Origin of the sequence: Bacillus litorisediminis, assembly GCF_022808645.1 — a bacterium.
Taxonomy (GTDB): domain Bacteria; phylum Bacillota; class Bacilli; order Bacillales; family JC228; genus Bacillus_BF; species Bacillus_BF litorisediminis.
The window spans coordinates 1-57671 of the sequence record NZ_JAKZKT010000016.1; the positions used below are offsets into that span (position 1 = coordinate 1).

Annotated in this window: 54 protein-coding genes and 1 pseudogene (1 of these 55 running past the window's edge); 40 read left to right on the forward strand and 15 right to left on the reverse strand. The window is 39.9% G+C overall.

Annotation, left to right across the window (positions count from 1 at the left end; all coding sequences use genetic code 11):
- The 4 genes from MLE14_RS22735 to MLE14_RS10005 all read left to right on the forward strand — a co-directional run.
- The coding region (locus MLE14_RS22735; RefSeq protein WP_390628623.1) for a transposase at window positions 1-221 on the forward strand (221 nt) is incomplete at its 5' end.
- Between the two features lie 345 nt (window positions 222-566).
- Window positions 567-1613 carry a fatty acid desaturase gene (locus MLE14_RS09995; RefSeq protein ID WP_243298225.1) on the forward strand — a complete coding sequence of 349 codons (1047 nt, stop codon included), beginning with the start codon at window positions 567-569 and terminating at the stop codon, window positions 1611-1613.
- Between the two features lie 105 nt (window positions 1614-1718).
- A complete protein-coding gene (locus tag MLE14_RS10000; RefSeq protein WP_243298307.1) occupies window positions 1719-2855 on the forward strand; it encodes a sensor histidine kinase in 1137 nt (378 codons plus the stop codon).
- Window positions 2852-3442 (forward strand): response regulator transcription factor, encoded by a 591-nt coding sequence (locus tag MLE14_RS10005; RefSeq protein ID WP_243298226.1) that lies wholly within the window; start codon window positions 2852-2854, stop codon window positions 3440-3442. The genes MLE14_RS10000 and MLE14_RS10005 overlap by 4 nt, the downstream gene beginning before the upstream one ends.
- A gap of 67 nt (window positions 3443-3509) precedes the next feature.
- Here the strand turns inward: MLE14_RS10005 and MLE14_RS10010 are convergent, their stop codons facing one another.
- From MLE14_RS10010 to MLE14_RS10025, 4 genes are all read right to left on the reverse strand, one after another.
- Complete coding sequence (locus tag MLE14_RS10010) at window positions 3510-3881, reverse strand: hypothetical protein (protein ID WP_243298227.1); 372 nt, start codon at window positions 3879-3881, stop codon at window positions 3510-3512.
- A gap of 18 nt (window positions 3882-3899) precedes the next feature.
- Window positions 3900-4418 (reverse strand): acyl-CoA thioesterase, encoded by a 519-nt coding sequence (locus MLE14_RS10015; RefSeq protein WP_243298228.1) that lies wholly within the window; start codon window positions 4416-4418, stop codon window positions 3900-3902.
- 237 nt (window positions 4419-4655) lie between these two features.
- On the reverse strand, window positions 4656-5546 hold the full coding sequence (gene cidR / locus MLE14_RS10020) for a cidABC operon transcriptional activator CidR (RefSeq protein ID WP_243298229.1): 891 nt from the start codon (window positions 5544-5546) through the stop codon (window positions 4656-4658).
- A 51-nt stretch (window positions 5547-5597) separates the two neighbouring features.
- Window positions 5598-6815 carry a Zn-dependent hydrolase gene (locus MLE14_RS10025; RefSeq protein ID WP_243298230.1) on the reverse strand — a complete coding sequence of 406 codons (1218 nt, stop codon included), beginning with the start codon at window positions 6813-6815 and terminating at the stop codon, window positions 5598-5600.
- Window positions 6816-7031: 216 nt separating this feature from the next.
- Here MLE14_RS10025 and MLE14_RS10030 point away from each other — a divergent pair, with 216 nt between their 5' ends.
- From MLE14_RS10030 to MLE14_RS10050, 5 genes are all read left to right on the forward strand, one after another.
- The gene (locus tag MLE14_RS10030) at window positions 7032-7262 is read left to right on the forward strand and encodes an excisionase family DNA-binding protein (protein ID WP_243298231.1); all 231 of its coding nucleotides are present in this window, start codon (window positions 7032-7034) and stop codon (window positions 7260-7262) included.
- 133 nt (window positions 7263-7395) lie between these two features.
- Entirely contained in the window at window positions 7396-7569 is a 174-nt protein-coding gene (locus tag MLE14_RS10035; RefSeq protein ID WP_243298232.1) for a hypothetical protein, read from the forward strand.
- Window positions 7559-7699 (forward strand): hypothetical protein, encoded by a 141-nt coding sequence (locus MLE14_RS10040; protein WP_243298233.1) that lies wholly within the window; start codon window positions 7559-7561, stop codon window positions 7697-7699. The genes MLE14_RS10035 and MLE14_RS10040 overlap by 11 nt, the downstream gene beginning before the upstream one ends.
- A gap of 163 nt (window positions 7700-7862) precedes the next feature.
- Window positions 7863-9860, forward strand: coding sequence for a penicillin-binding transpeptidase domain-containing protein (locus tag MLE14_RS10045; RefSeq protein ID WP_243298234.1), 1998 nt, complete (start codon window positions 7863-7865; stop codon window positions 9858-9860).
- A gap of 218 nt (window positions 9861-10078) precedes the next feature.
- Complete coding sequence (locus tag MLE14_RS10050) at window positions 10079-11467, forward strand: M20/M25/M40 family metallo-hydrolase (protein WP_243298235.1); 1389 nt, start codon at window positions 10079-10081, stop codon at window positions 11465-11467.
- Window positions 11468-11508: 41 nt separating this feature from the next.
- Here the strand turns inward: MLE14_RS10050 and MLE14_RS10055 are convergent, their stop codons facing one another.
- A complete protein-coding gene (locus MLE14_RS10055) occupies window positions 11509-12846 on the reverse strand; it encodes a polysaccharide biosynthesis protein (protein ID WP_243298236.1) in 1338 nt (445 codons plus the stop codon).
- Window positions 12847-13001: 155 nt separating this feature from the next.
- Between MLE14_RS10055 and MLE14_RS10060 the strand changes: the two genes are divergently transcribed.
- The 3 genes from MLE14_RS10060 to MLE14_RS10070 all read left to right on the forward strand — a co-directional run bounded on the left by MLE14_RS10060 (window position 13002) and on the right by MLE14_RS10070 (window position 16880).
- Complete coding sequence (locus MLE14_RS10060; RefSeq protein WP_243298237.1) at window positions 13002-14213, forward strand: winged helix-turn-helix domain-containing protein; 1212 nt, start codon at window positions 13002-13004, stop codon at window positions 14211-14213.
- A gap of 385 nt (window positions 14214-14598) precedes the next feature.
- Window positions 14599-15837, forward strand: a complete 1239-nt coding sequence (locus MLE14_RS10065) for a M20/M25/M40 family metallo-hydrolase (protein ID WP_243298238.1) — start codon at window positions 14599-14601, stop codon at window positions 15835-15837.
- Window positions 15838-16112: 275 nt separating this feature from the next.
- Window positions 16113-16880, forward strand: coding sequence for a cobalamin-binding protein (locus tag MLE14_RS10070; RefSeq protein WP_243298239.1), 768 nt, complete (start codon window positions 16113-16115; stop codon window positions 16878-16880).
- A gap of 160 nt (window positions 16881-17040) precedes the next feature.
- Here the strand turns inward: MLE14_RS10070 and MLE14_RS10075 are convergent, their stop codons facing one another.
- A complete protein-coding gene (locus tag MLE14_RS10075; protein WP_243298240.1) occupies window positions 17041-17262 on the reverse strand; it encodes a hypothetical protein in 222 nt (73 codons plus the stop codon).
- A 189-nt stretch (window positions 17263-17451) separates the two neighbouring features.
- Between MLE14_RS10075 and MLE14_RS10080 the strand changes: the two genes are divergently transcribed.
- Window positions 17452-17877, forward strand: coding sequence for an SRPBCC family protein (locus MLE14_RS10080; RefSeq protein ID WP_243298241.1), 426 nt, complete (start codon window positions 17452-17454; stop codon window positions 17875-17877).
- A gap of 2 nt (window positions 17878-17879) precedes the next feature.
- Window positions 17880-18206 carry an ArsR/SmtB family transcription factor gene (locus MLE14_RS10085; protein ID WP_243298242.1) on the forward strand — a complete coding sequence of 109 codons (327 nt, stop codon included), beginning with the start codon at window positions 17880-17882 and terminating at the stop codon, window positions 18204-18206.
- Window positions 18207-18262: 56 nt separating this feature from the next.
- Here MLE14_RS10085 and MLE14_RS10090 read toward each other — a convergent pair whose 3' ends face one another.
- Both MLE14_RS10090 and MLE14_RS10095 read right to left on the reverse strand, forming a co-directional pair.
- Window positions 18263-19087, reverse strand: coding sequence for a hypothetical protein (locus tag MLE14_RS10090; protein WP_243298243.1), 825 nt, complete (start codon window positions 19085-19087; stop codon window positions 18263-18265).
- 37 nt (window positions 19088-19124) lie between these two features.
- Window positions 19125-19970 (reverse strand): hypothetical protein, encoded by an 846-nt coding sequence (locus MLE14_RS10095; RefSeq protein WP_243298244.1) that lies wholly within the window; start codon window positions 19968-19970, stop codon window positions 19125-19127.
- Window positions 19971-20271: 301 nt separating this feature from the next.
- Between MLE14_RS10095 and MLE14_RS10100 the strand changes: the two genes are divergently transcribed.
- The 7 genes from MLE14_RS10100 (at window position 20272) to MLE14_RS10130 (ending at window position 26780) form a co-directional block, all read left to right on the forward strand.
- Entirely contained in the window at window positions 20272-21024 is a 753-nt protein-coding gene (locus tag MLE14_RS10100; protein ID WP_243298245.1) for an IclR family transcriptional regulator, read from the forward strand.
- Between the two features lie 44 nt (window positions 21025-21068).
- Entirely contained in the window at window positions 21069-22040 is a 972-nt protein-coding gene (locus MLE14_RS10105; protein ID WP_243298246.1) for a tripartite tricarboxylate transporter substrate binding protein, read from the forward strand.
- A gap of 87 nt (window positions 22041-22127) precedes the next feature.
- A complete protein-coding gene (locus MLE14_RS10110; RefSeq protein ID WP_243298247.1) occupies window positions 22128-22571 on the forward strand; it encodes a tripartite tricarboxylate transporter TctB family protein in 444 nt (147 codons plus the stop codon).
- 14 nt (window positions 22572-22585) lie between these two features.
- Window positions 22586-24085: a tripartite tricarboxylate transporter permease gene (locus MLE14_RS10115; protein ID WP_243298248.1), complete on the forward strand. Its 1500-nt coding sequence runs from the start codon at window positions 22586-22588 to the stop codon at window positions 24083-24085.
- A gap of 24 nt (window positions 24086-24109) precedes the next feature.
- Window positions 24110-25069, forward strand: coding sequence for a sugar kinase (locus MLE14_RS10120; RefSeq protein ID WP_243298249.1), 960 nt, complete (start codon window positions 24110-24112; stop codon window positions 25067-25069).
- A 14-nt stretch (window positions 25070-25083) separates the two neighbouring features.
- Complete coding sequence (locus tag MLE14_RS10125) at window positions 25084-25731, forward strand: bifunctional 4-hydroxy-2-oxoglutarate aldolase/2-dehydro-3-deoxy-phosphogluconate aldolase (RefSeq protein WP_243298250.1); 648 nt, start codon at window positions 25084-25086, stop codon at window positions 25729-25731.
- Between the two features lie 122 nt (window positions 25732-25853).
- Window positions 25854-26780, forward strand: coding sequence for a DMT family transporter (locus MLE14_RS10130; protein ID WP_243298251.1), 927 nt, complete (start codon window positions 25854-25856; stop codon window positions 26778-26780).
- Between the two features lie 23 nt (window positions 26781-26803).
- Here the strand turns inward: MLE14_RS10130 and MLE14_RS10135 are convergent, their stop codons facing one another.
- Complete coding sequence (locus MLE14_RS10135; protein ID WP_243298252.1) at window positions 26804-27565, reverse strand: SDR family NAD(P)-dependent oxidoreductase; 762 nt, start codon at window positions 27563-27565, stop codon at window positions 26804-26806.
- A gap of 254 nt (window positions 27566-27819) precedes the next feature.
- Between MLE14_RS10135 and MLE14_RS10140 the strand changes: the two genes are divergently transcribed.
- The 3 genes and pseudogenes from MLE14_RS10140 (at window position 27820) to MLE14_RS10150 (ending at window position 30921) form a co-directional block, all read left to right on the forward strand.
- Window positions 27820-29634, forward strand: a complete 1815-nt coding sequence (locus MLE14_RS10140) for an alpha/beta hydrolase family protein (RefSeq protein ID WP_243298253.1) — start codon at window positions 27820-27822, stop codon at window positions 29632-29634.
- A 401-nt stretch (window positions 29635-30035) separates the two neighbouring features.
- Window positions 30036-30183, forward strand: a pseudogene (locus MLE14_RS10145) (IS1595 family transposase); the annotation flags it as partial.
- A gap of 186 nt (window positions 30184-30369) precedes the next feature.
- Window positions 30370-30921 carry a dihydrofolate reductase family protein gene (locus MLE14_RS10150; protein WP_243298254.1) on the forward strand — a complete coding sequence of 184 codons (552 nt, stop codon included), beginning with the start codon at window positions 30370-30372 and terminating at the stop codon, window positions 30919-30921.
- A 504-nt stretch (window positions 30922-31425) separates the two neighbouring features.
- Here the strand turns inward: MLE14_RS10150 and MLE14_RS10155 are convergent.
- On the reverse strand, window positions 31426-32460 hold the full coding sequence (locus MLE14_RS10155; RefSeq protein WP_243298255.1) for a M14 family zinc carboxypeptidase: 1035 nt from the start codon (window positions 32458-32460) through the stop codon (window positions 31426-31428).
- Between the two features lie 577 nt (window positions 32461-33037).
- Here MLE14_RS10155 and MLE14_RS10160 point away from each other — a divergent pair.
- Together MLE14_RS10160 and MLE14_RS10165 are read left to right on the forward strand one after the other, a co-directional pair.
- Window positions 33038-34780 (forward strand): ABC transporter ATP-binding protein, encoded by a 1743-nt coding sequence (locus MLE14_RS10160; protein WP_243298256.1) that lies wholly within the window; start codon window positions 33038-33040, stop codon window positions 34778-34780.
- Window positions 34761-36590 carry an ABC transporter ATP-binding protein gene (locus tag MLE14_RS10165; RefSeq protein WP_243298257.1) on the forward strand — a complete coding sequence of 610 codons (1830 nt, stop codon included), beginning with the start codon at window positions 34761-34763 and terminating at the stop codon, window positions 36588-36590. The genes MLE14_RS10160 and MLE14_RS10165 overlap by 20 nt, the downstream gene beginning before the upstream one ends.
- Window positions 36591-36777: 187 nt before the next feature.
- Here MLE14_RS10165 and MLE14_RS10170 read toward each other — a convergent pair whose 3' ends face one another.
- Both MLE14_RS10170 and MLE14_RS10175 read right to left on the reverse strand, forming a co-directional pair.
- A complete protein-coding gene (locus tag MLE14_RS10170) occupies window positions 36778-37944 on the reverse strand; it encodes an ABC transporter permease (RefSeq protein WP_243298258.1) in 1167 nt (388 codons plus the stop codon).
- Window positions 37941-38684 carry an ATP-binding cassette domain-containing protein gene (locus tag MLE14_RS10175; RefSeq protein WP_243298259.1) on the reverse strand — a complete coding sequence of 248 codons (744 nt, stop codon included), beginning with the start codon at window positions 38682-38684 and terminating at the stop codon, window positions 37941-37943. Before MLE14_RS10175 ends, MLE14_RS10170 begins: the two co-directional genes overlap by 4 nt.
- A gap of 158 nt (window positions 38685-38842) precedes the next feature.
- On the opposite strand from MLE14_RS10175, the gene MLE14_RS10180 reads away from it, so the two are divergent.
- From MLE14_RS10180 to MLE14_RS10225, 11 genes are all read left to right on the forward strand, one after another.
- Window positions 38843-39544, forward strand: coding sequence for a LytR/AlgR family response regulator transcription factor (locus MLE14_RS10180; protein WP_243298260.1), 702 nt, complete (start codon window positions 38843-38845; stop codon window positions 39542-39544).
- A gap of 32 nt (window positions 39545-39576) precedes the next feature.
- Window positions 39577-40554, forward strand: coding sequence for a glycerophosphodiester phosphodiesterase family protein (locus tag MLE14_RS10185; protein ID WP_243298261.1), 978 nt, complete (start codon window positions 39577-39579; stop codon window positions 40552-40554).
- 435 nt (window positions 40555-40989) lie between these two features.
- Window positions 40990-41658, forward strand: a complete 669-nt coding sequence (locus tag MLE14_RS10190) for a sensor histidine kinase (RefSeq protein ID WP_243298262.1) — start codon at window positions 40990-40992, stop codon at window positions 41656-41658.
- Window position 41659: 1 nt separating this feature from the next.
- Window positions 41660-42643, forward strand: coding sequence for a Gfo/Idh/MocA family protein (locus tag MLE14_RS10195; protein ID WP_243298263.1), 984 nt, complete (start codon window positions 41660-41662; stop codon window positions 42641-42643).
- A 359-nt stretch (window positions 42644-43002) separates the two neighbouring features.
- Entirely contained in the window at window positions 43003-43158 is a 156-nt protein-coding gene (locus MLE14_RS10200; RefSeq protein WP_243298264.1) for a hypothetical protein, read from the forward strand.
- Between the two features lie 184 nt (window positions 43159-43342).
- The gene (locus MLE14_RS10205) at window positions 43343-43885 is read left to right on the forward strand and encodes an NADPH-dependent FMN reductase (RefSeq protein WP_243298265.1); all 543 of its coding nucleotides are present in this window, start codon (window positions 43343-43345) and stop codon (window positions 43883-43885) included.
- Window positions 43886-44243: 358 nt separating this feature from the next.
- Complete coding sequence (locus MLE14_RS10210; protein WP_243298266.1) at window positions 44244-46538, forward strand: helicase C-terminal domain-containing protein; 2295 nt, start codon at window positions 44244-44246, stop codon at window positions 46536-46538.
- Window positions 46539-46602: 64 nt separating this feature from the next.
- Entirely contained in the window at window positions 46603-46734 is a 132-nt protein-coding gene (locus MLE14_RS22455; RefSeq protein WP_279326263.1) for an RAxF-45 family protein, read from the forward strand.
- Between the two features lie 195 nt (window positions 46735-46929).
- A complete protein-coding gene (gene abc-f, locus MLE14_RS10215; protein ID WP_243298267.1) occupies window positions 46930-48819 on the forward strand; it encodes a ribosomal protection-like ABC-F family protein in 1890 nt (629 codons plus the stop codon).
- 111 nt (window positions 48820-48930) lie between these two features.
- Window positions 48931-50061 carry a DEAD/DEAH box helicase gene (locus tag MLE14_RS10220; RefSeq protein ID WP_243298268.1) on the forward strand — a complete coding sequence of 377 codons (1131 nt, stop codon included), beginning with the start codon at window positions 48931-48933 and terminating at the stop codon, window positions 50059-50061.
- A gap of 23 nt (window positions 50062-50084) precedes the next feature.
- Window positions 50085-51290, forward strand: a complete 1206-nt coding sequence (locus MLE14_RS10225; RefSeq protein WP_243298269.1) for a DEAD/DEAH box helicase — start codon at window positions 50085-50087, stop codon at window positions 51288-51290.
- A gap of 318 nt (window positions 51291-51608) precedes the next feature.
- Here MLE14_RS10225 and MLE14_RS10230 read toward each other — a convergent pair whose 3' ends face one another.
- Both MLE14_RS10230 and MLE14_RS10235 read right to left on the reverse strand, forming a co-directional pair.
- The gene (locus tag MLE14_RS10230) at window positions 51609-52121 is read right to left on the reverse strand and encodes an SRPBCC domain-containing protein (protein ID WP_243298270.1); all 513 of its coding nucleotides are present in this window, start codon (window positions 52119-52121) and stop codon (window positions 51609-51611) included.
- A 27-nt stretch (window positions 52122-52148) separates the two neighbouring features.
- The gene (locus MLE14_RS10235; protein WP_243298271.1) at window positions 52149-52490 is read right to left on the reverse strand and encodes an ArsR/SmtB family transcription factor; all 342 of its coding nucleotides are present in this window, start codon (window positions 52488-52490) and stop codon (window positions 52149-52151) included.
- A gap of 365 nt (window positions 52491-52855) precedes the next feature.
- Here MLE14_RS10235 and MLE14_RS10240 point away from each other — a divergent pair, with 365 nt between their 5' ends.
- Window positions 52856-53437: a biotin transporter BioY gene (locus tag MLE14_RS10240; RefSeq protein WP_243298272.1), complete on the forward strand. Its 582-nt coding sequence runs from the start codon at window positions 52856-52858 to the stop codon at window positions 53435-53437.
- 74 nt (window positions 53438-53511) lie between these two features.
- Here MLE14_RS10240 and MLE14_RS10245 read toward each other — a convergent pair whose 3' ends face one another.
- On the reverse strand, window positions 53512-55353 hold the full coding sequence (locus MLE14_RS10245) for a helix-turn-helix domain-containing protein (RefSeq protein WP_243298273.1): 1842 nt from the start codon (window positions 55351-55353) through the stop codon (window positions 53512-53514).
- A gap of 216 nt (window positions 55354-55569) precedes the next feature.
- On the opposite strand from MLE14_RS10245, the gene MLE14_RS10250 reads away from it, so the two are divergent.
- Together MLE14_RS10250 and MLE14_RS10255 are read left to right on the forward strand one after the other, a co-directional pair.
- The gene (locus MLE14_RS10250) at window positions 55570-57138 is read left to right on the forward strand and encodes an ABC transporter substrate-binding protein (protein WP_243298274.1); all 1569 of its coding nucleotides are present in this window, start codon (window positions 55570-55572) and stop codon (window positions 57136-57138) included.
- Between the two features lie 54 nt (window positions 57139-57192).
- On the forward strand, window positions 57193-57671 hold the 5' portion of the coding sequence (locus MLE14_RS10255) for an ABC transporter permease (protein ID WP_243298275.1). Its footprint extends 439 nt past the window's final position; only the first 479 of its 918 coding nucleotides appear in the window; it begins with the start codon at window positions 57193-57195; its stop codon lies off the right edge, out of view.

The window sequence follows — 57671 nt, forward strand, 5'->3', positions numbered from 1 at the left end:
AGGCCGAACACCTTCGTCATAAACAAGAAGTAAAAGAAATATATGCACGTCGAAAAGAATCCATTGAACGAGTCTTTGCGGATGCAAAAGAAAAGCATGGTATGCGATGGACTACTTTAAGAGGCCTTAAAAAATTGTCCATGCAGGCGATGCTTACGTTTGCTGCCATAAATCTTAAGAAATTAGCCAACTGGACTTGGGTAGGTCCAAAAATGGCATAAAGAATAAGAATAATAGACAAATCACACTCATTTCTAAGATGGATTCTGAAAAAAATTCTTAAAATCATAAAGGCATTTGGGAATAAAAACATTCCCAAATGCCTTTTGTCTTCAATCTGAAACACTTGTTATAGACAAGTGTTTTTCAAATTTTTTTGATGATAAGTAAAATTTAAGAATCCAACTCCAAGTTTAGCCACTATCTTAAATAGTGTTTTTTTAAATAGTAAATTCTGCTTTAAAACATGACATTTGTCATGGTTGATGTATGACATGTGTGTCTGCAAACGTCTTCTTCTTTTCTTTATAATGGGAGATAACTAATCGGAAGAGGATGGGTTATATATGGAAAAACAAAATCAAAATCAAAAGATGTTACGAAAACAAGTGGCTCCTTATGAAAAACCTGATACTCGCAAAAGTATCATTCAGATATTTGATACGATTGTTCCTTTCTTTGTTGTATGGATTCTTGCTTATCAAACTCTCTCAGTCTCTTATCTTCTTACCCTTGCTTTAACGGTTGTTGGCGCAGGTCTTTTAACGCGGATGTTTATTATTTTTCACGATTGCTGCCATCACTCTTTCTTTAAAAACAGAAAAGCCAACAAAATTCTTGGAACCATTACGGGAATCCTTACGTTATTTCCTTACAGCCAATGGCAGCATGATCATTCGATTCATCATGCGACGAGTTCAAATTTAGATAAACGCGGAACCGGCGATATCTGGCTGTTAACAGTAGATGAATACAAGTCTGCATCGGCTTGGACACGCTTCCGTTACCGCATGTACCGGAACCCTTTTATTATGTTTGGGTTAGGTCCAACTTACGTATTTCTATTAAAAAACCGTTTTAATAAAAAAGGTGCCAAACGAGGAGAACGTATTAATTTATATATTACAAACATTGTGATTGCAGCCATCATAGCTCTACTATGTTACGCGATTGGATGGCAGTCGTTCCTTTTAGTACAGGGACCCATCTTTTTGATTGCCGGTTCAATCGGGGTATGGCTATTTTATGTGCAGCATACTTTTGAAGACTCTTATTTTGAACCAAATGAAAAATGGGACTTTGTTTTAGCAGCAGTGGAAGGCAGCTCTTTTTATAAGCTTCCTAAAGTACTTCAATGGTTTACAGGAAATATCGGTTATCACCATGTTCATCATTTATGTCCAAGAGTTCCGAATTATCAGTTGGAAGCGGCACATAATAATACCGATGCCTTAAAGCACGTGCCGACAATCACGCTAAAAACAAGCTTAACTTCACTTAAATTTCGGCTTTGGGACGAGAATCAAAAGAAGTTTGTTCATTATAAGGATGTTCCATTGCTATCCGGCATGAATCAAATCCCATCACAATCTCAATCACAAATTAGCAGGTAGTTAGCAGGATAAGGAAATGATATGATGAAAACAGGGCCATTTTAGAATGCCCTGTTTTTCTGCATATGTTTGAAAATTGGGTTATAAGAGGTTTTTACCATGAATCTGATAAAAAAATATCTGGCTTTTCAAAAAAATAGCGGAATATCTCCTTATATATGGGTGATTCTTTTTATACTGCCTTTTTATTTTATTATTCAAGCGGACTCAACTATTGAAATTATTTTGGGGATCTTGCTGACTTTCGTCTTTTTTATCCTGTACCGTATTGCTTTTTTTGCTAGAGGCTGGCCTGTTTATCTTTGGACATTTCTCCTTATCGGTATTTCCATTACCACAACGAGCCTTTACAGCTATGTGTATTTTGCGTTTTTCTTAGCACATTATATTGGAAATATAAAAGACCGTGTTACGTTTCTTATTCTGTATTTTGTTCATTTAATCAGCACCTCGGTCTCGATTAATTTTAGTATTGTACAGCAGGATGAACTCTTTTTAAAGCAGCTGCCCTTTGTAATTGTGATTTGGATTAGTGTCATTCTGCTTCCGTTTAGCATTTATAATCGGAATGAGAAGGGGCAGCTAGAAGAAAAACTAGAGGATGCAAATAAAAGAATTCATGAATTAGGGGTGTTGGAAGAGCGGCAGAGAATCGCTCGCGATCTCCATGATACTCTTGGACAAAAACTTTCGTTAATCGGATTAAAAAGCGATTTGGCCAGACGTTTATTATATAAAAATCCGGAGCAAGCCCGGAATGAATTGAAGGATGTCCAGCAAACTGCCAGAACAGCGCTTAATGAAGTCCGCAACATGGTTTCATCCATGCGTGCAGTCCGCCTTAAGGATGAGCTTGTGCTGGTAAAAGAGCTATTAGACGCAGCCGAGATTCACCTTGAGGAAGTGGGAGAATTTAAATTGTCCAATGTGCCATTATTAACCGAACATATATTAAGTATGTGTTTAAAAGAGGCTGTCACTAATATTGTTAAACATAGCGGGGCCACTCGCTGTTCCATAAAAATTGAACAAACTCGGGAGGAAACAATCGTTACCATACATGATAATGGTATATTCAATCATTCAGCCGAACATTTAATGCAGGGTCATGGAATAAAAGGTATGAAAGAACGTCTCGAATTTGTAAATGGCAGTTTGGAGCTAATGACAAAGGATGGAACGACTTTGCAGCTAAGAGTGCCGCTGGATTTGACGCAAACGGAAAAGGAGGAGTTTTCATGATTCGGATTGTCATTGCAGAAGATCAGCAGCTGTTGCTAGGAGCTTTTGGTTCATTGCTTGACTTAGAGGATGATATGGAAGTAGTGGGGAAAGCGTCTAATGGGGAAGAGGCAGTGGAGCTTGTTCGCAAGCTGCATCCCGATGTGGTCATTATGGATATCGAAATGCCGGGAAAAAGCGGACTAGAAGCGGCTGAAGAATTAAAGGATGATGATTGTAAAGTTATTATATTAACCACGTTTGCCAGATCTGGCTATTTTCAGCGTGCTTTGAAAGCAGGGGTGAGCGGTTACTTTTTAAAGGACAGTCCGAGTGAAGATTTAGCAAACTCGATCCGCAGTGTCATGGCTGGAAGAAGGATTTACGCACCAGAACTAATCGAGGACGCTTACAATGTTGACATGAACCCTTTAACGGAACGGGAACGAGAAGTTTTGGAGCTCGTTGCCGACGGTAAAGACACAAAAGAAATTGCAGACACTCTCCAAATTAAAACCGGCACGGTCCGCAACTATATCTCCGTCATTCTCGACAAACTCGGTGTGAAAAACCGGATCGAAGCGATTAAGCAATTTAAAGAAAAGTAAAAAAGGTGCCAGTCACCACCCGAAAGTTCTTGTTTCGCAGTCTTGAATTGGGTGGTTATGGCACCTTTTACTTAATCACAGTTAACCCTGTTAGCGTTTCGGGTTCTGTTCCTAGCAGTAAGAGGCACATTTTGGCGTAGCCGACTTTCTTGAAAGACTTAATCATCTTTTGGATGACAGGGAAATCTGGATTATCTTTTAATTTTTGAATTTCACTTTTATATAGTCCTAATACCGAATGGTGAAGGTAGGATGGTTTATTTTTCCCTGGATCTTCATCCATTAGCAAACAGCCCATAAACTGATATCGAAGCTGTAATGAACGGGTTAAATTGACAATATGAAATAACTGTTCAAAGAGGGCTGGATAGGACTTTTCAACATTTTTAAGGGCTTCTTGAGTGGCGATTAGATCTTCATGACTGCAAAGTGTTGTCATTATTTTTGCTCCTTCCGGTTAATTGTCCCATGGCTTTTTAACGGTTATATATTGAGCCAGTTCTTTACTCTTTTGTCTTCTCATCTTCCGCATTTCTGCCCGTTCTTTACCTGTCTCGTAAAGGAATTGTTCCTCTTCTGTCTCAGGAATAACACCTGGCACTTCGACCGGTTTTTTATTTTCATCTAATGCGACAAATGTTAAAAAAGCTGTTGCAGCAATTCTGCGTTCGCCAGTCATCATATCTTCAGCAATGACCTTACAGAAAATCTCCATGGAGGTTCTTCCTGTATAAGTGACAAATGATTCAATGCAGACTGAGTCTGTTTGGTGAATCGGACAGAGAAAATCTATTGAATCCGTAGATGCTGTTACACATTCTTTTACACGGGCGTGTCTTCGGGCTGATAGGGTTGCAGCGCTATCCAGCTTTTTCATTAAGACTCCGCCGAAAAGGGTATTATAGTTATTTAAATCGCATGATAATACTTGATCAGTATTAATAATGCGGCTTTCACTTACTTTTTTAGGTTCCATTTCATTTCGCTTCCTTTCTTATTTGGATCTAGTGACCAGATGCCAGATAAAAGGATTTTCTTGCCACGAACCAAGTGTAAGCCCCATCGAACTATAAGTAAAATGGATAGTTTTCATAGGATTTATAGCTTTTATCTATGTAAATGCTTACCTATGCATCTTTTCAGTATTAAAAAATTAAAAGGGGCTGTCCAAAAAGTCAGTTATCTGACCTTTTGAACAGCCCGGATATAGCATTTACTGATTCTGATGTGTAAAATGATCTATTGTAAAGCGAAGCCATTCCTTTGCTGCATAGGAAAGGTAAAGCTCTTTTGACCAGATCATCGCCAAATTCCATCCTATGGAGGGATTCACGACTTTAACTGTCTTCACTTGCTCCTTTAAATGTCCGCAAATACTCTCCGGTAAAAGGGATACACCTAATTTCGATGCTACCATTTCTTGAATGAAGGACCATTGAGAGCTTTCAGAAATGATGTGCGGGGTGAATCCGGCTACATTACAGGAAGAAACAATTTTATCATTTAACACAAAGTCTTTATTAAATAAAATAAAGGATTCTTCAGCCAATTCAGCAAGCTGGACTTCTTCTTTTTTCGCGAGCTGATGGGATGGATGAAGAATTAATTGAAGGTCTTCTTCCATAAAAGAAAAGTAGTGAAAAACTTCTTCTTTAGTTGGGAGGACGACTACACCGACATCCAAAAGGCCATTCTTTACGTCTTCCTCAATTTTTTTCGAGCCATCTTCTTCTAATTGAAAGGTGATGCCGGGGTATTTTTCATGAAATAGACCAATGATTTTAATAAAAAAATGAGCATCAAATATAGGAGGCAATCCAATGCGGATATGTCCTTTTTTTAATTCGAGCAAATTGTCCAATTCGGATTCTAAATTATTGAATGCTTTATCAATTAATTTAGCCTGCTCTAAAATAATTTTCCCTGCATCCGTCAAAGTCAGCTGCTTCCGCGAACGGTCAAATAGCGTAACCCCCAGTTCTTCCTCCAAATTTTTAATCATCTTACTAATAGTAGGCTGCGTAATAAACAAATGATCAGCCGCTCTTGAAAAGCTATTGAATTTTGTGACTTCAATGAAATATTGAAGATGTTTGATATCCATAGTTAGGTGTCTGTCACCACCCATTTTTCTTAATTTACACGTCAGCTGTTATTAGAGCTCGTCGAGTTTAATTAATGTTTTAAGCATGGTTTCCGCTCCGGCTTGTACGTCCTCTTTGGCAGTAAATTCCTTAGGATTATGACTGATGCCATCCCTGGAACGAACAAAAATCATGCCTACTGGAAAAAGACCATTGAATTGCATAGCATCATGCCCGGCCCCGCTTGGCAAGGAGATAACCGGGATATGCTGTTCACCAATGCTCTCCTTAATTAGGTTTTGAATATCTTCAGAACATAATACAGGCGCTACCCTTTGCAGCTCTTCAATGGTCACTTTTATTTCGCGCTCATTTCCAATTTGAATAGCAAAATCAGTAATTTCCTTTTCGAGCTGGTCTCGAATTTCCTCTGAGATGTCACGTATGTCAACAGTAAATTCAACACTGCCAGGAATTACATTAATGCCCCCTGGCGTAAGTGACAAAGAACCAACTGTTGCAACTGCATATGGAAATTGACTGGCCAATTTTTCAATTTCGGCGATAATCAGACTAGCTGCCACTAATGGATCTTTTCTTTGTCCCATAGGAGTGGCACCTGCATGTTCAGCTTCTCCTTCCAGTTTTACCTTTAACCAAAGCGGGCCAGCGATACCCGTCACATTTCCAACGGGAACATCATGGTTTTCTAATACTTTGCCTTGTTCAATATGTAACTCTATGTAGGCTTTTACATGATCCATTTTAGCTGCTGCGATTTTTTCAGGATCATAGCCTTGATTGATTAACGCCTCTCGGATGGAAATCCCTTGTGCATCTTTCTTATCTAAGTCTTGGTCTTCTAATCTTCCTGCAACAGCCCGGCTGCCAAGTAAACCAAAGCCAAATCTTGCTCCTTCTTCATCTTTAAAAGCAATTACCTTCACCGGATGCTTTAAGCGGATTTGTTGCTCCTGTAATGATTGCATGACTTCAATTGCCGTCAACACCCCTAAGCTGCCATCAAATTTTCCGCCGTTCGGAACAGTATCGATATGAGATCCTAACAGAATGGCAGGTAAATCCTCTTCTCCTGGAGTCGATCCGATTAAGTTTCCAATTGCATCATACGATACAACTAACCCTGCTTGCTCCATATACCTTTTCACCAATTCATTAGCTTCAAGTTCTTCTTTAGTATAGGAAAAACGGGTTACACCATTGTCTTCAGTTTGTCCAATTAATGCAAGCTCCTGGATTCGATTCCAAAGTCTTTCTGTATTGACCATTACAGTTGCTCCTCTCTTCATTGTCTTATTTTTGGTTAACTATACAAGAAATCGAGGAGATTGTCGAAGCCTAAATTTTTAAAAAATCAAAAACAGCAAATCAGGCTGAAATGGAATACGAAAGCTTACATACGATTTCTGTTAGCATTTAGCTGTAAAATTTCTCTCATTTTATATACAATAAAAATAAATAAGAAAAGGAGAGTGTTTTGGGATATGTATCTGACCATCAAAGAAACTGCCGAATATTTATCCTTAGACGAATCGTATATTGAGAGTCTGATTTTACAAAAACGAATTCGTGCGGTCCATGATGGGGAGCAATACTTGATTAATAAAGACCAATTTAACACTCACTTTGAGCAGCTCGAGAATTATCGGGCGATGATTGCTGAATATTTAAGTGAACCGATTCCAGAAGATATTGATATTAAAGATGAAGATTAAACGCCTTAAGCCTCCTCCATGGTTCAAGAAGCATAGTTTGGGTTATTTCGGGAAAAACATAGATAAGCCTATTTAAAAATTAGAAAATGGTGTCAAGCTTCCTCATAATTCCAAACTAAAGGAGAATGATCGCATGGAAGATAAGCCAAGGAACGATATCAACACGTCAGACAATAATGAGAAAATCAAACACCGTACACTGCATTTAGGAAATGTAGAGTACAGTCTTCAAGATGTGTCCTTCGCTACAGGTGAGAACAAGTATTTAAACGAGCGGGTAACAGGGGAGACAACTGATGAAACATAAAAAGAAAATAGAAACAGCTCCTATTCTTGGCAGCAAAGATCACGAATTTGCAGAAGAATTGTCTGACGGGGGAGAGCGGGATGAAGTTATACGAAAACAGGTTCGAAAGCGTAATAAGTATAAATTGTAAAGTGGAGAAAATATAAAGTGTTGCAGATCTGTGCAGCACTTTTTTATTTCGGATTGTCCATGTATGGGTACAGATGACAAATTTACCATCTTCCGTAAAACAAGTTTCCCAGTTAGTATAAACAAACAGAAGGGTCATAGAATTAGCAATAGGGGGGAACGTTTTGAAAAAATGGATATTTGTATTGTTGATGCTATTGGTCACCATTTTCCTTGCGGCTTGCAATAATGAGCCGACCGCCCAGGAGCGCTTCAAGGAATATGTGAGCCTGTGGAACGAGCGAAAATTTTCTGACATGTACGATTTTTTAACAGCTGATGCGAAAGAAAGAATTACAAAGGAAGAATTTGTAGGTCGATATGAAAAAGTGTATGATGATCTGAAAATAAGCGACTTAAACGTCACAGCTAATCTTCCGGAAGAAGAAGTTGAGGGAGAAGAAGCTCAATTTTCATTTGCCGCAGAAATGAATTCACTCGCCGGACAGATATCTTTTGAGCATACTGCTCCGTTAAGGAAAGAAGAGCGGAATGATGCTGAAAACTGGTACGTGGACTGGGATACGACTTTTATATTTCCTGAGCTGGGAGCAGGGGATAAAATAAGGCTCTCTAGTACTCCTGCAGCCAGAGGCGAGATAGTAGACCGCACTGGAAACGCGATCGCCATGAACGGCACTGCATATGAAATAGGGATTGTGCCAGGTCAAATGGAAGGCAAAGCGCAAGAGATTATTGCACAGGTCTCCGAATTGCTTGGAGTCAGCCCGGAACGAATCCGAGAAGCGTTAAATGCTGAATGGGTACAGCCGGATTATTTTGTTCCGATTAAAAAGATTCCAACAGAGGAAACGGAGCTGCTTGCTAAGGTGACTTCAATCCCCTCTGTTGTAAAGAAGGATGTACCGGCCCGTGTTTATCCTTACAAGGAGGCAGCAGCTCATCTTGTCGGGTATGTGGGACCCATTACAGCTGAGGAGCTTGAGGAATTAGCCGGCCAAGGATTTTCCAGTACCGATGTGGTTGGTAAAAGAGGAATGGAACAAGTCCTCGAAGAAAGGCTAAAAGGAGAGAACGGAGCAAGAATCTATATTGAGAAAGCAGATGGGTCGGAAGTGGTTCTTGCCGAAAAAGAAGCAGTGAATGGAGAAAATGTTACTTTAACAATTGATATGACCCTGCAAACGAAAATGTATCATGAACTGAATGGAGAACCGGGAGCCGGTGTTGCTCTGCATCCTTTAACCGGGGAAACGCTTGCGCTTGTCAGCAGTCCGTCTTTTAATCCCAACACGGCAACCCTCGGAGCGACAGGGGAGTTTTGGCAAGAACTGGAGGAAAATCCATTAAAACCGCTTATAACCCGTTTTAAGCAGGGGTATGCTCCGGGCTCAGTCATGAAGCCGATCACAGCTGCTATCGGTTTAAAACAAGGAGCTATCACAACAGATTGGACGATAGATGTAAACGGGCTTCAATGGCAGAAAGACAGTTCGTGGGGCGATTATAAAGTCACCAGAGTAACAGCCACAAATGGTCCAGTAAATTTGGACCGGGCGCTTATTGTTTCGGACAATATTTATTTTGCTCAGGCAGCATTGCAAATCGGTGCACAAGGGTTTACAGAAGGCCTGAAAAGCTTTGGCTTTGGTCAGGAAATCGATTATCCGTTTCCGCTCGATCCAGGCAATATTGGAGATTTGGAGAATGAAATCCGTCTGGCAGACTCTGGTTATGGCCAGGGGCAGATCGAAATGAGTGTGGTCCACTTGGCGGCTGCCTACACTCCGTTTCTAAACAACGGAACGATGCTGAAGCCGACACTTCTTGCTGAACAAGAAACTTCACAGCCATGGAGTGAAAATTTGGTCGATGCTGAAATAGTTAATCAAATCAATGCGTCATTGAGAAAAGTAATTGAAGATCCCAATGGAACTGCAAAAACCGCCAGAATTGAAAGCTATGCTCTTGCCGGGAAAACTGGGACAGCCGAAATTAAAGAGCAGCAAGGGGTACAAGGAACAGAAAACGGCTGGTTTGTCGCTTATAATTTAGATAACCCTGAACTTCTTATTGCCATGATGGTAGAAGGGGTGCAAGATAAAGGAGGCTCCCAAGCTGCAGTGAGCCGGGTCAGAAATGTGTTTGTAAGCGAGAGATAAAATGATAGTAAAAATTGGCTGTTTTCGAATAGATTGTTGCTTCTTCCCCGCGGAAAGCAAGTGTCTGGAGCGAAATGGAACGAACATGTTTACCTCTGTTAAAAACAACAAAGCATACGAAAAAAGCCTAAAAATTTTATAAATTATTGAAATCAATAAAGGGAATCTTCCTTCGGGTGTCGAAATAATCAATATCATGACCTGAAGGGAGATTTTTTATGACTAATCCTCAATTGGAATCCTTACAAAATGCAGCAAAAGAGCTGGTTCCTAATGCGCTTGAAACCTTAAAAAGCTATCTTCGTTTTCCTACAATTTCAGCACAGAATAAAGCCATTCCTGAGACCGTTGCCTTTGTGGTAAACATGATTAAAGAGGCAGGAGGGGAAGCCGAAGTCTTGGATGACCTTGGAGGAAATCCGGTAGTCTATGGATTTTTTGCGGCTGGAAGCAATGGGGATTCAAACAAAACACTGCTTTTCTATAATCATTATGATGTTCAGCCTCCTGAACCTTTTGAAGAATGGCTGACAGAACCTTTCGAGCCAACGATTGCAGATGGAAAACTGTTTGCACGCGGGGTTGCCGATAATAAGGGGGATTTAGTTGCCCGCCTGACAGCCATAAAATTATTGAAGCAGACAGCAGGCGGCTTGCCTTGTAATATTAAGTTTTTAATTGAAGGTGAAGAAGAAATCGGCAGTCCTCATTTAACGCCATATCTTGAAACGTATACAGAGAAATTTAAGGCAGACGCATGCATATGGGAATTCGGCGGAAAAGATGAAAAAGACCGGATCAGTATGGTAGCAGGAATTAAAGGAATGGCCTATATGGAACTGACGTGTGTGGGCGCAGATATTGACATGCACTCATCGGTCGGCGCCTATGTCGATAATGCAGCGTGGAGATTAGTGCAGGCTCTGGCCACAATGAGAAATCAGGACAATGAAATACTCGTAGAAGGCTTTTATGATGGCATTCAAGAACTTACCGACACTGAAAAAGAAGCAGTCAATGCTCTCCCATTCAACGAGGAAGCTGTTCGTGAGCTGTACGGTTTAAAACGGCCATTGATTACTAAAGGACTTGGAATTGACCCTAGAATGGCAATGGTTGCAAAACCAACCATGACTATTTGCGGACTAGAGAGCGGTTATACAGGAGAAGGTGCTAAAACGGTTCTGCCTAAGAGTGCAAAGGCAAAATTGGATTGCCGCCTTGTCCCGGGACAAGACCCAGATCATATTTTACAATGTATTCAATCTCACTTAGAAAAGCATGGGTTTCATGATGTAAAAGCAACCCTGCTGAATGGGCAAAAAGCGTACCGCTCTGATTTTAGCCATCCATTTGTAGCTCATGTGATGGAAACCGCTCGTGAGGTGTATCAAAATGATGTTGTATTGGCACCAAACTCAGCAGGAACAGGACCTATGTATATTTTCGGTGAAAATCTGAAGCTCCCAATCGTCAGTACGGGAGTAGGGTGGGTAGGATCTAAAGCACACGCACCGAATGAGTCGATTCGCTTAAAGGATTTTGAGCAAGGGATTGTACATATGGCTCACATGTTGTCTGGATTTTCGGCTGCGCTTCAAAATTAAAAGTAAATAACAATAAACCCGTCCATGGACGGGTTTATTAATTAGTCAAACTTTAAATAGTTCTTAACTGGGCTTCTCGACCAGACCGAAATTCTGATTGTCTTACAAATCACTAAGTAGTGCATGAGGGCTATTAAAAGGGCACCCGTGTTCATACCGATAATAATACCTTCCATTTGTAATGGTTTTAATGAGCCCAATACAAACATAAGCACAAATGAAATAAGTGTAGACCAGATTTGATGGTAAAAAGCTTCTTTTACCAATCCTAGTCCAATCAGGAAAGCCTGCATCGGAATGATGAAAAAATGGACTAGGAAATAAGGCCATAGGATTTGCAAATACAATGTGGCTGAGTTTGAATCAAAAAATAGCTGTGTCAGAGGTTCAGCAAATAAATAAAACACAAAGACGGCCGGGATTCCGTATAGACAGGTAAAGCGAAAAACCTTTTGCAATAAGCTCTGAAGCATTCGAAAGTCCTTATCGGCATAAGCCTTTGAAACCGTTGGAATCAAAACGATTAAAAGGGAATGGGCTATAAAAGCCGGGAAGAACCCAATTGTCAGTGCAACACCTGCCAGTAAACCAAATTGCTCGTTGGCCATATTTGGTGTTAAACCAGCTGTAACAAGTGCAGTTTTAATCAAAAAGGGCTGTACGGCATGGGCAACTGCATGAAATATGCGAAGTCCCGTCGTAGGCAGGGAAACAGAGAGCAGGTTTTGATGAACCATTTTTTTATCGATAAAAGATCTTGGCTTCCTATTTAATTCTTTCAGCTGGATGATATAGGTAAAACCAAGGTACCCGAAGACCACAATATCACTAACTACTATTGTACATAAGGCAATTAAAATTGATGTTTCAATTTCGAAATTAAAAAGCCGATAGATAAACACTAATAGAAGTAATTGCACAAATCTTCTCAAGAAATTAGAAAAAGCGATTTTTCCCATTCTGTGGGTCCCCATAAAATATCCGCGGGTAATGGAGGTGAAGGAAATAACCGGAATCAAAATAATGACAACCCAGCGAACAAGTGGATGATATTCATCGAATACCGGAATAAATGGTAAAATAAGGCTAACGAGAATTAGCATTCCAATTGTGAAAATAATCGTTAACCGTGTGGCGTGCTTTAGCATGCTGCGATGAAATCTTTCTTCCTGCTCTGCAGCAAATTTCGAAATAGCGATCGGAAGCTCTAGGCTTGCTAATATAACGATGAGAAAAATCGATGGGAGAATGGACATATATAGACCCATTCCCTCCTCGCCTAATTCTTTGGCCAAAACCATGTTTATGATAAATTCAATACATTCCCCAATAAACGCAGCAACAACCAATAACAGTGTGCCTTTAAAAAAAGTTCTCATGAGCTGTCTCCTTCTTTGTCTTCTGTTTAACCATGCTGAAGCTCAGGTTCAAAAGGTATGTAATTTGATTTGACATATTATAAAGATATGAGACAAGTTATAGAATATGATAATGGATTGAAGCCGTTACTTTTGATGTAAAAGGAGTTCCCTGTATGTTAAAAATAGACAAACCAACGGCCAGAAGATTTCTGCTTAAAAAGCAGAAGCTTTGGCCAGAAGAGGAACAGTTTAAGGAAAGTAAAATAGACGCCAGCCAAGTTTTACAAATGATTAAAAGCCTGGAGTGTGTTCAAATTGACCCTGTTGCCGTTGTTGAAAAAAACCAGCATTTGACGCTTGCAGCTCGAATGCCAGGATATCATCCTGATCATTTAAATGAGCTGCTTTCCGGACATAAGGTTTTTGAATACAAAGCCAACGAGGCGTGTGTGATTCCGATCGAGGATTATCCGATTTTTAAACCAATTCGAATGAGGATGCACGATGCACTGGATGAGAGGATAAAGGCATTAGGCCCAGTTGTTGACCATGTTGTAGACAGACTGAAAAAGGAAGGACCGCTGCCATCCCGTGCTTTTAAATCAGAGGTAAAGGTGCACGGTTACTGGGATAATAAGGCCCCGAGCACAAAGGAAACCTCCCATGCGCTTAATCTTTTAATGGATACGGGGGAGATCCGGGTTGTGGAGAGAATTGGTTTGGACCGAATCTTTGGTATAACGGAAGACACTGTTCCTAAAGAAATTTGGGAAAAGGCTGACGCAATTTCTGTTTATGAAGCAAGCCAGGCACTTATAGAAAAATTTATAAATGCGTATGGAATCTTTGATTCGAGTGATTTGCGGTTTGGCTGGCAGCGAATGAAAGCCGCCGACAGGAAAATTGAAATCGAAAACCGGGTAAGCCGAGGCGAATTGGTTCCAATTGAAGTGGAGGGTGTGAAAAGGTCCTATTTTATAAGAGCAGAGGATGTGGATCTTCTTGAGTCTGCAGCAAGTCCATTGCCTCCAGAGGATGGCCCGATTCTATTTTTACCGCCGTTAGATAATCTATTGTGGCGAAGAGAAAGACTGGAGGACTTCTTTGATTTTTCGTATCGCTGGGAAATTTATATTCCAAAAGAAAAGCGGCAATACGGTGCTTATACGATGCCTATTCTAGCAGGGGATCAATTAATAGGCAGGGTTGATCCAAGGGTGGACCGTGAGACTAAAACCCTTGTGATTCAGCTTTTTGAACTTCAACCGGGCGTAAAAAATACAAAAGCTTTGCAGAAATCTATAGATCGTGCACTTCATCGTTTTGCTGAATTTTTGGGAGCACGCAATGTGAGGTTTGAGATAGGGAAGAAGTGGCATAACTAGCGGCGTAGTATGGGTGGATTGGATTTTTCATTATATTTACGATTTTTTCTATCAATTTTATAAAAATCCGGTTATAAAAAATCACTCACAGAGAATTTGTTAACTTTTTATGGATTTTATTAAAATATTAAACTCTAGGGTGAGGTAAAATCATTCTAGAGTTTTTTTGGAAACGATTCGCGCAGGAATCTAAATTTACGCGCAACAATTTGAAAATACGCGTAACTTTTTCAAAATACGCGCAAAAACGGGGTCCAATCGCGCAACAGTAAAATCATGGAAAACTGGTAACAATGAAAATGAAAGTTTACGACTCTATAATTATCAAAAAATTGATAAAATAAGAATAAAGACGGCAAATCAATTGGAAGGGGCTTACATAATTATGATTTTATCTGCGGAAATCGAAAGTCTATTTAAGGAACTTCTAACCGAAGAGGCAATCCAGGAAGCTTTTTCATTTCTGAAAGACGATAATGACCGGACTACAACAGAACAAATCGAGTTAACTGCAATCCCTGCTCCAACTTTTCAGGAACAGGCCAGAGGCAAAGTCTTCAAAAGAAAACTAATTGAACTAGGGATTGAAGATGTCCAAACTGATGATGTCGGGAATGTGTTTGGAGTAAGACGGGGGAATGGAAATGGACCAAAGCTTGTGGTCTGTGCTCATCTAGATACGGTGTTTCCGGAAGGCACTGATACAGTTGCGAAAATAAAGGATGGAAAAATATATGCTCCAGGAATATCGGATGACGGCAGAGGGCTTGCAGCAGTATTAACTTTAATACGTGCCTTGAATACGGCCAAAATTGAAACAGAAGGCGATATTATATTTGGAGCCACCGTCGGGGAAGAAGGATTAGGGGATTTGCGGGGAGTCAAGGCGCTCTTTGAAAGCCGTGACGATATCGATGGATTTATTTCTATTGAACCGGGGGATCCAACTAGGACAACTTATCTGGCGACCGGAAGCGTTCGATATAGTGTGACCTATAAAGGCCCGGGCGGCCATAGCTTTGGAGCTTTCGGCACGCCAAGTGCGATTCATGCATTAGGAAGAGCCATTTCGATGATTTCTGATCTGGAAACACCGAAAAATCCTAAGACGACCTTTAATGTCGGTACAATTTCTGGAGGAACATCTGTTAATACGATTGCAGCGACGGCTAATATGGTGATCGATTTGCGCTCGACTTCACCAGAAGAACTTAAAAATGTAGAGGAAGAAACATTGCGGATTTTGAAAAAAGCGGCAGAGCTAGAAAATAAACGCTGGGGAAAAGAAGTCATAACAGTAGAAATCAAAATGGTTGGCAATAGGCCAGCAGGCTCACAAAGTCCAGAGTCTGCCATTGTTCAGGCTTCTTTAGCAGCCTCTAAAGCCATGGGTGCTGATCCAGTTCTGGAACAGGCAAGCAGTACCGATTCCAATGTTCCGATAAGTATGGGTATCCCAGCGGTAACGCTCGGAGGCGGCGGAGACTTTGGCGGTGCACATACATTAGAGGAATATTTTGATCCGAAAGATGCTTATTATGGTCCGCAAAAGATTTTGCTGACCATTTTAGGGCTAGTGGGAGTAGCTGGAGTTTGTCAGCCGTTACTGGAAAAACGGGGCTGAGGCGTATTAGAGGGTTCTAACTGGGCTCTGTAAAATCGAGCTAAGTTCGGAAAAAGGGGTGCTGAGTTCGGAAAAAGGGGTGCCGAGTTCGGAAAAAGGGGTGCTGAGTTCCGAAAAACGGGTGCTGAGTTCGGAAAAAGGGTGTTGAGTTCGGAAAAAGGGGTGCCGAGTTCGGAAAAAGGGGTGCTGAGTTCCAAAAAATAAAGCCGAATTCTGAAAAAACGCAGCATGTTCCGAAAAACAGAACTCAATTACATACGGGAGGAGACTTACAAATGCGGGTTGTATCGATCTGTCCGAGTAATACGGAGATTGTTCACTATCTAGGGAGAACAGAAGACCTCGTCGCGGTGGATGATTTTTCGGACTGGCCGCCAGAGGTACAGCATCTGCCAAAGGTTGGGCCGGACCTTTCGATCAATATGGACCAGGTGGAAAAAATGAATCCTGATCTGGTCCTTGCTTCTCTCAGCGTTCCAGGGATGGAAAAAAACATAGCTGAGTTAGAAAAAAGAAAGCTTCCGTTCATCACATTGAACCCCAATTCGCTGCGGGAAATTGCAAATGATATCCGGACGATTGCTGATGCTTTGGGATATCGTGAGTTAGGAATCGAAAAAGCAAAACGATTTGAAGCAGAAGTTAGACGGTTTCAAACCTTTTCAGATCAAATCAAAACCAGACCGTCGCTTTATTGGGAATGGTGGCCAAAACCTGTTTTTACTCCAGGCGGGCTTAATTGGCTGTCAGAAATTAGCCGGCTAGCGGGTGCATACAATATTTTTGAAACCAATCCTGAAGCCAGTGTTCAAACGGATTGGGACGAGGTGAAAAGTAAAAATCCTGATCATATTTGCATGGTTTGGGTAGGAGTAAAAGAGGCGAAAATGAACCCCGAGCTAATCAAAAAGCGTCCGGGGTGGTTAGAGCTTGCGGCTGTTAAAAATAATAGAATTCATGTATTAGAGGAATCCTTGTTTTGCAGACCTTCCCCGCGGCTGCTAGAAGGACTCGAGAAACTGATAAAAATGATTCATCAATAAGGATGTAAGGTGCGCCTAACTTACATCCTTATTTTTTTTGGTCTCTCTTTTTGGTTTGATTTTTATTTTTCTGGTCCTTTAAAGAAGAACGGAGAACTTCCGGTGGCGTGTTGTTATTGGGTGCAGCCTGTTCATTCCAATCTGACATCATTGTCCCTCCTTACTGCTCGTCAGCTGGTGTTCCGCGCATAAGTCGCTCGAAATCTTTCATTTTATCGTTCGTTTTGGCTGAAAGATGCAAAGGATTATTTTCTTGTTTCGGTTCCAGTTTGTTTGTAGAAACGATTACTCCCATTTGGTAAGCACCTGGATCACTAATGATACTTTCTTTTTTTGTGTCAGGATGGTTGGCTGACTCTACATTTGGTTCTCTGTCTGGCATACGATCATCTCCTTACCTTTTAAGATGCCGAACTGCTCTTGTTTTTATGCACTTATTAATGGTTAAGTGTACAAACAGATGTTATGGAAAATATTAAGTTAGAGAAAATTATATAAAGTAACACCCAGAAGTGTTATAATATTTATAACACTTCTGGGTGTTATTTTTATAAAAGGAGGAACATCTTTTATGTCATCACAAGAAAGATTACCTGATATTCGCAAAACTTTAGTTATTAACGCTCCCATTGAAAAAGTATGGAAAGCTGTAGCAACTTCGGAAGGAATTGCGGGATGGTGGATGCCAAATACATTTGAACCGGTGTTAGGGCAAGAATTTATACTTCATGCTGGTCCATATGGTGATTCATCTTGCAAAGTAACAGAAATTGATCCACCAAACCGGTTAAGTTTTGATTGGGATAAGGATTGGCATGTGGTTTTTGAATTAAAAAAGGTGGACGAAGAAAAAACAGAGTTTACTTTGATTCATTCTGGCTGGAAAGCTGAAGAAGTTACGAAGTTTGGACAACCGCACTCTAAGATTCGCATGGTTATGGATGGCGGATGGGAGAAGATTGTCAAAGAAGCACTTCGGGCTTATATCGAGGGATAAACTTGGTTACACTTCATACCCAACATGATGTGTTTCAGGCAATTGCCGACCCAACCCGCCGTAGTATACTTAAATTGCTGGCTGATCAGGAAATGCCGATTGCTTCGATCTCAAATAAGTTCCCGATTAGCCGTACTGCTGTCAATAAGCATCTAAAAGTACTGTCAGAAGCGGGTCTTGTAAGCAGTCAAAAAGTTGGCCGCGAAACGCGCTTTAAGCTTCAGCCAGAACCGTTGACTGAAATAAAAGATTGGCTTGCCTTTTTTGAGCAATACTGGGATGAAAAGCTGTTCTCTCTTAAAGATTTTGTGGAGTCTGATCAAGACTAGCCGCTTTCATAAATATAAAAAGCAGTAAGAGATTTCCTCTTACTGCTTTTTTCAGTTTAGTTAACATGTACTTGTAAACCAATACCTACTTTATTGGAAAGATCTAGGATAAATTGTTCAAAAGCATTTAATTCAAGTTCGCTTGAAGCGGAGAGGTCAGCCTTGGCTTGAAGCTCAGCTTGCTTTTCCGCTAATGCAGCTGCCTCTGTTAGTGTACTTTGATTTACATTAGCCTTAAGAGAAGCATCAGCTGTTACTTTTTTATCGGCGGAAAGATTCGTATTTGTATTCCCAGAAGCGGATCCTGTTACACTTCCAAGCAACTCTTCTTTCGTGCAAGCATTTGCATAAGATGCATTGGCTTTTACAGAAGCATTGTTGTCAGCAAAGCTGGTGACATTTGCGGAAAAGTTGACAGATGTGCCAGTTTGTGCATCAGCATTTGTTTGAGCATCACCTAGTGAATTTTCAACAACTGCACTTGTTTCTCCACCTGCTTCAGCTTCTGCATCACCATCAGCTCTTGCTTCAGCATTGTCTCGAACACTTATAGAACTTTCTGTTATAGCTTCTCCTTCAACACTAACAGATTCAGCCATTTCGGTACCGTCTTCAAGGTCTGCTTGAACTTGCTTTTCGACTGAGGCTGCTCCTTCGTTAGCTTCAAGATTAATGGATAAATCAGCATGTGCATCAATGTTCATATTTGAATGAAGCTGCACTTCATTTGCAAGTACTTGACTTTGCAGATTGCTGCTGGCTTTTCCATCGGTTTCAGAACCTAATTCAACACCAAAAGCACTTGCAGATGCTGCTGCACCCATCCATAATCCTATTGCAACTACTCCAGAAACAGTCATTAATTTTAATCCTTTTTTCATAATCAAAATCTCTCCTTCTTCTTTTTAATGATAATTTTTATTTTGCTGAAAAGAAGAAGGATGTTTCTGGCGGCTGCACGGGAGGAGCATTCAGCCACTGGTCAAAGTAAAATGAAACTTTTCCTGACAATACTCCTTGTTTGAATTCAAAAATTCGCTGCGGATCCTGCAAGAGTCCATAAATGACTCCGCCGGTGCTGATATCTGAATGATTGGGAATGATACTTCCAAAGCTGCCTCCCGGTAATCCGATAACCCCAGGATGGTCATAAAAGAAAAGCATCGGTCTTTCCTGTTTTGGTGTGGGATATGATGTCTCTTGATCTGGCTGAATAAATTCTGCATTTGTAATGGGATAAATTTCCACTTCCGATTGAGCTTCATCTGCTAATGAATCTTGTTGAGGTACTTCGTTCGAAAATAGATTTTTCTTTTCGATTGTGACAGTTGAATCTTTTACTGTCGGAAGCCCGTCTTTATCACTATTTTCAATCGGAAGAGACAGATTTGGATTCAAATCATCCTCTAGTGTAAGTGATTTTTTTGCCTCAACCTTAACTCGGTCAGCAGTCATCTCCAGTTCAACACTGCTTTTATCTGCTTCTAAAGTTATTTCCGTCTGTTCTACTGAATCTGCCAGTTCTCGCTGGATATAATCGATCGTCTCTTTACCATTGACTGTTTCCTTATGTAAGGATTCTAAAGGTTTCTCAGTCTTTATAGGAAGACCTTCATCCGAGTTTTCCTCGGCTGCAGCAGATACAGGAGAGACAGCGTCAATTTCCTCTAGATCAGCAGAAGGCAGAATACTCTGCGCTGAGGCTAATGAAGGGAACGCGATCGTCCCTATTAAAAAGAACAAATATACAAGCGGTCTATGCAAGAAAAGATTTCACCTCCTTTCAGTGCAAGAAGAAAGATAGTAATCTACGATATTTATATTCTTAAATATCCAAGTATAGAAAAGGATAAACCTAAAATTGATTGAATAATCTAACCATTTATTTATAGATTAACAATTTGATATATAGGAGAAATGGGGACATAGACTCTATATTTATCATCTAAGACGAGAACCTTTCATTAAAGAAAATAAGTTGACAACGTTTTCACAAATGGTTTATATTAGTACCATAATAAAGAAAGCGGTTCCATAATACGGAACAATGTAAAGGGGGAGTGTGATGATCCAATCCGTTGATCGCGCATTGCATATTCTTGACTTATTGAAAAATAATCCGAGAGGTCTTGGGGTTACTGAAATTTCTAAATCTTTAGATGTTGCCAAAAGTACAGCACATCGGTTGCTGATGTCGTTAGAGCGATATGGTTACGTTCAAAAGTTTGGAAAAGATGCAATCTATCGATTAGGGTTAAAGTTTATAGAAATGAATCAGGTTGTTGTGGAGAACTTAAATGTTGTTGAAATTGCACGGCCTTATCTCGAGAAGCTAAGTGCTGATACAGGGGAAATTGTTCATCTGGTCATGTTGGATGGATATGAAATTGTTTATATCGATAAGGTAGATAACAATTCTACAATCCGGATCTATTCACAAATTGGGAGAAGAGCTCAATTACACTGTACGGGTGTAGGAAAAGCCATCTTAGCTCACTTTGATAAATCTAATATAACCAGATTTATAGAAAATAATGATTTCCGGTCATATACCCCGAATACCATCGTTGACGGACAAGCTTTGCTAAGTGAATTAGAAAAAATCAGGATTGACGGAATCTCATTTGACAATGAGGAACATGAGCCTGGAATCCAATGTGTGGCGGCACCAATCAAAGATCACCGCAATCACGTTCAATACGCCATTAGTGTGACTGGGCCATTAACAAGAATGACGAAAGAAAAGCTTGAAACTTGTATTCCAAAGTTAAGAGAAACAGCACAAAACATTTCAAGACAGCTTGGCCATTTTTTGTAGCAAGAAATTAAAATTCATCCATGTAAAACAGGGGGTTCTTTTTTATGAAAAAGTTTAAATTAGCTAGTATTCTTTTAATCTTATCTTTAATTCTCGCAGCTTGCGGCGGTTCAAATGAGGCAAATAATGAAAACGCTTCAGGATCGGACTTCCCAAATAAATCAATTGAACTTATTGTTCCTTATGCAGCTGGTGGCGGAACAGACTCATTAGCGCGTTCATTTGCAGATCAAACGGACCTGGGTCAATCTGTAGCGGTTGTGAATAGAGAAGGAGGCGGCGGTGCCGTTGGGATGCAAAACGGTGCTAATGCAAAACCCGATGGATATACAGTTTCCATGATTACGGTCGAATTATTAACTTTACCTCACTCTGGTTTGGCTCAATTTTCATATGAAGATTTCCAGCCAGTAGCTTTACTAAATGAAGACCCGGCAGCGATCACAGTTTCAGCTGATGCACCATGGAATACAATCGACGAATTTATTGCAGCGGCTAAGGAAGAAAACCTAAAGGTTGGTAACTCAGGTACAGGCGCGATTTGGCATTTAGCAGCATCCGCATTTGAACAAGAAACAGGCGTTACGTTTAACCACGTTCCATTTGAAGGAGCAGCCCCAGCTGTTACAGCTTTACTTGGCGGACATATTGACGCAGTATCTGTAAGTCCGGCTGAAGTACGCACACAAGTAGAAGCAGGTGAGCTTAAAGTATTGGCCGTTATGGCGGATGAACGTGTTGAATCCTTGCCAGATGTTCCAACACTTAAGGAAAGTGGAATCGACTTATCGATTGGTACATGGCGTGGTCTAGCTGTTCCTAAAGATACTCCTGAAGATGTTGTAAAAACTTTAGAAGAGTCATTCGGTGAAACCGCACAAAGTGAAGAATTTAAAGCAACTCTAGACCAGCTAGGATTAGGTTATCGTTATGAAAATGCTGAAGGATTTACAAATCTGCTAAAAGAGCAGGATGCACTGTTTGCTGAGCTAATTCCTTCATTAGATTTGAATTAATGAACTGTAGGGGCTAGATTTGTCTAGCCTCTACTCTTTAGATAAGGGTCATATTTTCTTATGCTTATTAAAATTGGAGGTGTCATCATGACTTTAGCCAACCGAGTGATCGGTACCATTTTATTGCTGCTTTCGGTTTATGTGTGGGTAACGGCTAATGCATTTCCAGAGGCAACCGGGGTAGGTCCTGGCGCAGATTTTTTCCCGAAATTAACAGCAGCCGTACTTGGTGTCTTATCAATCTTGCTAGTGCTTAAAAAAGAAAATACAGAGGATCCTATTTTCCTGGTTGCAGGAAACCAGGCATTGAAATTCGTTTTAGGATTCCTTGCTATGATTGTATTTGTTTTTTTGATTGAAGGGATCGGTTTTACGATTACAGCGGTTTTATTTACCGCTGGATGGATGTGGCTAATGGGTATCCGAAAAATTGTTAAGCTAACTATAGTATCTGTCTTTATCGGTCTATTGATTACCTTAGTATTTGAACAATTACTTAATGTTCCCATACCGCATGGAATCTTATATTAAGGTGGGTGAAAAATATGGAATACCTTCTTCAGGGATTTGTTAATGTATTTGCTCCAGAAGTAATCCTGTTAGTGATTGCGGGTGTAATTGTAGGTATTATAATTGGAGCCCTGCCTGGTTTAACAGCAACCATGGGAGTAGCACTGTTTCTTCCGGTTACATTTGGAATGGATGCTGTAGCCGGGATCCTCCTATTAATAGGTGTTTACTTTGGTTCGATATATGGAGGATCAATTTCAGCGATTCTATTAAATACTCCAGGGACCCCGGCATCCGCTGCAACGGCATTAGACGGACATGTATTAACAAAGCAGGGGAAAGCTGGAAAGGCGTTAGGGATTGCAGCGATTGCTTCTGCAGTTGGCGGTCTGTTAAGTGCTATATTACTGATCTTTATTTCACCGCAGCTTGCGGAAATCGCCCTGAACTTTAGCGCTCCAGAGATGTTCGGACTAGCTTTATTTGGATTAAGTATTATTTCTAGTATTTCAGGTGGATCCATACTAAAAGGGTTAATTGCCGGAATGGTGGGTCTTGTCATCTCAACAATTGGAATGGACCCAATGACAAGCTACCCCCGTTTTACGTTTGATCAGCTTTCATTATTAAATGGTTTAAACTTTATCCCGGTTATGATCGGTTTGTTTGCTGTTTCTGAAGCACTTGTAACAATGGAAGAAGAATTGCACGGAAAAGGTACCCTCAAAAAAATAGTAGCCAGCTATATTTTGCCTAAATGGCACGAGCTAAAACATTTATGGGTTACAATGATCCGCTCAGGGTTTATAGGTTCTTTTATTGGGATTATCCCAGGTGCGGGAGCTGATATAGCTGCCTTTGTTTCGTACAATGAGGCCAAGCGTTTTGCGAAAAAAGAAGAAAAAGACTCTTTTGGCAAGGGAAATCCAAAAGGTGTTGCTGCTGCCGAAGCTGCCAATAACGGGGTTACAGGCGGAGCGATGGTTCCATTATTAACGCTAGGAATTCCTGGTGACGCAGTAGCGGCGGTTTTACTCGGCGCATTAGTTGTCCAAGGTATTCAGCCGGGGCCGCAGCTATTTACTACAAGTGCAGATTTAGTTTATACATTATTTGCTGGAATGCTTGTTGCAAATATATTAATGCTAATTTTTGGTATTAGTGGAATTCGCTTATTTACAAAAATATTAAAGGTGCCAAAAAATATTCTTGCAGCTGTCATCGTTGTTCTATCAGTAGTTGGTTCTTATGCGATCAGCAACAACTTTTTTGATGTTTATACCATGTTAGGTGCAGGTATTATTGGTTACTTTATGAAAAAGTTTGGCTTTCCGGCTTCACCAATTGTCCTTGCCCTCATTTTGGGACCAATGGCAGAAAGTGAGCTTAGACGTGCCCTAGTTATGTCAGAGGGCAGCTACGGTATATTCTTTAACAGTCCGATTTCCTTGCTGTTCATTATTCTAGCCATTCTGTCACTTGTATTGCCAATCATCTTAGAATTTTGGAAAAAGAAAAAAGCTATTGCTAAATAAGAGATGCATCAGGGGGGAAATGAAATGTTTCCAGAACTTATTACTTTAGGAGAAACAATGGTCATGTTTGAGGCTGGAAGTGATGGACCCCTGCGATATGTCCACCAGTTCAATAAGCGCCATGGCGGTGCAGAGTCAAACGTAGCGATCGGTGTTACCCGATTAGGTCACTCAGCTGGCTGGATCAGTCAGGTAGGAGATGATGAGTTGGGTAAATTTTTGGTATCTGCGATTCGGGGAGAAGGAGTTGATACCTCAAGAGTTACGTATAACAGCCATTATCCGACAGGACTTTATATTAAAGAAAGAAATCGGGAAGGCAGCACTCAGGTATATTACTATCGTAAAGGGTCAGCAGCCAGTCAATTGGATGTAAATACAATCGATTGGGACTATATTAAACAAGCAAAAATCGTTCATTTAACAGGAATTACACCATTTTTAAGTCAAAACTGTCTAGAAGTGGTTAACCGGGTTGTTGAGTTTGTCAAAGAGAATCATATTTTGCTTTCCTTCGATCCAAACCTAAGATATAAATTAATGGCCGATTTCCCGAATCCGAAAGAAATTGTCATTGAGTTAGCCAAACAAGCCGATCTGTTTATGCCTGGTATAGATGAAGCTGAATATCTGATTGGGACTAGTGACTATGAAGAAATTGCTGATTATTTTCTGCAAGCGGGTGTAAAGAAAATCTGTATTAAAAACGGCGATAAAGGGACGTTCTTCCAATCCATAGATGGAGAAAAAGGATTTTTGCCAAGTTTTAAGGTGGATAGAGTAATCGATCCGGTTGGTGCAGGAGACGGATTTGCAGCAGGGGTCATATCTGGAATATTAGAGGGAAAATCGTTGGAAGAATCCGTAACGATGGGAGCAAAAATTGGAGCAATGGTCGTCCAGGTTAAAGGGGACATTGAAGGGCTGCCAGAGAGACGGACATTAGAACAATTTACAGACAAAGTGACGGATGTCTTAAGGTAAAGGAGACGATGAACATGAAACATGAGTTGTTGACTAAAATCTTAGATTCAGGTGTAGTTGCTGTTGTCCGTCGGATCGACAAAGATAAAGTCATGAATGTAATTGCAGCTCTTGTCGAAGGCGGCATTACGGGGATTGAAATGACGATGGATTCCGATGACGTGCTAAATACAATTACAAAGGCAAAGCAAGAATTTGCAGATCGGGCCGTTATTGGGGCAGGTACAGTTTTAGATGGTGAATCTGCTAAACTTGCAATTCAGGCAGGAGCAGAATTTATATTTGCGCCAACCTTAAATCAGCAAACCATTGCTGTTTCGAATCGATATGGGAAGATTGCAATTCCCGGAGTTTTTACGCCCACTGAAATTCTTCAAGCCCATGAATGGGGGGCAGATCTAGTTAAGGTCTTTCCAGCGAGTGTTCTCGGGAGTCAATTTATAAAAGATGTACGGGGACCGCTTGGACACATTCCCATGATGCCAACGGGCGGTATCCATCTTGGAAATGTTGAGGAGTATATCAAGGCGGGTGCAGTTGCTGTCGGAGTCGGCGGTTCTTTATTAAATAAAGAATGGATTCAAAATGAAGATTGGCCGCAGCTTGCCGTTCTTGCAAAGCAATATGTTGAAAAAGTGAAAGCAGCTAGAAACAACAAATGAACTTTTCTTCAACGAAGAAGAAACCTTTTTTAGGTTTCTTCTTTCTGCTTTTAAATTAGCGATTCTGCTGTATAATAGGAGAGTCACAGCTTAAGAGATACTTTCGGGAAAGAGGGAGCAGAGTGAAAAAACCTCATATCTATTTGATGCTGACTGGTGTTATGATGCTCTGGGGATTCAATGTTTCGATTCTGAAAACATTGGTTGAAAATGTAAGTCCTGTTACAATGACATCATTACGGATTTTTAGTGCCAGTATCTGTGTGCTTTTGATTATGTATTTTTTACATATTTTCAGAAAGCCCACAAAGAAAGAGTGGAAGTATATCATTGGGGGGAGCTTGTTAAATGTTGTCGGCCATCATTATTTTTTATCGATCGGGCTAACTGAAACATCCGCGACCAATGGAGCATTGGTTTTAGGAATGGGTCCTCTTTTAACGGCAATTATGACGCTTATTTTTTTACGTCAAAAACCCTCTTTTATCAGATTATCAGGCTTTATTTTAGGAAGTATAGGTGTTTCGATAACGGTTTTGTCAGGAAGTGAAGGCTTAGCTGGCTTATCGATTGGGGATATTCATGTATTTTTATCTATTTTCGTGCAGGCCGGGAGCTTTATTATGATTAGTAAAGCAGCGAAATCAATTGACCCTCGGTTATTAACCGGCTATATGCTCCTTTTTGGATCAATTCTATTATTTATCATCGGCATATGGAGCGAGCCTAGCGGTTTAAGTGAATTCTTCAATATGCCATGGGAGCTCTGGTTTTTATTTTTTATCTCAGCCATCTTTGGTACTGCAGTTGGCCATATGCTCTATAATTATGCAATCGGACAAACTGGACCGGCAGAAGCAGCCATCTTTATTAATCTGAACACATTTTTTGCACTGCTAGGTACTTCATTATTTTTACATGAAAAGATTACTAGCTCGCATTTAATTGGATTAGTATTTATTATCACAGGGGTCATTATGGGCTCAGGTGCTTTAGAAGAAATGAAAAATAAAACCAAATGGAAGAAGAACGTTCCATTGGCTAAATAAAAAAGCGGGATATCCCGCTTTTTTTAATCCATTAGTTGTCCTCCGTTAATTTCGATATGTTCACCACATATATAGCTTGCATAGTCTGATGCCAGGAAAAGGACTGCTCCTGCAATTTCTTCTGGTGTCCCTTCCCTGCCAATTGGAATCCCTTTTACAAACTGATCCCTTACTTTATCTGGCGAGAATTTATCATGGAATGGCGTACTTATTACACCAGGATTTATTCCATTTACGCGGATATGATAAGGAAGCAATTCTTTGGCTAAGCCTTTTGTTAAAGTCATGACAGCTCCTTTAGCAGAGGCGTAATGGATGGCTCCAGGACCGCCTCCATTACGGGCAGCAACAGACGCTGTATTAATAATAACGCCTCCGCCTTGATTTTTCATAATCGGAACAACCTCTTGAGTAGATAAGAAGATGGATTTTACATTTACATTATATACATGGTCCCATACTTCTTCACTCAGTTCTTCAAATGGGCATCGTTCTACCATTGAACCGGCGTTATTAATTAATATATCGACGCGTCCATACACCTCTAAGACCTTAGCATATAATTTTTTTACATCAGAAGCAGACGTAACATCAGCTTTGACAGAAATGGCATCTCCGCCCATCTCTTGTATATCCGAAACCACCTGGTTTGCTTTTTCTTCATTCGTCAAATAATGAACGACTACGCTTGCCCCCGCTGCACCAAAACCTTTTGCTATGGCTGCTCCAATCCCTGTACTTCCCCCTGTAACTAAGGCAACCTTGTCACGAAATGATAGATTCATGAGGATTCCTCTCTTTCGATAATATTTAATCTGTATCACACAAATTTCATTTTACTATGTAAGTCAGAAGAAGTCCCAAAAAAGGAAATAATGGACAAAGAATTAAAGTAAAACTAGTCGATTAAATATATAAAATAGTACCTTTTTCCCTTATTTAACAAAGATGAAATAATTCCTCCAATTCTCGAATTATTTATTGTAGACTATTAATACAGAAATTTTAGAAATATTATTTTGGGGGAAGGGGTAAAGACATGAAGTCAATTGGCATTAAACCATTTTTACATGTACGTACAGCTAGGAATCCTGTCTATAGTCCCGATGGGGAAGTAATCAGTTTTTTAACCGATTATACGGGCCTGCCCCAAGTATGGGATATAAAGAGAGGTGATTCATGGCCATCTCAGGTATCCTTTACTGATGATAGAATCATGTTTGTTGATTATATAGCGAATACTTCGCAACGAATTATCGGAATGGATCAAGGTGTAAATGAGCGACAGCAGCTATATCTTCTATTAAATGATGGGGAATTAAAGCCTTTAACGGATTCACCTGATCATATTCACCATTATGGTGGAAGCTCGCCTAATGGAGAATGGATTGCCTGGTCCAGTAACCGCCGAAATCCATCTTATTTTGATATCTACATCCAAAATATTGAGACCTATGAAACGAGACAAATTTTCACAGAAAATGGTACATACTCTGCACTAAAATGGCATCCGAACGGAGTAACTTTATTAATTCAAAAAACCAATTCCAATTTGGATAATGACCTGGGTCTGCTCGATATTCAAACTGGTTCAGTGACTTGGATTACTCCTCATCAGGATGAGGCCCATTTTTCGTCTCCTCATTTTAGTGCGGATGGTAAAAAGCTTTATGTTTTGTCGAATCGGGGACGGGAATTTACTGGTCTTGGCGTGATAGATTTAATTTCGAAAGATTTTTCCTGGGTCGATCAGCGGAACTGGGACATCGAAGGATTAGTGATGAGCAAGGATAAAATGATGCTGGCTTACACCGTAAATGAAGGCGGCATTTCTAAAGGAATAATCCTCGATCTGGAGCACTACACTTATTCTACGTGGGATACCCCAATGGGAATGATCTCTGATCTGGCTTTTTCCCCAGATCATTCTAAATTAGCTTACGTATTAAATGGCGCTAAATATCCTTCCGATATATGGGAGCTTGACTTACAAACGATGCGGGCAGAAAGAGTTACATTTGTCTCGCATTCAGCAGTGGTCAGCGACCGTTTGATTGAACCAGAGCTGATTCATTATTCATCCTTTGATGACCTAGAAGTTCCTGCCTTTTATTATCTTCCGAAAAATAATGGAGGAAGCTGTAAGATTCCGGTGGTTGTATTTGTTCATGGCGGGCCAGAGAGTCAAATCCGTCCTGTCTATAATCCGTTTCTGCAATATTTTCTGAGTCGCGGTTATGCGGTCTGTACACCGAATGTCCGGGGAAGTACCGGTTATGGAAAGACCTATAGTCATTTAGATGATGTTCGAAAACGGATGGATTCGGTTAAAGATTTGGCCTATCTTGTTGAATGGTTAAAGGAGGAAGGCAATGCCGATCCCGAACAGATTGCGATTATGGGGCGCAGTTATGGCGGCTTTATGGTGCTTGCAGCCATTACTCATTTTCCGAGATTTTGGTCTGCAGCGATTGACATTGTTGGAATTTCAAGTTTCCGGACCTTTCTGCAAAATACAAGTCCATGGCGACGCAAGTTAAGAGAAGCTGAATATGGGAGCATCGAGAAAGACGGCGACTTTTTTGATGAAATTGACCCGCTTCATCGAATTGATGCGATTCAATGTCCCCTGCTCGTTCTTCATGGTGCCAATGATCCGCGTGTGCCAATCGAAGAGGCTGAACAAATTGTTGAAAAACTAAAGCAAAGAAGTCACCCTGTAGAATATATCCGCTTTGAAGATGAAGGTCATTTCTTTGTGAAATTGAAAAATAACATCACCGCCTATACGGCTGTAGCTGATTTTCTGGATAAGTATATGGGGGCAAAACACACCAATGGCCATTCAGATTAAAATCGGGAATGCTCTTCGAAAGAGGTAATTGTTTCCAAGCTGTACAGCTAGAACTACCCTAGCGGGGATAGTCTAAAAGCAACCTAGTTATGCCATCTCAAACGGACGATAGTTGTACTAGCAGGTACCATCTAGAATCATCTTTTACATCAAGAAAAGCTGGGACCCTTTATATAGGTATGAAGTAACCTATACTGCTGGAGCAACAGTCCGATTATAAATGAAATAATGCAAGCCTCCGATTAGGGGTCCTTCCAACATTTTAACGAAATTAAGATAAGCTCTGAATCGCCGGTTTGGCGGTTTTTTCTTATTCTAAGCTGTAAAGGTACGATCAGCGGACAAGCCAAGTAATAAAATTCTATTAAATATAGTAGACTGACTAGTTTAAAAAGCCGTTTGAAAAATGGATGGACCGCTTTAATGGTGTTGCGACCAAATATTTGCAACATTATTTGGCTTGGTTCCGTTACATAGATAGCAAGGAATATGAGAATACAACGGCGAATAAGAAGAATATGTTGGTTAAATCGTGCCTGTTTACTGTGACTGACACGAACATCAAACTTCGGCTTTCTGCTTATTCTTGTTAAGCTAACGGGAAGAATTGTTTAATCACCATCCTCCGTTTAACTAAAGTTGTATTCGGTAGGGCTTGGACCTTGCACCTTAGCAATCTATAAGAAACCGGGCCTAGTGTTCATTGATAAAATATACACAGAAAGGGGGGTGAATATGGGACGTTTAATCCTGCAGATGAATGTGACACTGGACGGTTGCTGTGACCACACGCAGGTGATTGCGGATGAGGAGCTCCACCAGTATACGGTGGACCTGATGGACCAGTCCGATGGTCTTCTTTTTGGACGTAAAATCTACCAGCTGATGGAAAGTGCCTGGCCAGCCATTGCCAGCAGCGGCGATGGACCTCAATTCATGGTCGACTTCGCACACAAGCTCGATCGGAAACCCAAGTACGTCTTCTCGCGGAAGCTGGATCACGTGTCGTGGCAGAATTCTTTCTTGTTGAAGGGGCCTGTTTCCGAGGAGGTGCCACAACTTATGGCAGAAGGGAAGAACCTAGTCGTTAACGGCGGTCCCGGCCTCGGTTCCACCCTGGCACAACTAGGCTTGGTGGATGAGTATCACTTCCTGGTACAGCCAATCGTTGCCGGACGTGGCCCCCAATTATTGGGGGGAGTTCGTGATCGACTGAATCTGAAGCTGAGCGGGACCAAATCCTTCGGCTCCGGCGTCGTGCTGCTCCGATATACGCCCGTTCGTTGACTGCTTGGCTGATCACTGTAGCTTGGCACTGCCAGACGAATATGTACGAGCACAAGATGAAGCCGGCAAACATTTGTCGGCTGCTTCGTTTATATCACGAGGAGCATCTCTGTTCCCAACCTGGTAGGGTAAGATATAGTTAATGTCGCGAGAGACAGATCTTTCCTCCGCTGAACCGCCTGTTATGACAAACTGCCTGAGGTGGAGCAGGAGGTCAATACGATGAGCGAAGGAAACGGACAACCCTACATCAGTTTGTTAAGCTAACGGGAAACGAAAGCTCAATAAACCGCCTTTTTATCTAGGCGGTTTTCTTATCGTTAAAAATCAACATTAGAATTTAACATAGCCTTTTTAAAAGATAAGAAGGGATAATTATAACAAAATGATTTTTGCGGGGTTTGGATAAAATGGTCCAAAGAAAAAAGCAAAAAAATAGACTCTGGTTCCCCAGAGTCAATACTTTCAACGAAAGCTTAATCCTGCTTTTCAAACTACTTAATTTTAATAGCTGTAATGCTGTTCAGGCAGATTATCATAGAAGGTTGGGTCTGCGGTCAAGATAGAGCCATCTGTGATTGCCTTTGCAGTTGAATCCATTGCAATGACCGCCTGTTTGATAAGGTAACCATTTGATTTTTGGCCTAAAACATAAGGCTCATAAGAATGGTCAGCCATTCCCCGCATTTCAAACAGAATCACTGGAATATTGTACTGAAGCGCTATTGCGTTTGATGCAACGGCAGTATTGGTGGTTGGTGCGTCATACTTGAGAACGAAAGCCCATCCCTTCGAATTCACGCTTTCAACAACGACAGAGGCAAGTTGTTTGGACTTTTCTAGAACTTCAGGGTCAACATTAGGGTGGTAAGGAGCGAGAACGGAAGCTGACGTCAGTTTTCCAAAATAGTCCTCCTGTGTTCCTTGATGATGCATATCAATCATGTAATCAATTTTATATTTTTGCAGCACGTTATCATGCAACGCTTGAGTCTCAGGGGCTGCTTTGTTTACATGGTCGCGGTTCAAATCGATTCTGTCCGCGTTATAGCGGGTAAGATGGCGGCCGCTCCCCATATAATTATCTAGCGAGAAGTTGACATCTCCCATCGCTCCATCCGCATTCAGCATAGGTACAATAAGGATATTCACGTTCTTTAGCATGTCTTTGATTGGTTTGCTGTCGGAACCCAAGTACTGGATATAATCGAGTGCTCCTTCAGTCGTCAGGGCTTCATTCCCATGCTGCTGGGTTAAAAACAGAATAGTAGGGTTTTCCGGATTCGTTATGTATTTGACTAGAAAGAGATCTCTTCCTTTCACGGTCTGCCCAATGACTTCCAATTCCATATGATTTTGTTTTTCATCTTCTTTCTTTAGAAAATCTGCCATCTGGTCATATGTTGTCAACATAGCGGTCTGTACAGTTTCCTTACCATTGACATCAGGTCCTTCCCCGACCGCCAATGCTGGGGACAGAGCAAAGCCGGAGCTTGCCAGGACCGCAGAAAGCGATAGCGCAACAATCTTTTTATTCATACTGCATCCTCCTATATTTTGAATAATAAAGCTATTATAAATTGAAATATTTTAATTTTCTAATTATAGTTGTGTTTATTAGGAAAAATGAATCGATAGACTAATAAGAGATGACGTTGATAGGTCATATGGAGGATGCCAAACTTTAAATAAATGTAACTTTTTTTGATTTGTATGGTCGATTATTGAAGATAAAGACAAACAGGAGGGGCGATTGGATTTCCTTCAACGTACTAGAATCTTTTATAAACTTCTGCGTAGGAAAGGGTATCCCACCTCCCCTTGAAAGGAGATAGATTGACAATATTAAAGAGCATAGCAAATTATTCGGAATGAGGAAAAAATGCAGGAGATACATACTTCCTGCATTTTCCATTTTCATTTAAGTATCTGATCCTAATAAAATGGGCAACTGAAAATAACAGCTAAATTTCAAAAATAGTTAAAATTTTGACCGGAAAGCGGTATGATGGAGTATATAAAAATATTTAGATGTCCGAAGTATTTTTTTACATGTGCTTTTTAAAGCGGTTTTTCAACCTGGCTTATTCATAAGGTGATAGTTTGGAGGATTCATATGCTTAAAGTATTATCGCTTCTTAAAGGTTACCGAATCCCAATGGGAATCGCCTGGTTTTTTATGCTGACCGAGCTCGCTGTAGAGCTGATTGCCCCCTTACTGATGGCCAAAATTATTGATGAGGGGATTTTACAGGGGGATCTCTCCGTTGTCTTAATTTGGGGAGGCATCATGGTTGGGATGGCACTCATTGCATTTCTTTCCGGAATCATCAATTCCTTTTTTGCAGCCCATGTCGGGCAAAGTTTTGGTTATGATGTGCGGAAAAAATTATACGAAAAAGTTCAGTCCTTCTCGTTTTCGAACTTTAACCGCTTCCCGACATCCTCCTTAATCACGAGGATGACGAATGACGTAACACAAATTCAAAATACCGTATTTATGAGTTTGCGGATTATGCTGCGTGCACCCTTGATAGTGATTGGCGGTGCTATTATGGCACTAGTGGTCAATCTGAAATTGGCAATCATTTTCTTAATCACCATTCCTCTGATTATTGGCTTTTTATTATGGGTCATGAAAAAGGCAGGAATCCTTTTTCGAATCGTTCAGGAAAAACTGGATTCTGTCAATAATGTGATGCGTGAAAATTTAATGGCAATGAGATTAATTAAAGCCTTTTTACGCTGGAATCATGAGGTCAGCCGATTTACCAAAGCGAATCAAAATCTAATGGACCAGACCATTTCCTCGTTAAGGTTAATTGAGAGTACTCAGCCGATCTTGTTATTAATCATGAATTTAGGCGTGCTCGGAATCCTATGGTTCGGTAATGTAGAAGTTGCTGCAGGGGGGGCTGAGGTTGGTGAAGTCGTAGCGATTATCAATTACGCTACTAAAATTACAACTGCTATCTCCATGTTTTCCTTTATCATCATGGCTTTTTCAAGAGCAAAAGCTTCTTCGCTGAGGATTGCAGAAGTTTTTGATACAGAAATCGATTTAGAAGATACAGAACAAATGGATGTCACCAACAAAGTTCACTATGGAAAAGTAGAGTTTCGTGCAGTCTCGTTTCAATATCCAGGTACTGGAACGGAAGTCCTGCGAAACTTTTCCTTTACTGTTAATCCGGGTGAATCGGTAGCGATTCTGGGAGCAACAGGGTCAGGAAAGACATCCTTGTTCCAGCTGATTCCGCGGCTTTATGATGTAACTCAGGGCAGGATTCTGATTGATGACCAGGAAATCCAATCTATTAAACTGGACTTCTTGCGAAAAGAGATCGGCTATGTTCCTCAAGAGGCGTTATTATTTACGGGATCGGTAAAAGAAAATATTGCATGGGGAAAAGAAGACGCAACGATGGATGAAATCATAGAAGCGGCAAAACATGCCCAGATTCATGACACGATCTTAAAGCTGCCAAAGCAGTACGAAACCAGGATTGGTCAAAAGGGTGTAAATCTGTCGGGAGGGCAAAAGCAGCGTATTTCAATAGCAAGAGCTTTAGTAAGAAAACCAAAAATTTTACTGCTTGACGACAGTACAAGTGCGCTTGATTTAAAAACGGAAGCAAGGCTGTTAGAAGCACTGCGGCAATATTCCTGTACAACCTTTATCATTACCCAAAAGATTAGTACAGCGATGGAAGCTGATAAAATCTTACTTTTAGAAGACGGAGAATTGCTGATTGAGGGAAGTCATCAAACTCTATTAAAACAATCTCCTTTATATCAGAAAATCTACCAATCTCAATTTGGAGAGGAGTCATTAACAAATGCTCAAGCGATTCATTGAACCTTTCCAATATAAGAAAATCCCGCTCGAGAAACTGGATGTTCTGCCTGGGAAACAGCGGCCGAAAGCCAAAAACTGGTTCGGCACGTTAAAACGAATTTGGACCTATTTAGCCAAGAGTAAGAGTCTTCTTTTCCTTGTCCTACTAATGGTGCTGATTAGCTCTGGATTAGCCTTGCTAGGACCGTATTTAGTCGGGGTAGCGGTTGATAAATTCATTGTCACAAGAGACTCAAGCGGTTTGGTAAAGCTTCTCGGAGGGCTGCTCGCAGTTTATATCTTGCATTCAGTATCGGTTTGGTTTCAAAACTTTTGGATGATCGGGATTGCACAGAATACCGTGTTTACGATGCGAAACCAGCTATTTCGACATTTTCATAAATTGCCGATTCCGTTTTTTGATAAAAGACAGCATGGGGAATTGATGAGCCGGATTACGAATGATATTGAAAATGTTAGCTCGACTTTAAACACATCGGTGATTCAAATTTTTTCAAGTGTACTGACTCTTGCCGGGACGGTAACGGTGATGCTTTGGCTTAGCCCGCTTCTTACGTTAGTCACATTAATCATTGTTCCGATGATGTTTTATGGAATGAGGTGGATCACCAATCGGACAGGAAAACTCTTTAAAGAACAGCAGAGGAATCTAGGTGAATTAAACGGGTTTATCGAAGAAACTATTTCCGGTCAGCGCATTATTAAAAGTTTTTCCCAGGAAGATCGAGTCATAGCTGAGTTTTTAGAAAAAGCGGAACGATTAAAAGGATCCGGGTTTTGGGCTCAGACATTTTCGGGCTTTATCCCAAAGCTTATGAATATGTTAAATAATCTGAGCTTTGCGATTATTGCATTGGTTGGAGGGATTCTGGCTTTAAAGGGGGTCGTTTCAATCGGGGTTATCGTCATTTTTACCGAATATTCACGGCAATTTACAAGACCGCTCAACGATTTAGCCAACCAATTTAATACACTTTTATCCGCGATTGCAGGGGCGGAGCGGGTATTTGATATTTTAGATGAAGACGAGGAAGTAAAGGATGAGCCGGGTGCAATCAGCCTGTCAGATGTGAAAGGCGAGGTAGATTTTGAACATGTTACGTTTGCCTATGAGCAAGACAGTCAGACCGTCAATGATATTTGTTTCCATGTCTCTCCAGGGCAAACGGTCGCGCTGGTTGGCCCTACCGGAGCTGGAAAAACAACGATTATTAATCTTCTATCGCGGTTTTATGAGGTTGAACAGGGGCGAATTTTAATCGATGGATATGATATCAGGGATATAAAAAGAGAGAGCCTGCGCCGAAACATGGGCTTTGTCCTCCAGGATTCATTCCTATTCCAAGGAACCATTCTAGAAAATATCCGCTATGGAAGATTAGATGCGACTGATGAGGAGGTTATAGAGGCTGCAAAACTTGCTAATGCTCACTCCTTTATTATGAAGCTGCCAGGGCAATATCACATGGTTCTAACACAAGATGGCGGCGGAATCAGTCAGGGGCAAAGACAATTGCTTTCGATTGCAAGAGCGATTCTCGCCAATCCTAAGATTTTAATCTTAGATGAGGCGACTAGCAGTATCGATACCATTACGGAAATGAAAATTCAAGAAGCGCTGCAGCGTTTAATGAAGGGCCGAACCAGCTTTGTCATTGCTCACCGGCTCAATACTGTTCAGCAGGCCGATCAGATTCTGGTTTTAGAAGACGGCAAAATAATAGAAAAAGGATCGCATCAATCACTGCTAAAGCAAAGAGGCTTTTATCATGACCTCTATTATAGTCAGCTGCAGAAGGAAGTTATTTAATAATAAAAAAGTGGAGATATGGATGGAATATCCAATCTCCACTTTTCTTAAGAAGATAAGAAAGTATAATTTCTGAACTTAGCTAACTGTTTAGCTCAAGCAGCCTAGCCCCTCGAATTACTAGCCATCCCAGGCCCGCCCTGCAGGGTATGTCTTAAGCTTGTCGGGGCAGAGCAATGCGCTTTTCTTATTTCCCAAGTACCCATTTGCTTTTCCGGAACATCGTATAGGCGATGCCAAAACTCAGGGCTATAAAGAAAACTGAGCTCACTATGACGTATAGAATACTTTGGAAATCATAAATTCCATAGATTAGTTGTTTGATGAGAGCAAAAATGTTCATAAATGGAATCAAGAAATGCATATCAGTTAACTCATTTGGTGATTGACTGATTAAGAGAAAGTAAGGCACCATTGCCAATGATGAAAGTGGCGCCATGTAGTTCTGCCCTTCTTTCATCGTATTTGCTATTAAACTGAAAATGATGAGCAGACTGGCAACTAATACAGCAAACAGGATCAGTCCTACGCCTAAACTGGTTACAAAGAAGGATAAGTTCTCATGGATATTCATTGCTTCATATAATTTTTCCGTAAAATACATGACACCTATAACAAAAGTGAGAAGCGAGAATATGCCGCTGATGACACCTAAGCTTGAAATGGCAAGCCATTTCCCCACGATGATATGCAAGCGGTTTACCGGGGTCATAAGAAGGGCTTCCATTGTTTTTCTTTCTTTTTCTCCTGCAAATAGATCATTGGCGATCGACATTTCACCCATTATTACACTTAGCACAAGAATCAGCTGAGCAAAAATGGTAATCATGTACAAGGACATTTCATTGTCTTCACCACTAGTCGTTTCTTGAGTAATGGTAAAAGGCTGAAGCAAGCTTGGGTCTACATCCTGATCTGCCAATGAATCGATAATCACTTGCTGCTTCTTTGATTCTAAATGACTGTTAATGGTATCAGCTGCTGTACTTGCTTTTTGGCTGGCTGGATCAAAGAACATCGTAATGCTGGGATTTTCATGATTGACTAGCTTATCCGAAAAAGAAACATCTGTTTGAATCGCAACCTGTGCTTCTCCATTCTCGACCAGGACATTAGGTTCTTCGTTTACCACAATGTCAATGTTATCAATCTCCTCAAGCCAATCTATAAGCTGGGGATCTGTGTTTTCCTGAACAGCAACTTCGTAAGTATCTACTTTTTCCGCTAAAAAGACTCGGTCGAAAAACAATACAAGAGCCAGGTTAAATAGGACTGGAATTAAGACTGTTAAAAGGATCGTTTTGCGGTCACGCAAAGCGTCCAGCATTTCTTTTTTATAAATATACCAACTCATGATCGAGTCCCCCTTACTAAGCGAGACATAAAGATGTAGTTTAAGTCTTCACTTTCTTCTTCCTGATACAGCTGTTTAAGGGAACCGTTAAAAACTAATTCCCCTTTATGAATCATAACAATCGATTCACAGAGGGCGGTGACTTCCTCCATGATATGACTTGAGAAAATAATGGTTTTTCCTTCCCTTTTCAGCTGCCGAATAACTTCGCGAAAAAGGTTCGCGGCAGTGATATCTAAACCAGTCGTCGGTTCATCTAATAAAATGATATCGGGATCATGAAGCAACGTCCGGGCAATCATCACCTTTTGTCTCATCCCCTTTGAAAATCCTTCTACCTTCCGATCTAAGATCTCCTTGATTCCAAAGCGAGTCGCCAGCTCTTCTATTCTGTTTTTCGCTTCATGATTGCTTAATTTATAGAGCTTAGCAAAATACATAAGGTTTTCCTGAGCCGTCAGGCGGTCATATAGCCCGGTTTCGCTGCCAAATAAAACACCGATTCTTGCCTTCACTTTCATTGGTTCCGCATGAATATTTATCCCATCCATTAAAATCGAACCGCTCGAAGGCTCTAAAATCGTTGAAATCATACGAAGCAAAGTGGTTTTGCCAGCTCCGTTTTCTCCAAGCAAACCAATGACTTCGCCTTTTTTCACAGAAAATGTTACATGCTGAACAGCAGCAATCGTTTTTTTTCTATCCTTAAAAATCCTAGAAACATCTTTTATTTCAATCATCGATTTTGTGGCTCCTTCGTTTGTTTTTACACATGTATTGTACTGTTTTTTACCTTTGTTGCCTGTAAAGATGTCGTTAAATGTCCTTTTGTCGTCGTGAAAATGGCTTTTTTATGTTGTAAACATGTTAAAATATATAAAATGGAGTGTGGATGAAAATGGTAAAGGTAGGATTAGTAGATGATTCCATTTACGATTTGGAAAAATTGAATATAAGCTTATCCAGTGAAGAGGACATTTCCATTGTGTTTTCTACGAGTGATTCAGAGGAAGCCTACCAAAATATTAAAAAAGGGCAAATTGATTTACTTATTACAGATATTGAGATGCCTAAACTATCCGGGTATGAGCTGGCAGATCTTATAAATAGCTATGCCCTAGATATTGATGTGATTTTTGTAACAGGCTTTAGCGGGTATGCAGTTCACGCGTTTGAGTTAAACGTGTTGGACTATATAATGAAACCTTATTCGAAGGAAAGGCTGCTAAAAGGAATCCGGCGCCGGGTTCAAAAAAATAAATTAGCCAGCGATACGAAGAAGCTTGTCATCAAAACAAAAACAGATATTCATTTCATTGATAAAAAAGATATTATTTTTATAGAAAGAACAGGCAGATCCACAACCATTGTTACAGTTGACGATGAATATACCGTTTATACACCGTTAGCTGAGCTGGAGGAGGAGCTTTCAAAAAAGAATTTTGTCCGGTCGCACCGAGGCTTTATTATTAACATTCACTTTGTAAAAAATTTTTCTTTGTATACAAAAAAATCGTATTTGGTTAGCTTCCAAAACACAAAACGAACAGCTATGGTAACGAGGGCAAATCTTGAACGAATCCAAAAAGAGTATTTTTAATTTTACTCTGTTGAAGTGAATCGGGAGGAAAGATGACGAGATTAAAGAAAAATATAAAAAGGCTTTTAATGTTTTTAATGATTTTAGCAGCTTTTATTTATTTAAACAACACATCATTATTCATTAAGGATCATGGAAGGGAACCTTTGTTGCTGGCCCATCGGGGAATGGCACAAACTTTTTCTATGGAAGGAATTGAATGGGATACATGTACAGCTGAACGGATTTATGAACCTGAACATCCCTATCTTGAAAATACAATTCCGTCTATACGAGCAGCTTTTGAGGCAGGAGCAGATATAGTGGAATTTGATATAAAAAGAACGAAAGATGATCAATTTGCTGTATTTCATGACGCAACACTCGAATGCCGCACTAATGCAGCAGGGGAACCATCCGAATATACAATGGATGAATTAAAACAATTGGACATTGGATATGGGTATACGGCAGACGGCGGTAAGACTTTTCCGTTTCGTGGAAAAGGAATTGGCTTAATGCCATCTATGACAGAAGTATTATCGCAATTTCCAAAACATGAGTTACTGATTCATATAAAAAGCAATTCTCATGAAGATGGTGAACTGCTCGTTCGCTTTCTGGAAGAATTACCGCGGGAGCAATTAAAGCTGATTACTGTTTACGGTGACAATGAGCCCATTCAGATTGTAAAAGAAAAGCTGCCTGAACTTCGAGTCATGTCGTTAGATACAATGAAAAGCTGCCTGCTTCCCTACATAGCAGTGGGGTGGACAGGGTATGTACCATCGGCATGTGAAAATACACAGTTGCATATCCCGGAAAAGTACGCCCCCTATTTATGGGGATTCCCAAACAAGTTTTTAAAGAGAATGGAAGAGGCCCATACACGGGTTATATTGGTTGCTGGTGATGGAGACTGGTCAGAAGGGTTTGATCGAGAGGAGGACCTGGATCGTCTGCCTAAAAATTATAATGGGGGTATTTGGACGAATCGGATTGATATTATTTCACCCATTATAAAGAAATAAAAAGCGGAATAGTCAACTCAGCTGTAGAGCGGTTATTTAAAAAGATTTAACATGTTTGTATTAAAAATATATTAGAACATTTGATATAGCCGGACTAAAAAGGAGATTGCTTGTGCAATTAAGCATACCAAATCTTTTGCCTATCATTTTTCACTTTTGCTTAGCTCTTAGTTTTTTAGTTAAAAATATCGATTTTTTGAATAGTGCCATCGTGATTTTGGGGACAGTTTGCTTTTTCCTATTTTTTCTTAAAAATAGACCAGTGCGATTCCTTTCTTCTAACTATCAATACCTCACCAAGTGGTTTTATCTGATACAAGGTATATTTGTGCTGACTGTCTTTTATGTGGAATCTACATGGGTCTCCGTTCTCTGCTGGTGCGGATTATTTTTTTAGAAATAATCAGACGTAATATAGGGGGCAGATTTTTTCATTTGGAGGATTCCATTGAAAAGTTAGAAAAAGAACGGGATCAATATAATCATGCTTTTCGGGAAATACGAGCCCAGCGTCATGATTTTTTAAAGCATGTCAGTGTAACGCAGCATTTATTGGAGGAGCAGAAAGTAGAGGATGCCCTCCGCTATTTTAATGAATTAATTGGAGAATATAAACAGGTAAACGCTTCGATTAAAGGGGAGGATGGCCATATTGCGGCGATTCTATTTCAGTATCAAAAGCTGTGTAACGATTCCGGGATACCATTCACCTGCGACTTTGAAGTACCTTTATCTTCTTTACCTATGAAGAAAACCGACCAAAGCAAATTGATTAGTAATCTCCTTGAGAATAGTTTTGAAGCTGCTGATGAATACAGGAAACAAAAAGGTGTCGCACGGATTGAAATGAGGTCAGGCTTATATGGAGGTATTTTTATTTTAGAATTAAAAAACAGCACTCTGCCGCTGCCAAACGAGCTGTCAGACCATTTGTTTCATGAGTTTGAATACAGTACAAAGACTGGTCACCACGAAGGGCTGGGAACCTTTATTATTGCGTCTTTGGTTAAACAGTATCATGGTGATTTATCATATAAATATATGGGAAACGAGCTTTCTGTTAAAATCAAACTGCCTATCATAACAAACAGAGAGGAGCACTAAGATGAACTATGGTGTGATCGGTACAAGTGATATTACAATCCGTTTTATTGAGTCGGCTCAGGAGACAACGGATTTCAATTTAACGAGTGTTTATTCAAGATCCTATGACAAAGCAAAACAATTCGCAGACAGATTTAATGCTCCAGCCGTTTATACGGATTTAAATGAAATGGCCAACAGTGATCAAGTTGATATAGTATATATTGCTTCCCCTAATTCCTTGCACTTTGAACAAGTGAAGCTTTTCTTGCGGCATAAAAAGCATGTTATTTGCGAGAAACCCATCTTCTCAAATCTCTATGAATGGCAGGCTGCTTTTCAGTTAGCGGATGAAAACGGTGTATTTTTATTCGAAGCAGCCCGCAATATTCACGCTCCTAATTTTAAACGGTTGAAAGAGAATGTGCATAGGATCGGGAAAATCCGGAGTGCCGTGCTTTCATATATGAAATATTCGTCAAGATATGATCTGGTACTTAAGGGAGAAGAACCGACTATTTTTTCGCTAAAGTTTTCGGGGGGAGCTTTGGTCGATTTGGGTGTGTATCCGATTTTTGCTGCGGTATCTTTATTTGGAGTGCCAAAGAAAGTGACATATTTTCCGGTGATTATTGCGACTGGTGTAGATGGGAGCGGGACGCTGATACTGGAATACGACGGTTTTGTCTGCACGATTCTTTGCTCGAAAATTGTGAATGCGGATCTCCCTTGCGAAATCCACGGCGAGGCAGGAACCATTGCTTTTAATCATATTGCTCCGCCTACTAAGATAGAGTATAAGGATCGATTAACCGGGGGGACAGAAGAGCTGGCAATACCACAAAAAGAATTGGATATGGTTTATGAGATCGAGGCTTTTAAAGAGATTATCGAGAATCAAGACCGTGAAAGGTATGAAGAGCTAGGAAGAATTAGCGAGGCCGTCTTGAGAATTACGGAAGAAGCACGCAGACAAAATGGGATTGTGTTCGGGGTTGAACGTTAGTCGCATCTAGTAATCATCTGATTAGTCTGTTCTCAGTTCGGAAAAACGATTGTAAGTTCGGTAAAGGTTTTGCTAAGTTCTGTAAAATGATTCTGAATCCGGTTTAGTCGGTGACGGGTTCGGTAAAAACGTTGTGAGTTCGCTTAACCAAATTCCGAGTACGGTTAAATAGGTTCTAAGTTCTGTAAAACAGAGGTGAGTTCTGTAAAACCTCACTAAGTTCAGTAAAACCAAAAGAAAATAAATATTTATTTTGTATTTCCGCCTCCCAAACCAGAATTTCATTAGAATAATATCATTTCTTGTCTGGGACAATAGGTAGTAGTAATCGAACTATTACATAAATGGAGGTACCTGCGATGTCCAAACAAGGGATGCAAAATAAAGATCAAAAGCGCCAGCAGCTGAAAGGCCAGGAAGGTAAAAATGATATAGAATTTGGTACGGATATGCAAGTAGGCAACAGCCAAAATCAAAGCCAAAAGAAAAGCGGACGTCAAAAAAATAAAAAATAAGTGTAACAGGAGGGTGGTTATCCATCCTCCTTATTTGTTGTTAACTCGGTTCAGGAAAGGAAAATAATAAAATCGGTTCTAGTAAAAAAGATTCAATTATAGACATTGTGAGCAAAATGAATAAAAAATTGAATCTCTTTTTGTAAAAATGAATGTGCATTTAAATTTTCAGGAGGTTTTCAGTATGAAAATTGCAGCAATGGTAGGCAGTAACCGAAAGGAATCCTACAATAAGAGACTGGCGCGATACATGCAAAACCGATACGCAGATAAAATGGAAATTGAGATTCTTCCAATCGACCAGCTCCCTATGTACAATCAGGATGATGAAATGGATCCTCCTGCAATTGTAAAAGATTTGAGAGAGCAGATTTTAAATAGTGATGGTCTGTTATTTGTTACACCGGAATATAACCATTCTGTTCCAGCCCTTTTAAAAAATGCAATTGACTGGTTTTCCAGAGTGGAAAAAGTAATGGTGAAAAAACCGGCCATGATTGTTGGGGCTTCTGGAGGCATTCTTGGAACAGCCCGTGCGCAAATGCATCTCCGTCAAATTTTAAACTCTCCTGGAGTATCGGCATTAACCCTTCCAGGCAATGAAGTATTGATTGGCACAGTCCAAGAAAAGATAGACGAGTCAGGGAATTTGATTCATGAACCGACTGTCCAATTTCTGGATCAGGTAGTGACGAACTTCATGGACTGGGCAGAAAAAATAAAATAAGAATAGAAATGATAAAAAGAGATTCGTCGATAAAAAGCCAGAAGTCGTTGATAAAAGGTTGCTTCGTTGATAAAGAGCCGAAATTCGTTGATAATAGAGAAAATTCGTTGATAATAGAGAAAATTCGTTGATAAACAGGAAGTAATCGTTGATAAAGTGCCAGAAGTCGTTGATAAAGGTACCAAATTCATTGATAAAACATCGATTCTCTGAAAAGAAGCGAAAATCCGTTGATAAAAGGATGAAATTCATAGAAATAGCAGTAAATTCGTTGGACCTCACTTTTGCAGGGTGGGGTATTTCTTTTGCCCAAAAACAGGTAAGATAGAGGTATCTAAACGTGAATTAGGTGAATCTCGTGACAAATATAGTACGGATTTCTGTTAGAGGGCTAGTTGAATATGTATACCGAAGCGGGAGTATTGATTCTCGCTTTCGTTCCGTGACTCCTCTCCAAGAAGGGACTAAAATTCATCAGGCGGTCCAGAGTTCTTACAAAGAGTCGGATGAAAAAGAAGTTCCCCTAGCTTGTGAGATCTTATTTGAGGGACTTGTTTTCAAAATTGAAGGGAGATGCGATGGTGTCATTCACGAAGAGAATGGTTTGATGATTGATGAAATTAAGTCAACCTCAAGGCCGCTTGCTGAAATAACTGAAGAATCGTACTTAGTTTATTGGGCCCAAGCGAAATTTTACGCCTATATTCTAGCCAAGGAAAAGAACCTGGAAACGATAAAAATTCGACTCACCTATGTTCAAACGGAGTCGAAGGAAATAAAACAATTTGTTGCAGAAAGCACTTTTAAGGAATTAGAGGCATTTGTGTATGATACAGTCCAGCAATATGTGCCTTTTGCCTCTCTGTTAAAAGATCATGCAGAAAAAAGAACGGAAAGTGCGAAAAAACTGGCCTTTCCTTTTCCATCCTACCGCAGCGGTCAAAGGGATTTTGCAGGAGCCGTTTATAAAAGTATCTTGGCGGAAAAGAAATTATTTGCGATGGCTCCGACCGGTACGGGAAAGACAATTTCAACGACATTTCCCGCCGTTAAAGCTCTAGGGGAAGGACTAATCGACCGTTTCTTTTATGTTACAGCGAAAACGATTACGAGAACTGCTGCTGAAGATGCCTTGTATCTAATGAAAGAAAAAGGGCTTCAATGTAAAGCGGTGACAATCACTGCGAAGGACAAGGTTTGTTTTCAGGATGAAACGATTTGTTCAAAAGACCATTGTGAATTTGCAGACGGCTATTATGACCGAATTAATGTTGCGATTTTAGATATTTTTGCAAATGAAACAATGATGAATCGTGAAGTTATGGCCGTGTATGCACGGAAGCATCGAGTTTGCCCCTTTGAATTTTCGATTGATCTTGCCTACATCGCCGATGCAATCATTTGCGACTACAATTACTTGTATGACCCTCAAGTTTCTTTGAAGCGGTTTTTTGATGAACAAAAAAGAAAATCGGCCGTTCTCGTTGATGAAGCTCATAATCTGGTTGACCGTGCACGGGAGATGTTCTCGGCTCAATTGTTAAAATCCGATTTTCTCCAATTAAAACGAGATTATAAAGGGAAAAATTCGTACCTCTTTGAAAGTGCAAAAGCCATTAATGAGTACTTTCTGCAGTTAAAGAAACAATGCGGAAATCAGCCTTATTTAGTAGAACGAGTACTCCAGGAGGAATTAATTATTTTACTCGATACTTTTGTGGCGGAGGCGGAGAGGGAACTTCTGGAGGAGTCAACCTCACTTTTATTAGATACATATTTTCTGGCACAAGCATTCCTGAAGACAGCTAAGCTTTTTGATGAACGCTACGTAACATTTGCAGAAATTGAAAAAAGTGAAGTACGGGTCAAGTTATACTGTCTCGACCCTTCTTATCTCTTGGGACAAGCTGCCAAACATTATCGTTCGACAATCTATTTTTCGGCGACTTTTATGCCGATTTCTTTTTATAAAGACATGCTCGGTGGAGAGAAAGCAGATTATATGTTATCGATACCTTCCCCTTTTCTCCGTGAACATTTAGAACTGTATATTCAGCCTGTCTCAACCCGCTATCACGATCGGGAGCGCTCAAAAAAGATAATTGTCAGAACGATCCGTGAAGTTGTACGAAAACGAAGAGGTAACTATCTCATCTTTTTTCCGTCTTATAAATATATGACCGATGTCTATGAGGAATGCATTCTCGAGGATTGGGAAGGTGTCAGAACAATCGTTCAGAGTCAGACGATGTCTGAAACTGAACGAGAAGAGTTTCTCGCTTCCTTTGAAACCGGTCAAGATGATTCTCTTGTTGGGTTCGCAGTTTTGGGAGGGATTTTTTCCGAGGGCATAGATCTAAAAGGAGACAGGCTCACAGGAGTTATCGTTGTGGGAGTCGGACTTCCGCAAATAGGAGTGGATCGAGACTTAATCAAGGACTATTACAATCAAAAAGGAAAGAACGGTTATGATTACGCCTATGTGTTTCCGGGGATGAACAAGGTTCTGCAGGCTGGAGGAAGGCTGATACGAACAGAAGAGGATCAAGGAATATTAGTGCTCATCGAAGATCGGTTCTTAACCGATAAGTATCAGCGGTTACTCCCTTATGAATGGCAGCATTTTAAGGTCCTAGATGAATCAGGCTTGTAATTCATAATGGAAAATTTTATAATAAAAGCATATTTTATGTTCGGTAAAGGAGGTGGATGAAGAGATGAATCGTTTTGTTGTTGGACGCTCACAAATTCTTAGTTTTCTGAGTATTTGCTGTGCGATTTTGCATGCTGCAGCTGCCAACGGGATACGTATGCCCATTTTTAGCAACTGCATAACAACAAAACAATAAGAATCTCTTTATCCATCTAAAATTGATATGACTAAAAGGAGAGCTTATTTGAGCTCTCTTTTTGTTTATACTTTAGGGAAAAATAAAATGTTTACAACGATGTATATTCGATGTAGAAATGATCTCTCTAAAAGCCATGGGTAAGGTGTTCTTGCCTATGGCCTTTTTTAAATTCGTCCAAAGGAGTTAAAAACCATGATTATTTGTGCGGCACATGAAGTAAGTAAAATGTTCGGCGGTACCAAAATATTTGAACATTTATCGTTTGAAATCCATGACAATGACAGAGTTGGCTTAGTCGGCAGAAATGGAAGCGGAAAAACTACGATTTTTAAGCTGCTTGCCGGGATTGAAGCACCTGATTCTGGTCAGATTCATATTAAAAAAGACTGTAAGGTGGGCTATCTAGAACAAATTCCATCCTACTCAAATGAAGTAACAGTTTGCGAAGTCTTATCTTCAGCTTTTTCTAAATTGAAAAAAATGGAGAACGAAATGCGGGATATAGAAACAAGAATGGCTACAGAGCAGGATCAATCCCGCCTGATTCGATTGATTAAAGAATATGGATCGATTCAGGATCAATTTACTTATTTGGGCGGTTATGAGATAGAAGCCAACATTCAAAAGGTTGTAAATGGTTTAAAGATAAACGACCTCCTTGATAGTACATTTGAAACTTTGAGCGGCGGGGAAAAGACAAAAGTTGGTTTGGGTCTAATCCTGCTTCAGAATCCTGATCTATTACTGCTCGATGAACCTACGAATCATTTGGATATTGGTGCGGTCGAATGGCTGGAAGAGTATTTAAAAGAGTACAAAGGAACGGTTGTAGTGATTTCCCATGACCGATATTTTCTCGATCAGGTGGTGGCGAAAATTTTAGATTTAGAAGATGGCGAACTCGTGATGTATCACCAAAATTACTCAGGTTTCCTTAAAGAAAAGGAAGAAAAGCTTCTGCTTGAGTTTCAGGCTTATCAGGAACAGCAAAAGAAAATTAAGAAAATGAAAGAGACGATTAAACGATTACGGGAGTGGGCAAACCAGGCTAATCCGCCTAATGCAGGTCTTCATAAAAGAGCCAGCAGTATGGAAAAGGCTTTAGAAAGAATGGAAAAATTGAAAAGACCCGTCCTCGAAACGAAAAAAATGGATCTTCGATTCGAACAGAACCAACGAAGCGGTAATGATGTAATGGTTATGAAAGATGTCTCCAAATCGTTTAATGGGATAGAGCTCTTTAGCGGAATTAATATGAATCTTAAATTCCAGGATCGTGCTGTCATTGTTGGTGAAAATGGAACTGGTAAGTCTACAATTTTAAAACTGCTTTTAAAAGAATTAACAGCTGATCATGGTGAGATTAAAATGGGGAGTAATGTAAAAATAGGCTATTTATCACAGACTTTCCATGTGAAAGATCCAGATCAAACTATCATTGGAGCTTTTAGGGATGAGGTTAGGGTAACCGAGGGTGAAGCTAGACATATTTTAGCTAGGTTCTTATTTTACGGACCTGCCGTTTTTCAAAAAATTAAAGGTTTAAGCGGCGGAGAGAAAATGAGACTGCGGCTTGCTCAGCTGATGTACCAGGATATTAACTTTCTAATCCTCGACGAACCGACCAACCATCTTGATATTGATTCAAGAGAAGTGCTGGAGGACGCTTTGGAAAGGTTTAATGGGACCATTTTAGCCGTATCCCATGATCGCTATTTTATTGATAAGCTTTTTTCCAAAACGTATTGGTTAACAAACCAAACTTTGTATGCATTCCCTGGCCATTATTCTTGGGCAAGGAAAAAACTGAAAGAGATACTTCCGGAAAAGAAGAGTCAAGGGATAACCATAAAAAATCCATATGTTCAGAAAAAGGAGCCTGTTACAAAGAATAAAGCACCTCAAATAGAACTGGAAATTGAAGAAATCGAGGAAAAACTCAAAACGATTCAGGGGCAAATGGTGCATGAACAAGAACTGAAGGTTTTGCAAGAACTAATGGAAAAACAGCAGAAGCTCGATAACAAACGGGATCAATTGTACAAGGAATTAGAAATCGCTTTAGATCAGGAATCTGTTTAATACAAATAAAAAAATATCATTATCATAGCAAAACATGCCATAATAAGAAATGACTAGAAAGGGTGGGTGGAATCCCATCCTTTTGTATGACTTATGAAAGAGGAGTAAAACATGAATTCATCAATCATAGAGCAGTTAAAGCCATTTATCAAGGAAAACTGGAGCAAAAAGGGATTTGCAAATCCGACTCCAATACAGGAGAAGGCAATCCCGCTTATCCTTGAGAAAAAAGACGTGATCGCCCAGTCTCCAACCGGAACAGGAAAAACATTGGCTTATTTGCTTCCAGTTATAGAAAAAGTTGATCCAGGGCTGCCTCATGTACAAGCAGTAATCCTGGCATCATCCCACGAGTTAGTCATGCAAATTTTTCAAGAAATTCAGGAATGGTCTGGAGGAAGTGAAATAAAGGCTGCGTCTTTTATTGGCGGCGGGAATATTAAACGGCAAATCGAAAAGCTAAAAAAACGTCCCCACATCATTGCGGGCACACCTGGACGTCTGCTGGAGCTCATAAAGCAAAAGAAAATAAAAATGCATGAAGTCAAAATGATTGTAATCGATGAAGGAGATCAATTATTGGTTCCGGAACATCTGCAAACGGTAAAAGGGATTGTAGATTCTGCTTTGCGGGATAGACAGGTACTGTTATTTTCAGCAACGTTAACCGAAAAAACAGAAGAACTTGCGAAACAATGGATGAGTCATCCTGAAGTGATAAAGGTTGACGAAATGCCTTCTCTGAATCAAGACGTTGAGCATATCTATTTTGTTTGTGAGGAGAGGGATAAGGTTGAATTAATCGGTAAACTGATGAGAACAGAACCAGAAAAAGTATTGGCGTTTTCTAATGACATAGGACAGTTGAATGTTCTGGCATCAAAATTATCTTACGAAGGTTTGACCCCTAGTATTTTACATAGCGAAACGAAAAAGCAGGATAGAGAAAATGCGATTAAAAGCATCCGTTCGGGAAAAAGCAATCTTCTTTTAGCAACCGATGTGGCAGCGAGAGGTCTTGATATTAAAGGTCTAACCCATGTACTGCATCTTGATTTAAGCAGGGATCTCAACCAGTACGTGCACAGATCCGGTAGGACAGGAAGGCTGGGTTCTCATGGGGGCACTGTTGTATCCTTTGTTTCTCCCAGGGAAGAACGGGAACTAAAGAAGATGGCCAGAGAATTGGGAATCGAACTTCATAAAAAGATATTTTATAAAGGTGAAATAGCGGATGCGTAAAATAATGTTTAGGTGGTCTTAGGATGGAAGATTTTTATAATCTGCATATTAGTGATACAAGGATTGGACGGCTTAAAATGAAAGGCATCACATCTCCTACTCTGATTCAGGAAAAAGCGATTCCTGCAATTTTGGAAGGGAAGGATGTAATCGGACGCGCCCAGACGGGAACCGGGAAAACTCTGGCCTTTGTATTGCCGATATTAGAGAAAATAGATGTAACAAAAACGGGACCTCAAGCTCTAATTCTGACCCCAACAAGGGAGCTGGCGCTTCAAATAACAAATGATATTAAAAGTGTTCTCAGTGAGGAAGAGGGAATTCGTGTCCTTCCGATATATGGAGGCCAAGATGTGGAGCAGCAACTACGTAAGTTAAAAGGAAATATTCAAGTGATTGTGGCAACTCCAGGGAGACTGCTCGACCATCTGCGCAGAGAAACAGTTCAGCTTTCAAAGCTTTCAACCCTTGTCTTAGATGAAGCCGATCAAATGCTGCATATTGGTTTTCTTCCTGAGGTGGAACAAATTATAAAAGAAATACCATCGACAAGGCAAACGCTATTGTTTTCTGCGACAGTTCCTGATCAAGTCCGAAGTCTGGCCAAAAAATATTTAACGAATCCGGTTGATATTAGGGTGAAAAATCCAGAGGTAACGGTTAAGGAAATCGACCAGAGTGTCATCCTAACAACAGATAGGTTAAAGCAACAGCATCTTTTTCAAACCTTAATAGAAGAGTCCCCTTTTCTTGCCATGGTCTTCTGTCGAACTAAGCGTCGGGTCAGTAAACTGAATGAAGCGCTTCAGCAAAACGGATTCAATGCAGATGAATTGCACGGCGACCTTTCTCAAGCCAAGAGAGAACGAGTCATGAAACGATTCCGGGACGCCGAAATCCAATACTTAGTCGCAACTGATGTAGCGGCAAGGGGACTGGATGTAAGTGGAGTCACGCACGTTTTCAATTACGACATTCCAGAAGATGTTGAAAGCTATATCCACCGTATCGGCCGAACCGGCAGAGCAGGTGAAAAGGGTAAGGCTGTCACCTTTGTTGCGCCAAAAGACGAGCAAATGCTTGGGAAAATTGAAAAAGGCATGGGGCAATCGATTGATAAGAAAAATGTAAGGCCGAAGCGGGAAATAAAATCGCCTCAAAAACCGTATGATAGACTGGAAGTGAAGAGAAATTCGGTTCGTAACAAGGGTAAAAAGAAGCGCAGATAAGTGTTGGATTGATTTAATGGTGGAAGCAAAAAAAAATAGGTATTCGTATTATCGTGTGGAAAGCATAAATTAGATTTCTGTTAAACGAATGGGGAGGGTAGTAAAATAGTTCTCTAAAATAGGTTAAATTGTTCTTATAATATTTTACTATAGTTTAAGCAATTTTGATGGATTGGAATAGGGTATTCTTTATCCTTGGGAGGTAGATTACATCCATACAAGATGTACTACAAGGCGGTTAACTACTCTGGTCAACCGCCTTGTAAATATTTCTTTCATCTTTTTAAATATTAAATAATCAAAGTTTTGTTCCCTATTTTATTTCAAGGTCTCAACTAGTGCATCTAAACTATCCCACGTTTGTGTAATGCCTTCCAGCAATCCCATGTCCAAAACAGCTTGAAGGGAATCTGCTGAGTCGAATTCAGAACGGCTGACCAATTTTGTTTGACTGCCCAAATCGATGAATTCCATCGTGACCTCTGGAGAAGGCATGGACTCATTGATATTGCCTTCTGCATCCGAGAAATAATCATTATAGACAATCTTTTCTGGCTCAATAATTTCTTTATAAATGGTTTTGTTCCAAGATTCCATTCCATATTCTTCTTGATTCTTATCAACACATTTCATGCAGTAGTGCCATACGCCTCCCGGGCGAAAGTCCATGTTACAAAAGGGTAGTTCCCAACCATCCGTACTCCACCAGCGCTTTAAATGCTCTGGTTCCTTGAATAATTGAAATAGTTGATCACGTGGCATATCATAAACTCGTTCTAAAACAAGAAACCTTTCATTCTCTACTCTTGAAAGCATTTTGTTATTTGGCATGCTTTTTCCTCCTTATTTTTTACTCGTTTATTGCTTTTTATTTTTCAATTCTTGTACATAATCGTCCAGGTTGTCGAATTTCCTTTCCATATTCTTTTGAAAGGAAGTTACCCAATATTCTAATACCTGGAAAGGCTCAGATCGCAGCTTGTAATAACGACGATTAGCTTCTGGCTTTACTTCTACAATTCCATTGTTACTTAGTACTTTTAAATGCTTGGATGCATGTGGCTGAGAAAGTTCCAGGCGATTAGCAATTTCTCCCACAGTTAGAGGTCCATCACGCAACAGTTCAACGATAGCCATTCGATTTGGTTCAGCCAATGCAACCAGCATAGATACATCCATGCCTGGAATTTTACCTGACATGTCGCTCACCTCATTAAATAAATATCTATTTTTGTCATTGCATCCCCTTTCTGATATTTGACATATTAATGTGAGTCGAATATAACGCAAATGTAATATAACACAAATGGAATATAACTGTAAAGGGATATTATAAAATAAAATGATTTTAACTGTAAGAAAAAACTGAATATCTAACCCAGGGGATTTTTCGAATATTGATAGACACACCTATTTGATAAAGGATTTAAGTTGTTATTTAAAGTATTGTTTCCACACTATAATCCGAATACCCAAAAAAATAAATATTTCCTCTAGCATTCCCCTCGGAATAATGTTAACCTATTTTTGTACATAGGTTAACAATCAAATGAAGGGGAGTTAACATGGAAAGAAACAATAAACTCAGAATGCTATTATATTGTGCTTTATTTGCTGCCATTACTGGAATTCTCGCGCAGATTACGATTCCGCTTCCGCTGATACCCATAACAGGGCAAACTTTAGCGGTAGGGCTGACTGCTACCATTTTAGGGAGCCGCTATGGAGCCATTGCGATGATTGTCTATGCGGCAATTGGAGCAGTAGGGGTTCCGGTATTTACACAGGCTAGTGCTGGGTTTCATGTGTTAGTCGGTCCAACGGGGGGATTCATTATTGGATTTATTGTGACTGCATATGTCACTGGTTTGATCCTTGAAAAAACCAAATTTACGATTTCAATGGCGATGATTGCAAATTTGGCCGGAATGATTATTACTTTGGCGTTGGGCGGTATTCAATATAAATTTGTGGCAGACGTGTCATGGACAGCTGCCATGAGTGTAGCTGTAACACCATTTATTTTAGGCGGGATTGTAAAAGCTTATTTGGCCAGTCTGGTCGGCATTAAGGTTAGAGAACGATTAGTCCAGGCGAGGCTGCTTGAGGGTGAGAGAAGAATTGAGCGAAATAAAAATATTGCTTAGACAAGGGGATAATTATCTCCTGCCTTTTCTGCCATAAACTAATGCTTAAATAGGGGCCCTATTACGATCGGCCCTTATTTAAGCATTTTGTACATATTAACAGCCAAATATAAATTAAGCAGGTCATTTGGATCTTGAAAACTAATCCCTAATATAGATTCTATCCGTTTTATTCGATAGGAAAGAGTATTTAAATGAATATGTAATTTCTCAGCCGTTATTTTCAGCTTCTGATTATTTTCCAAATAAATGAGTAATGTCTCAATAAACTCTTCCTTTTGTTGGTTTTCATATTGTAATAAAGGACCAAGAATATCTGTCAGAAAATCCAAGAGTTCTTCATTGGTATTATTTAAATAAAGCCTCTTTGCTCCTAATTCATCAAAGAAAAGAATTGTATCATTTATTTTCTTGTTCCTAATATAGGATAGACATCGGATTGCCTGCTGTGAAGATTTAAAAACATGATCCAGCCCTTTCTGAATGCCTCCAATCCCCACTGCTACAGTCAAACCCTTGAAATCTTTTTCCACTTGATTTAAAAGTTGGTTACATTTTTCGATTAAAAATGATTTTATTTTTTCTAGCTTCGATTCATCTTTGAAAGAAAGAATGACGATAATATGATTTTTTCTATTAACAGCTAGTCCAGTGGCAAATCCATTTAAAAAGAGATGCCTCACGAGGTTCAGTAATTTTTTATGGATGGTATAGTTTATCTTTCTAGACCTCTCATAATTATGGATAAGCGGTTCATAATCAATATAAACAACCTGGTATAGGCGTTCTTGCTCAAGATTTAACTGTAATGCTCTTTTTCTTAAGCTATCGCTAAATTTCCCGCCCTGAAAAAGCTCTTCAATAAATTCGCCTTTTAAACTTTGCTCGATCTCATAAAGATTTTGTTCCTTTAATAATTCTAAAGAAATAATCGTGCAGGCGTGACTTAAAGCAGCGATATGTATTTCATTTAGTTTGTGGGAGGACACGGTAACTAAATATCCTAGAAGGTTTGTCTTGCTGCCGATTGGGAATAAGGAAAGATCATATTTTCGATCTCTCCCGAATGAGACAGACATCTGTTTTTGGACAGAATCGTTGCTCAAATGGGGGACAATATATTCAATAAAGGAGTTCATTTCTAAATCAAGCTCGTCTATTTTGTAGGAAATTAATATCTCTCCATAATTATCGAGTAAAAGAGTAGGGGCGTTGATGGTTGACTGAATATACATTAGGATTTCATTCAAACCTTCTCCGTTTAACACAATATTGGATAATCTTTGATGTAACTCAATGGAATGTGAAAGAAGCTGATTTTGCCGGGTGATTTCCTGGTTGAGGCTTTCAAGAAGTTTAATAGATTTTTCCTTTTCTTTATATAATGCAGTCCTTTCTAAAGCAATTCCTACCTGATGAGTAATGGCTTCTAATAGCTCCCTATCTTCCATCGTAAAAGACTTGTTTTTTGAAAAACAATCAAGCGTAATAATGCCAATACACTTTTCTTTTATGAAAATGGGGGCACAGATGGCTGAGTAGACAGTTGAGCGAATAGCTGAATTGTGCATTTCCTGATTGTAAGGGGAAAAGGATTGCTGGGCTCCAAATATTTCCTCGCGATTAGAAAAAATTAAAGTTCTCCGCTTTTTAAAAGCAAGTCCTGTCATAGATTCACCAGGTTTTATTCGGACAAGCTTTAGAATGTTTTCATTAAAACCGTATGAACTTTTCGGGACTAACTGCTGCTTCTTTTCATCAAATAAAAAGAGGATTCCGCCATCTGCACCGTCAATAATTGGAATGATTTCGGAAATAATCAAGTCAACCACTGTATCAATATCTAAGGTTGAATTTAATATGTTGGAAACATGAATTAAATATTGTAGCTGTAATTTATTAAGTGATTGATTCATAACTGCCCCCAAACAAAAGAGTTACTATTAAAACTATACTTAATTTTGTGAATTTTAACAAGAAATAGATTTCCATTTTGGTAGTAACCACATAGATAAAATTTATGGAATTGGTAGACTGAAAATAAAGATATTTCAGATAAATAGAGAAAGGATGATTTTAATTCAGATATTTAATAGGTCATTATCTAGCAATCTTATAGGAGGGAAAATACTATGGTAAGAAAAAATCTATTTGTATTATTCTCGTTCATTTTACTAGTGTTGATAGCAGCCGGATGTACACCTGAAACTGCTGGGGATATGACAGATAGTAATACGAATGATGATGCCGCGGATGAGGGTTCGTCATCAGCAAGAGATGACATTGTTATTGGAATTGAAGCAGATGCGGTCACAATGCTCGCTAATACGGACGTGAATTATGTAAATGATGTGCAAATTAGAAACATTTATGATCCATTAATTGAAAGAGATAATGAGGGCAGTTTTATTCCAGGACTAGCTACCGAATGGAAAAATATCGATGAGCTTACTTGGGAATTTACTTTAAGAGATGATGTTACCTTCCATAATGGAAAACCTTTTACCGCAGAAGATGTTAAACAAAATATTGAATACATTTTAAAAGAAGAAAATAATTCATTTTATCGTTCAAGATGGACGGCATTTAAAGAGGTAAAAGTTGTTGATGATTACAAGGTTCAAATCATCACACATGAACCGCTGCCCAATTTATTATTGCGCATTGCGGATGATCTATTAATTATGGATATGGAACATGTTCAGGAAGTAGGGCTTGAAGAAGCAGCCAAAAATCCAATAGGTACTGGAGCATACAAGTTTTCAGAGTGGCAAAGGGATCAGTATTTAAAGCTCGAAGCTAATGAAGATTATTGGAATGGTGCCCCTGTTATTAAAGAGGTTACGTTTAGATATATCCCAGAATTTAGTAGCCGGTTGGCGGCATTTTTAAGCGGAGAAGTTGACTTATTTAAAAATATTCCGGTTGATTCAGTTGATAGAGTAGAAAATGACGAAAATTCAAAAATTGAAATGATTGGCTCTTCACGAATTAATTATGTAGCACTCAATACCTTTTATGATGGGCCACTCCAGGATAAAAAGGTTCGTCAGGCCATAAGTCATGCAGTCAATGTCGATGAATTACTGGAAAGTGTTTTAAACGGATACGGAACAAAGATGACGGGCCCGCTTTCTAAAATTAATGCGGACTATGCCGAAACGGAAGGATATGAATATAATCCCGATAAGGCTGTTCAATTATTAGAAGAAGCCGGTTATGATCCATCTGAAATGACATTGCAATTAGACACTCCGAATGGCCGGTACCCAATGGATACTCATGTGGCACAAGCCATTGCAGCACAATTGCAGGAAATTGGTATAACAGTCAATGTTCAAGTAAATGAATGGGGGAATCATTTAGCTAAAATCCGTCAGCGTGAGATGGGTGATATGTTCATCCTCGGCTGGGGTCCCGCTTTTGATGCGCAAGGCACGATTGAAAACTTATTCACACAAGAGGCACCGTACAGCGGTTTTTATGATCCAGAGGTTCAAGACTTAATCTCAAAGGCAATCCCAATTTTTGATCCTGAAGAAAGAAAGCAAGCATGGGCTGAACTTCAGAATAGACTTGTTGAGGAAGCTGCATGGATCTATTTATGGCAGCAAGGTGATTTATACGCTGTCAGAAAGAACTTGAACTTCCAACCGCGAATTGATGAAAAAATGCTTGTCCATACCATGAGCTGGAACTAATGATAGGAGGGTTTTGATACCCTCCTTCCATCTTTAAATGATAGGAGGTATGACATGTTAGATTTTGTTGTAAAAAGATCCCTTCAGGTGGTTTTAGTAGTGTTTTTGGCATTAACAGCTGTGTTCTTTTTAATTCGTCTATCTGGGGATCCAACTGCACTTTTCTTACCGCCGGATGCCCCAAAGGACCAGTTGGCTGAATATCGAGAGGCACTAGGTTTTGACCGGCCACTTATTGTTCAATACGGGGAATTCATGATTAATGCCGTACAAGGTGATTTTGGCGAATCATTGCGTTCACGCGAGCCAGCATTAGCCATTGTATTAGATCGAATACCTGCAACGTTTCAGCTGGCTTTTTCAGCGCTTGCCCTTTCGATTTTAATAGCGATTCCAATCGGGATTATATCCGCATACAAACGAAATTCAATATATGACCAAGTAGGGGTTGCTTTTACCGTATTAGGTCAGGCCGTACCAAGTTTCTGGTTAGGGATTATTTTAATCCTCATTTTTGCAGCAACATTAAACTG

Bases quoted from the DNA above. Each gene is read 5' to 3' on its own strand.
- MLE14_RS10125 (WP_243298250.1), top strand. From the start codon at position 25,084: ATGAAACATGAGTTGTTGACTAAAATCTTAGATTCAGGTGTAGTTGCT.
- MLE14_RS10200 (WP_243298264.1), top strand. From the start codon at position 43,003: ATGTCCAAACAAGGGATGCAAAATAAAGATCAAAAGCGCCAGCAGCTG.
- MLE14_RS10135 (WP_243298252.1), bottom strand. From the start codon at position 27,565: ATGAATCTATCATTTCGTGACAAGGTTGCCTTAGTTACAGGGGGAAGT.
- MLE14_RS10180 (WP_243298260.1), top strand. From the start codon at position 38,843: ATGGTAAAGGTAGGATTAGTAGATGATTCCATTTACGATTTGGAAAAA.
- MLE14_RS10120 (WP_243298249.1), top strand. From the start codon at position 24,110: ATGTTTCCAGAACTTATTACTTTAGGAGAAACAATGGTCATGTTTGAG.
- MLE14_RS10205 (WP_243298265.1), top strand. From the start codon at position 43,343: ATGAAAATTGCAGCAATGGTAGGCAGTAACCGAAAGGAATCCTACAAT.
- MLE14_RS10035 (WP_243298232.1), top strand. From the start codon at position 7,396: ATGGAAGATAAGCCAAGGAACGATATCAACACGTCAGACAATAATGAG.
- MLE14_RS10230 (WP_243298270.1), bottom strand. From the start codon at position 52,121: ATGCCAAATAACAAAATGCTTTCAAGAGTAGAGAATGAAAGGTTTCTT.
- MLE14_RS10030 (WP_243298231.1), top strand. From the start codon at position 7,032: ATGTATCTGACCATCAAAGAAACTGCCGAATATTTATCCTTAGACGAA.
- MLE14_RS10100 (WP_243298245.1), top strand. From the start codon at position 20,272: ATGATCCAATCCGTTGATCGCGCATTGCATATTCTTGACTTATTGAAA.
- MLE14_RS10165 (WP_243298257.1), top strand. From the start codon at position 34,761: ATGCTCAAGCGATTCATTGAACCTTTCCAATATAAGAAAATCCCGCTC.
- cidR (WP_243298229.1), bottom strand. From the start codon at position 5,546: ATGGATATCAAACATCTTCAATATTTCATTGAAGTCACAAAATTCAAT.
- MLE14_RS10105 (WP_243298246.1), top strand. From the start codon at position 21,069: ATGAAAAAGTTTAAATTAGCTAGTATTCTTTTAATCTTATCTTTAATT.
- MLE14_RS10155 (WP_243298255.1), bottom strand. From the start codon at position 32,460: ATGAATAAAAAGATTGTTGCGCTATCGCTTTCTGCGGTCCTGGCAAGC.
- MLE14_RS22455 (WP_279326263.1), top strand. From the start codon at position 46,603: ATGAATCGTTTTGTTGTTGGACGCTCACAAATTCTTAGTTTTCTGAGT.
- abc-f (WP_243298267.1), top strand. From the start codon at position 46,930: ATGATTATTTGTGCGGCACATGAAGTAAGTAAAATGTTCGGCGGTACC.
- MLE14_RS10115 (WP_243298248.1), top strand. From the start codon at position 22,586: ATGGAATACCTTCTTCAGGGATTTGTTAATGTATTTGCTCCAGAAGTA.
- MLE14_RS10080 (WP_243298241.1), top strand. From the start codon at position 17,452: ATGTCATCACAAGAAAGATTACCTGATATTCGCAAAACTTTAGTTATT.
- MLE14_RS10110 (WP_243298247.1), top strand. From the start codon at position 22,128: ATGACTTTAGCCAACCGAGTGATCGGTACCATTTTATTGCTGCTTTCG.
- MLE14_RS10250 (WP_243298274.1), top strand. From the start codon at position 55,570: ATGGTAAGAAAAAATCTATTTGTATTATTCTCGTTCATTTTACTAGTG.
- MLE14_RS09995 (WP_243298225.1), top strand. From the start codon at position 567: ATGGAAAAACAAAATCAAAATCAAAAGATGTTACGAAAACAAGTGGCT.
- MLE14_RS10175 (WP_243298259.1), bottom strand. From the start codon at position 38,684: ATGATTGAAATAAAAGATGTTTCTAGGATTTTTAAGGATAGAAAAAAA.
- MLE14_RS10170 (WP_243298258.1), bottom strand. From the start codon at position 37,944: ATGAGTTGGTATATTTATAAAAAAGAAATGCTGGACGCTTTGCGTGAC.
- MLE14_RS10150 (WP_243298254.1), top strand. From the start codon at position 30,370: ATGGGACGTTTAATCCTGCAGATGAATGTGACACTGGACGGTTGCTGT.
- MLE14_RS10225 (WP_243298269.1), top strand. From the start codon at position 50,085: ATGGAAGATTTTTATAATCTGCATATTAGTGATACAAGGATTGGACGG.
- MLE14_RS10025 (WP_243298230.1), bottom strand. From the start codon at position 6,815: ATGGTCAATACAGAAAGACTTTGGAATCGAATCCAGGAGCTTGCATTA.
- MLE14_RS10060 (WP_243298237.1), top strand. From the start codon at position 13,002: ATGTTAAAAATAGACAAACCAACGGCCAGAAGATTTCTGCTTAAAAAG.
- MLE14_RS10195 (WP_243298263.1), top strand. From the start codon at position 41,660: ATGAACTATGGTGTGATCGGTACAAGTGATATTACAATCCGTTTTATT.
- MLE14_RS10240 (WP_243298272.1), top strand. From the start codon at position 52,856: ATGGAAAGAAACAATAAACTCAGAATGCTATTATATTGTGCTTTATTT.
- MLE14_RS10070 (WP_243298239.1), top strand. From the start codon at position 16,113: ATGCGGGTTGTATCGATCTGTCCGAGTAATACGGAGATTGTTCACTAT.
- MLE14_RS10220 (WP_243298268.1), top strand. From the start codon at position 48,931: ATGAATTCATCAATCATAGAGCAGTTAAAGCCATTTATCAAGGAAAAC.
- MLE14_RS10015 (WP_243298228.1), bottom strand. From the start codon at position 4,418: ATGGAACCTAAAAAAGTAAGTGAAAGCCGCATTATTAATACTGATCAA.
- MLE14_RS10005 (WP_243298226.1), top strand. From the start codon at position 2,852: ATGATTCGGATTGTCATTGCAGAAGATCAGCAGCTGTTGCTAGGAGCT.
- MLE14_RS10050 (WP_243298235.1), top strand. From the start codon at position 10,079: ATGACTAATCCTCAATTGGAATCCTTACAAAATGCAGCAAAAGAGCTG.
- MLE14_RS10075 (WP_243298240.1), bottom strand. From the start codon at position 17,262: ATGCCAGACAGAGAACCAAATGTAGAGTCAGCCAACCATCCTGACACA.
- MLE14_RS10185 (WP_243298261.1), top strand. From the start codon at position 39,577: ATGACGAGATTAAAGAAAAATATAAAAAGGCTTTTAATGTTTTTAATG.
- MLE14_RS10010 (WP_243298227.1), bottom strand. From the start codon at position 3,881: ATGACAACACTTTGCAGTCATGAAGATCTAATCGCCACTCAAGAAGCC.
- MLE14_RS10140 (WP_243298253.1), top strand. From the start codon at position 27,820: ATGAAGTCAATTGGCATTAAACCATTTTTACATGTACGTACAGCTAGG.
- MLE14_RS10040 (WP_243298233.1), top strand. From the start codon at position 7,559: ATGAAACATAAAAAGAAAATAGAAACAGCTCCTATTCTTGGCAGCAAA.
- MLE14_RS10245 (WP_243298273.1), bottom strand. From the start codon at position 55,353: ATGAATCAATCACTTAATAAATTACAGCTACAATATTTAATTCATGTT.
- MLE14_RS10055 (WP_243298236.1), bottom strand. From the start codon at position 12,846: ATGAGAACTTTTTTTAAAGGCACACTGTTATTGGTTGTTGCTGCGTTT.
- MLE14_RS10235 (WP_243298271.1), bottom strand. From the start codon at position 52,490: ATGTCAGGTAAAATTCCAGGCATGGATGTATCTATGCTGGTTGCATTG.
- MLE14_RS10090 (WP_243298243.1), bottom strand. From the start codon at position 19,087: ATGAAAAAAGGATTAAAATTAATGACTGTTTCTGGAGTAGTTGCAATA.
- MLE14_RS10065 (WP_243298238.1), top strand. From the start codon at position 14,599: ATGATTTTATCTGCGGAAATCGAAAGTCTATTTAAGGAACTTCTAACC.
- MLE14_RS10160 (WP_243298256.1), top strand. From the start codon at position 33,038: ATGCTTAAAGTATTATCGCTTCTTAAAGGTTACCGAATCCCAATGGGA.